The 54896-nt window shown below is 71.9% G+C and carries 56 protein-coding genes and 2 tRNA genes (1 of these 58 running past the window's edge); 29 read left to right on the forward strand and 29 right to left on the reverse strand.

Translation table 11 applies throughout. The annotated features are described in order from the left end of the window. Positions 1 to 472: 472 nt before the first annotated feature. Entirely contained in the window at positions 473 to 1309 is an 837-nt protein-coding gene (locus GE115_RS13985; RefSeq protein ID WP_153685410.1) for an aldo/keto reductase, read from the reverse strand. A 23-nt stretch (positions 1310 to 1332) separates the two neighbouring features. Here GE115_RS13985 and hrpA point away from each other — a divergent pair, with 23 nt between their 5' ends. The 3 genes from hrpA to GE115_RS14000 all read left to right on the forward strand — a co-directional run bounded on the left by hrpA (position 1333) and on the right by GE115_RS14000 (position 7613). Then, the gene (gene hrpA / locus GE115_RS13990) at positions 1333 to 5496 is read left to right on the forward strand and encodes an ATP-dependent RNA helicase HrpA (RefSeq protein WP_312855188.1); all 4164 of its coding nucleotides are present in this window, start codon (positions 1333 to 1335) and stop codon (positions 5494 to 5496) included. 1 nt (position 5497) lies between these two features. Beyond that, on the forward strand, positions 5498 to 6706 hold the full coding sequence (locus tag GE115_RS13995) for an MFS transporter (protein WP_312855189.1): 1209 nt from the start codon (positions 5498 to 5500) through the stop codon (positions 6704 to 6706). Between the two features lie 79 nt (positions 6707 to 6785). Beyond that, the gene (locus GE115_RS14000) at positions 6786 to 7613 is read left to right on the forward strand and encodes an aldo/keto reductase (protein WP_153685412.1); all 828 of its coding nucleotides are present in this window, start codon (positions 6786 to 6788) and stop codon (positions 7611 to 7613) included. 6 nt (positions 7614 to 7619) lie between these two features. Here the strand turns inward: GE115_RS14000 and GE115_RS14005 are convergent, their stop codons facing one another. Next, positions 7620 to 8267 (reverse strand): flavin reductase family protein, encoded by a 648-nt coding sequence (locus GE115_RS14005; protein ID WP_153685413.1) that lies wholly within the window; start codon positions 8265 to 8267, stop codon positions 7620 to 7622. Between the two features lie 146 nt (positions 8268 to 8413). On the opposite strand from GE115_RS14005, the gene GE115_RS14010 reads away from it, so the two are divergent. From GE115_RS14010 to GE115_RS14035, 6 genes are all read left to right on the forward strand, one after another. After that, on the forward strand, positions 8414 to 9376 hold the full coding sequence (locus GE115_RS14010) for a DUF4349 domain-containing protein (RefSeq protein WP_153685414.1): 963 nt from the start codon (positions 8414 to 8416) through the stop codon (positions 9374 to 9376). A 9-nt stretch (positions 9377 to 9385) separates the two neighbouring features. Then, positions 9386 to 10543, forward strand: coding sequence for an acyl-CoA dehydrogenase family protein (locus GE115_RS14015; RefSeq protein ID WP_312855190.1), 1158 nt, complete (start codon positions 9386 to 9388; stop codon positions 10541 to 10543). Positions 10544 to 10639: 96 nt separating this feature from the next. Next, positions 10640 to 10816 (forward strand): hypothetical protein, encoded by a 177-nt coding sequence (locus GE115_RS14020; protein ID WP_153685415.1) that lies wholly within the window; start codon positions 10640 to 10642, stop codon positions 10814 to 10816. Between the two features lie 3 nt (positions 10817 to 10819). After that, positions 10820 to 11740 (forward strand): metal-dependent hydrolase, encoded by a 921-nt coding sequence (locus tag GE115_RS14025; protein ID WP_153685416.1) that lies wholly within the window; start codon positions 10820 to 10822, stop codon positions 11738 to 11740. Between the two features lie 41 nt (positions 11741 to 11781). Further along, a complete protein-coding gene (locus GE115_RS14030) occupies positions 11782 to 12276 on the forward strand; it encodes a cation:proton antiporter regulatory subunit (RefSeq protein WP_312855191.1) in 495 nt (164 codons plus the stop codon). An 11-nt stretch (positions 12277 to 12287) separates the two neighbouring features. Next, on the forward strand, positions 12288 to 13469 hold the full coding sequence (locus GE115_RS14035; RefSeq protein ID WP_153685418.1) for a cation:proton antiporter: 1182 nt from the start codon (positions 12288 to 12290) through the stop codon (positions 13467 to 13469). A 20-nt stretch (positions 13470 to 13489) separates the two neighbouring features. On the opposite strand, the gene GE115_RS14040 is transcribed toward GE115_RS14035, so the two are convergent. Beyond that, positions 13490 to 14620, reverse strand: coding sequence for an LLM class flavin-dependent oxidoreductase (locus tag GE115_RS14040; RefSeq protein WP_153685419.1), 1131 nt, complete (start codon positions 14618 to 14620; stop codon positions 13490 to 13492). 228 nt (positions 14621 to 14848) lie between these two features. On the opposite strand from GE115_RS14040, the gene GE115_RS14045 reads away from it, so the two are divergent. Next, positions 14849 to 15502: an NADPH-dependent F420 reductase gene (locus GE115_RS14045; protein ID WP_172979933.1), complete on the forward strand. Its 654-nt coding sequence runs from the start codon at positions 14849 to 14851 to the stop codon at positions 15500 to 15502. A 125-nt stretch (positions 15503 to 15627) separates the two neighbouring features. Then, entirely contained in the window at positions 15628 to 17094 is a 1467-nt protein-coding gene (locus GE115_RS14050; protein WP_153685421.1) for an MFS transporter, read from the forward strand. A gap of 92 nt (positions 17095 to 17186) precedes the next feature. On the opposite strand, the gene GE115_RS14055 is transcribed toward GE115_RS14050, so the two are convergent. The 5 genes from GE115_RS14055 to galU form a co-directional block, all read right to left on the reverse strand. Further along, positions 17187 to 18671, reverse strand: coding sequence for an MFS transporter (locus GE115_RS14055; protein WP_153685422.1), 1485 nt, complete (start codon positions 18669 to 18671; stop codon positions 17187 to 17189). 134 nt (positions 18672 to 18805) lie between these two features. Next, positions 18806 to 18881 (reverse strand) — tRNA-Ala (locus GE115_RS14060). A 57-nt stretch (positions 18882 to 18938) separates the two neighbouring features. Then, the gene (locus tag GE115_RS14065; protein ID WP_153685423.1) at positions 18939 to 19994 is read right to left on the reverse strand and encodes a hypothetical protein; all 1056 of its coding nucleotides are present in this window, start codon (positions 19992 to 19994) and stop codon (positions 18939 to 18941) included. 52 nt (positions 19995 to 20046) lie between these two features. Beyond that, positions 20047 to 20709, reverse strand: a complete 663-nt coding sequence (locus tag GE115_RS14070) for a GNAT family N-acetyltransferase (protein WP_153685424.1) — start codon at positions 20707 to 20709, stop codon at positions 20047 to 20049. 2 nt (positions 20710 to 20711) lie between these two features. Then, positions 20712 to 21656: a UTP--glucose-1-phosphate uridylyltransferase GalU gene (galU, locus tag GE115_RS14075; protein ID WP_153685425.1), complete on the reverse strand. Its 945-nt coding sequence runs from the start codon at positions 21654 to 21656 to the stop codon at positions 20712 to 20714. 76 nt (positions 21657 to 21732) lie between these two features. On the opposite strand from galU, the gene GE115_RS14080 reads away from it, so the two are divergent. The 3 genes from GE115_RS14080 to mscL are packed head-to-tail and all read left to right on the forward strand — an operon-like array spanning position 21733 to position 23259. Next, positions 21733 to 22311, forward strand: coding sequence for a 5-formyltetrahydrofolate cyclo-ligase (locus tag GE115_RS14080; protein WP_153685426.1), 579 nt, complete (start codon positions 21733 to 21735; stop codon positions 22309 to 22311). Between the two features lie 43 nt (positions 22312 to 22354). Beyond that, positions 22355 to 22732 (forward strand): FmdB family zinc ribbon protein, encoded by a 378-nt coding sequence (locus tag GE115_RS14085; protein WP_153685427.1) that lies wholly within the window; start codon positions 22355 to 22357, stop codon positions 22730 to 22732. Between the two features lie 38 nt (positions 22733 to 22770). Continuing rightward, on the forward strand, positions 22771 to 23259 hold the full coding sequence (gene mscL / locus GE115_RS14090; RefSeq protein WP_153685428.1) for a large conductance mechanosensitive channel protein MscL: 489 nt from the start codon (positions 22771 to 22773) through the stop codon (positions 23257 to 23259). Positions 23260 to 23299: 40 nt separating this feature from the next. Here mscL and GE115_RS14095 read toward each other — a convergent pair whose 3' ends face one another. Both GE115_RS14095 and GE115_RS14100 read right to left on the reverse strand, forming a co-directional pair. Further along, positions 23300 to 23524 (reverse strand): hypothetical protein, encoded by a 225-nt coding sequence (locus GE115_RS14095; RefSeq protein ID WP_153685429.1) that lies wholly within the window; start codon positions 23522 to 23524, stop codon positions 23300 to 23302. After that, a complete protein-coding gene (locus tag GE115_RS14100) occupies positions 23521 to 27201 on the reverse strand; it encodes an AAA family ATPase (protein WP_246190808.1) in 3681 nt (1226 codons plus the stop codon). Before GE115_RS14100 ends, GE115_RS14095 begins: the two co-directional genes overlap by 4 nt. A gap of 206 nt (positions 27202 to 27407) precedes the next feature. On the opposite strand from GE115_RS14100, the gene GE115_RS14105 reads away from it, so the two are divergent. Next, positions 27408 to 27713: a rhodanese-like domain-containing protein gene (locus tag GE115_RS14105; RefSeq protein ID WP_312855192.1), complete on the forward strand. Its 306-nt coding sequence runs from the start codon at positions 27408 to 27410 to the stop codon at positions 27711 to 27713. A gap of 45 nt (positions 27714 to 27758) precedes the next feature. On the opposite strand, the gene ald is transcribed toward GE115_RS14105, so the two are convergent. Then, positions 27759 to 28856 (reverse strand): alanine dehydrogenase, encoded by a 1098-nt coding sequence (ald, locus tag GE115_RS14110; protein WP_153685432.1) that lies wholly within the window; start codon positions 28854 to 28856, stop codon positions 27759 to 27761. 131 nt (positions 28857 to 28987) lie between these two features. Here ald and GE115_RS14115 point away from each other — a divergent pair, with 131 nt between their 5' ends. After that, entirely contained in the window at positions 28988 to 29494 is a 507-nt protein-coding gene (locus tag GE115_RS14115; protein ID WP_153685433.1) for an Lrp/AsnC family transcriptional regulator, read from the forward strand. 21 nt (positions 29495 to 29515) lie between these two features. On the opposite strand, the gene GE115_RS14120 is transcribed toward GE115_RS14115, so the two are convergent. Further along, positions 29516 to 30583, reverse strand: coding sequence for an ATP-dependent DNA ligase (locus GE115_RS14120; protein ID WP_153685434.1), 1068 nt, complete (start codon positions 30581 to 30583; stop codon positions 29516 to 29518). Between the two features lie 178 nt (positions 30584 to 30761). Between GE115_RS14120 and GE115_RS14125 the strand changes: the two genes are divergently transcribed. Both GE115_RS14125 and GE115_RS14130 read left to right on the forward strand, forming a co-directional pair. Beyond that, positions 30762 to 31025, forward strand: a complete 264-nt coding sequence (locus GE115_RS14125; protein WP_153685435.1) for a hypothetical protein — start codon at positions 30762 to 30764, stop codon at positions 31023 to 31025. Positions 31026 to 31045: 20 nt separating this feature from the next. Further along, on the forward strand, positions 31046 to 31402 hold the full coding sequence (locus tag GE115_RS14130) for a hypothetical protein (RefSeq protein WP_153685436.1): 357 nt from the start codon (positions 31046 to 31048) through the stop codon (positions 31400 to 31402). 57 nt (positions 31403 to 31459) lie between these two features. On the opposite strand, the gene GE115_RS14135 is transcribed toward GE115_RS14130, so the two are convergent. The 3 genes from GE115_RS14135 to GE115_RS14145 all read right to left on the reverse strand — a co-directional run bounded on the left by GE115_RS14135 (position 31460) and on the right by GE115_RS14145 (position 32213). Continuing rightward, positions 31460 to 31672, reverse strand: a complete 213-nt coding sequence (locus GE115_RS14135; RefSeq protein ID WP_153685437.1) for a hypothetical protein — start codon at positions 31670 to 31672, stop codon at positions 31460 to 31462. Continuing rightward, positions 31669 to 32001, reverse strand: a complete 333-nt coding sequence (locus GE115_RS14140) for a DUF7882 family protein (protein ID WP_153685438.1) — start codon at positions 31999 to 32001, stop codon at positions 31669 to 31671. The genes GE115_RS14135 and GE115_RS14140 overlap by 4 nt, the downstream gene beginning before the upstream one ends. Before the next feature lie 140 nt (positions 32002 to 32141). Further along, positions 32142 to 32213 (reverse strand) — tRNA-Arg (locus GE115_RS14145). A gap of 87 nt (positions 32214 to 32300) precedes the next feature. Here GE115_RS14145 and GE115_RS14150 point away from each other — a divergent pair. Next, positions 32301 to 33338 carry a lactonase family protein gene (locus GE115_RS14150; protein WP_153685439.1) on the forward strand — a complete coding sequence of 346 codons (1038 nt, stop codon included), beginning with the start codon at positions 32301 to 32303 and terminating at the stop codon, positions 33336 to 33338. A gap of 319 nt (positions 33339 to 33657) precedes the next feature. On the opposite strand, the gene GE115_RS19125 is transcribed toward GE115_RS14150, so the two are convergent. From GE115_RS19125 to GE115_RS14170, 4 genes are all read right to left on the reverse strand, one after another. Continuing rightward, positions 33658 to 34536, reverse strand: coding sequence for a CHAP domain-containing protein (locus tag GE115_RS19125; RefSeq protein ID WP_153685440.1), 879 nt, complete (start codon positions 34534 to 34536; stop codon positions 33658 to 33660). Between the two features lie 121 nt (positions 34537 to 34657). Further along, entirely contained in the window at positions 34658 to 35152 is a 495-nt protein-coding gene (locus GE115_RS14160; RefSeq protein WP_153685441.1) for an HNH endonuclease, read from the reverse strand. 402 nt (positions 35153 to 35554) lie between these two features. Then, positions 35555 to 36445, reverse strand: coding sequence for a C40 family peptidase (locus GE115_RS14165; protein ID WP_246190809.1), 891 nt, complete (start codon positions 36443 to 36445; stop codon positions 35555 to 35557). A 256-nt stretch (positions 36446 to 36701) separates the two neighbouring features. Next, entirely contained in the window at positions 36702 to 37394 is a 693-nt protein-coding gene (locus tag GE115_RS14170) for an iron-dependent transcriptional repressor DtxR (protein WP_312855193.1), read from the reverse strand. 69 nt (positions 37395 to 37463) lie between these two features. On the opposite strand from GE115_RS14170, the gene serC reads away from it, so the two are divergent. Beyond that, positions 37464 to 38579 carry a phosphoserine transaminase gene (gene serC, locus GE115_RS14175; protein WP_153685442.1) on the forward strand — a complete coding sequence of 372 codons (1116 nt, stop codon included), beginning with the start codon at positions 37464 to 37466 and terminating at the stop codon, positions 38577 to 38579. Between the two features lie 5 nt (positions 38580 to 38584). Continuing rightward, complete coding sequence (locus tag GE115_RS14180; RefSeq protein WP_172979936.1) at positions 38585 to 38869, forward strand: DUF2530 domain-containing protein; 285 nt, start codon at positions 38585 to 38587, stop codon at positions 38867 to 38869. On the opposite strand, the gene GE115_RS14185 is transcribed toward GE115_RS14180, so the two are convergent. Both GE115_RS14185 and GE115_RS14190 read right to left on the reverse strand, forming a co-directional pair. Beyond that, complete coding sequence (locus GE115_RS14185) at positions 38848 to 39579, reverse strand: DUF3027 domain-containing protein (protein WP_153685443.1); 732 nt, start codon at positions 39577 to 39579, stop codon at positions 38848 to 38850. The genes GE115_RS14180 and GE115_RS14185 overlap by 22 nt on opposite strands. Beyond that, entirely contained in the window at positions 39572 to 39952 is a 381-nt protein-coding gene (locus tag GE115_RS14190; protein ID WP_153685444.1) for a cold-shock protein, read from the reverse strand. The genes GE115_RS14185 and GE115_RS14190 overlap by 8 nt, the downstream gene beginning before the upstream one ends. A 106-nt stretch (positions 39953 to 40058) precedes the next feature. Between GE115_RS14190 and GE115_RS14195 the strand changes: the two genes are divergently transcribed. The 3 genes from GE115_RS14195 to GE115_RS14205 are packed head-to-tail and all read left to right on the forward strand — an operon-like array spanning position 40059 to position 43911. After that, a complete protein-coding gene (locus GE115_RS14195) occupies positions 40059 to 40334 on the forward strand; it encodes a hypothetical protein (RefSeq protein WP_153685445.1) in 276 nt (91 codons plus the stop codon). A gap of 37 nt (positions 40335 to 40371) precedes the next feature. Then, positions 40372 to 42204 carry a helicase-associated domain-containing protein gene (locus tag GE115_RS14200; RefSeq protein WP_172979938.1) on the forward strand — a complete coding sequence of 611 codons (1833 nt, stop codon included), beginning with the start codon at positions 40372 to 40374 and terminating at the stop codon, positions 42202 to 42204. A gap of 60 nt (positions 42205 to 42264) precedes the next feature. Further along, positions 42265 to 43911, forward strand: a complete 1647-nt coding sequence (locus GE115_RS14205) for a DNA repair helicase XPB (protein ID WP_153685447.1) — start codon at positions 42265 to 42267, stop codon at positions 43909 to 43911. A 46-nt stretch (positions 43912 to 43957) separates the two neighbouring features. On the opposite strand, the gene GE115_RS14210 is transcribed toward GE115_RS14205, so the two are convergent. From GE115_RS14210 to GE115_RS14220, 3 genes are all read right to left on the reverse strand, one after another. Then, on the reverse strand, positions 43958 to 44683 hold the full coding sequence (locus tag GE115_RS14210) for a pyrimidine reductase family protein (RefSeq protein ID WP_172979940.1): 726 nt from the start codon (positions 44681 to 44683) through the stop codon (positions 43958 to 43960). 19 nt (positions 44684 to 44702) lie between these two features. After that, positions 44703 to 45506 carry a dihydropteroate synthase gene (gene folP / locus GE115_RS14215; protein WP_153685533.1) on the reverse strand — a complete coding sequence of 268 codons (804 nt, stop codon included), beginning with the start codon at positions 45504 to 45506 and terminating at the stop codon, positions 44703 to 44705. An 80-nt stretch (positions 45507 to 45586) separates the two neighbouring features. After that, positions 45587 to 46828, reverse strand: a complete 1242-nt coding sequence (locus GE115_RS14220) for an NAD(P)/FAD-dependent oxidoreductase (RefSeq protein ID WP_153685449.1) — start codon at positions 46826 to 46828, stop codon at positions 45587 to 45589. Between the two features lie 109 nt (positions 46829 to 46937). On the opposite strand from GE115_RS14220, the gene GE115_RS14225 reads away from it, so the two are divergent. From GE115_RS14225 to GE115_RS14235, 3 genes are all read left to right on the forward strand, one after another. Further along, positions 46938 to 47630, forward strand: a complete 693-nt coding sequence (locus GE115_RS14225) for a response regulator transcription factor (RefSeq protein ID WP_153685450.1) — start codon at positions 46938 to 46940, stop codon at positions 47628 to 47630. A gap of 63 nt (positions 47631 to 47693) precedes the next feature. Next, positions 47694 to 49445: a sensor histidine kinase gene (locus GE115_RS14230; RefSeq protein ID WP_153685451.1), complete on the forward strand. Its 1752-nt coding sequence runs from the start codon at positions 47694 to 47696 to the stop codon at positions 49443 to 49445. 117 nt (positions 49446 to 49562) lie between these two features. Beyond that, a complete protein-coding gene (locus tag GE115_RS14235) occupies positions 49563 to 49853 on the forward strand; it encodes a WXG100 family type VII secretion target (protein ID WP_153685452.1) in 291 nt (96 codons plus the stop codon). Between the two features lie 133 nt (positions 49854 to 49986). Here GE115_RS14235 and groL read toward each other — a convergent pair whose 3' ends face one another. The 5 genes from groL to GE115_RS14260 form a co-directional block, all read right to left on the reverse strand. Next, positions 49987 to 51606: a chaperonin GroEL gene (groL, locus tag GE115_RS14240; protein ID WP_153685453.1), complete on the reverse strand. Its 1620-nt coding sequence runs from the start codon at positions 51604 to 51606 to the stop codon at positions 49987 to 49989. Positions 51607 to 51739: 133 nt separating this feature from the next. Continuing rightward, positions 51740 to 52819: a DUF3048 domain-containing protein gene (locus GE115_RS14245; protein WP_153685454.1), complete on the reverse strand. Its 1080-nt coding sequence runs from the start codon at positions 52817 to 52819 to the stop codon at positions 51740 to 51742. Between the two features lie 108 nt (positions 52820 to 52927). After that, positions 52928 to 53131 carry a cold-shock protein gene (locus GE115_RS14250; protein WP_153685455.1) on the reverse strand — a complete coding sequence of 68 codons (204 nt, stop codon included), beginning with the start codon at positions 53129 to 53131 and terminating at the stop codon, positions 52928 to 52930. Positions 53132 to 53359: 228 nt separating this feature from the next. Continuing rightward, positions 53360 to 53905 carry a LytR C-terminal domain-containing protein gene (locus GE115_RS14255; RefSeq protein WP_153685456.1) on the reverse strand — a complete coding sequence of 182 codons (546 nt, stop codon included), beginning with the start codon at positions 53903 to 53905 and terminating at the stop codon, positions 53360 to 53362. Between the two features lie 29 nt (positions 53906 to 53934). Further along, positions 53935 to 54261 carry a DUF3263 domain-containing protein gene (locus tag GE115_RS14260; protein ID WP_153685457.1) on the reverse strand — a complete coding sequence of 109 codons (327 nt, stop codon included), beginning with the start codon at positions 54259 to 54261 and terminating at the stop codon, positions 53935 to 53937. 208 nt (positions 54262 to 54469) lie between these two features. Here GE115_RS14260 and msrB point away from each other — a divergent pair, with 208 nt between their 5' ends. Both msrB and GE115_RS14270 read left to right on the forward strand, forming a co-directional pair. After that, on the forward strand, positions 54470 to 54871 hold the full coding sequence (msrB, locus tag GE115_RS14265) for a peptide-methionine (R)-S-oxide reductase MsrB (protein WP_153685458.1): 402 nt from the start codon (positions 54470 to 54472) through the stop codon (positions 54869 to 54871). 3 nt (positions 54872 to 54874) lie between these two features. Continuing rightward, a protein-coding gene (locus GE115_RS14270) for a nitroreductase family protein (RefSeq protein ID WP_312855194.1) crosses the window boundary here: on the forward strand, positions 54875 to 54896 show its beginning. The gene runs 530 nt beyond the window's last position; only the first 22 of its 552 coding nucleotides appear in the window; it begins with the start codon at positions 54875 to 54877; the stop codon falls past the right edge of the window.

Consider the following 54896-nt stretch of genomic DNA (forward strand, 5'->3'; position numbering starts at 1 on the left):
CAGGCCCGAACTTCAGGGCAACCTGTCAACCATACCATCGGCCGCATCGAACCAGAACCCGAACGGATCTGTCTCAAGCGGATTCCCAGCCGGCGGACTCGAGAGCCCGAACCGATCCGGAAGTGATGGAGGTTCCGATCCTAGACTTGAAATCACCGAGTCGCAAATGCGCCTTCGAGGTTATTTGGCTAGTATCTTCACCCGACTGAACCAGGAGCGCTTCTCGCTCTCTCCGGCCCGCCGCGGCGACATATGAAAACCTACCCGGCGNGTATCTTCACCCGACTGAACCAGGAGCGCTTCTCGCTCTCTCCGGCCCGCCGCGGCGACATATGAAAACCTACCCGGCGCCCGGCCGCACCGCCAAATCACCGCCGCATCCCGGGCGTGTCGCGCGGCCGGCCCGGGGCCCGCCGGACGACGAAGGGCCTCCGGCGTGCTGCCGGAGGCCCTGCTCAACACGGGTTTCGCGTCAGTTGAACTCGTCGGGGTGGGCGCTCACGCGGCCTTCGCGCTCGAGCCCCGTGATCGCGTCGACCTCGGCCTCGGTCAGCTCGAAGTCGAACACGTCGAGGTTCTCCGCCATGCGCTCCCGGCGGTTGGACTTCGGGAAGAGGATGTGGCCGCGCTGGAGGTGCCAGCGGATGACGACCTGCGCCGGCGTCTTGCCATGCGCCGAAGCGGCCTCGGTCACCTCGGGCAGTTCGAACAGCGGGTACTTGCCCTGCCCGAGCGGCCCCCACGCCTCGATGCGGATGCCGTGCTCGTCGGCGAAGGTCGTGGTCTCGGGCTGCTGGTGCGCGGGATGCAGCTCGATCTGGTCGACCACGGGCACGACATCGGTCTCGTCGAGGAGCCGCTCGAGGTGGTGGCGCAGGAAGTTCGAGACGCCGATGGAGCGCACGCGGCCCGTCTCGCGCAGCTGCTCGAACGCCTTCCACGTCTCGACGTAGCGGTCGCGCGCCGGCGTCGGCCAGTGGATCAGGTAGAGGTCGAGGTACTCGAGGCCCAGCCGCTCGAGGCTGCGGTCGAAGGCGTCGAGCACCGACTGCGTGCCCTGGTCGTCGTTCCAGAGCTTCGTCGTGATGTAGAGCTCCTCGCGCGGGATGCCCGACTCGGCGATCGCCCGGCCCACCCCCTCCTCGTTGCCGTAGATGCGCGCGGTGTCGATGTGGCGGTACCCGACCTCGAGCGCATCGCGCACGATGCGCTGCGTCTCGTCGGGATCGACCTTGAAGACGCCGAAGCCGAGCTGCGGAATGGACTGTCCGTCGTTGAGCTGGACACGGGGCACGAGCGAATCCGTCATGCAGCCATCCCATCACGCGGGGCGTGGCATCCGACAGCCGGTTCGCCCACCGCGATCACCGCCCGCCGGTCGCGGCGGCGCGCGTCGTACGATGGAGGGCTATGCCTACGACGATCACCTATCCGCCCGAGCTGCCGGTCTCCGCGCAGCGCGAGGAGATCGCGCGCGCGCTGCGCGATCACCAGGTGGTCATCGTCGCGGGCGCCACGGGCTCGGGCAAGACCACGCAGCTGCCGAAGATCTGCCTCGAGCTCGGGCGCGAGTCGATCGCGCACACCCAGCCGCGCCGCATCGCCGCGCGGACGATCGCCGAGCGGGTGGCCGAGGAGCTCGGCAGCGAGGTCGGCGGGCTCGTCGGGTACCAGGTGCGGTTCACCGACCGCGTCAGCGAGTCGACGGCGATCAAGGTGATGACCGACGGCATCCTGCTGAACGAGATCCACCGCGATCGCGACCTGCGCCGCTACGACACGATCATCATCGACGAGGCGCACGAGCGCAGCCTCAACATCGACTTCCTGCTCGGGTACCTCAAGCGCCTGCTCCCCCGTCGTCCCGATCTCAAGGTGATCGTCACGAGCGCGACCATCGATCCCGAGAGCTTCGCGCGGCACTTCGCGGATGCCTCGGGCGAGCCGGCCCCGGTGATCGAGGTGTCGGGGCGCACCTACCCGGTCGAGATCCGCTACCGACGGCTCGGCGGCCCCGCGAGTGCGGGCGCTCCTCGACCACCGGAATCCGAGGAGTCCGACGACGAGGGCGCCGCGGCCTCCGATCGCGACGTGCAGCGGGGCATCCTCGACGCGCTCGACGAACTGGAGCGCGAGTCATCCGGCGACGTGCTCGTCTTCCTCTCCGGGGAGGGTGAGATCCGCGACGCCGAGCAGGCGGTGCGGGCGCACGCGAGCCGGCGCGGCGGCGCCGGCGTCACCGAGGTGCTGCCCCTCTACGGGCGCCTCTCGTCCGCCGACCAGCATCGCGTCTTCGAGCCGTCCAAGGTGCCGGGGCTCCGACGGCGCGTGGTGCTCGCGACGAACGTCGCCGAGACGAGCCTCACGGTTCCCGGCATCCGGTACGTCATCGATGCGGGAACCGCGCGCATCAGCCGCTACTCGGCGCGCTCCAAGGTGCAGCGCCTGCCCATCGAGGCGATCTCGCAGGCGTCGGCGAACCAGCGCTCGGGGCGGTCGGGCCGAACGAGCGACGGCATCGCGATCCGGCTGTACGGCGAGGAAGACTTCGAGCGGCGGCCCGAGTTCACCGACCCCGAGATCCTGCGCACGAACCTCGCGGCCGTCATCCTGCAGATGGCCTCGCTCGGGCTCGGCGCGATCGAGGAGTTCCCGTTCCTCACACCGCCCGACTCGCGTGGCATCCGCGACGGGCTCGACCTGCTGCGCGAACTCGGGGCGCTCGACGACGGCGGCGACGCGTCGCGCGGGCCGCGGCTGACCCGCGTCGGCCGGCAGCTCGCGCGCCTGCCGATCGAGCCGCGATTCGCGCGCATGGTGCTCGAGTCGAAGCCGCAGGGCGTCTCGCGCGAGGTGCTCGCGATCGTCGCCGGGCTCACGATCCAGGACCCGCGCGAGCGGCCGCTCGAACGCCGCGAGCAGGCCGACGCCGCGCACGCGAGGTTCGTCGATCCGACCAGCGACTTCCTCACCCTGCTGAACCTCTGGAACCACCTCGAGGAGCAGCAGCGCGAGCTCTCGGGCAGCGCGTTCCGGCGCATGTGCAAGTCGGAGTACCTGAACTACCTGCGCGTGCGCGAGTGGCAGGACCTGTACCGCCAGCTCGTGCGGCTCGCGAAGCCGCTCGGCCTGCACGTGGCCGCGCAGGCGGGTGCGCCGAACCCCGACGGCATCCACCGTGCGCTGCTGTCGGGCCTGCTCTCGCACATCGGGCTCCGCGACGACGCGAAGACCTCGAGCGGCCGCGGCGGCGCGGGCGGGGCGCGCGAGGCCGAGCGCAAGGGCCGGCGAGCACAGGCCGAGTTCCTCGGCGCGCGCGGCACGCGGTTCGTGGTCTTCCCGGGATCCGCCCTGGCGAAGAAGCCGCCCGCGGCGATCATGAGCGCCGAGCTCGTCGAGACCAGCCGGCTCTTCGCCCGGATGAACGCGGCCATCGATCCCGCGTGGGCCGAACCGCTCGCGGGCGCCCTCGTGCGCCGCACGTGGAGCGAACCGCGCTGGGAGCGCCGGCAGGGCTCGGCCGTCGCCGACGAGAAGGTGACGCTCTTCGGCGTGCCGATCGTGCCCAAGCGCCGTATCCAGCTCGCCCGCATCGACGCGCAGCTCGCGCGCGAGCTCTTCGTGCGCCACGCGCTGGTCGAGGAGGACTGGGACCTCAGCCGCTTCGACCAGCGCCTGTTCGCGTTCGCCCGGAGGAACCGGGAGCTGCGTCGCGAGCTCGGCGAGATCGAGGAGCGCACGCGCCGGCGCGACATCCTGGCCGGCGACGAGGCGGTGTTCGCGTTCTACGACGCCCGGGTCGCGGCCGAGGCGACCGACGTGCGCGCCTTCGAGACGTGGTGGCGCCGCGCCTTCCGCGAGTCGCCCGACCTGCTCACGATGACGACGGCCGACCTCGTCGAGGAGGAGTCGGCCGACCGCGAGGGCGGATTCCCCGACCGCTGGCGCCAGGGCGACCAGACGCTGCGCCTGGCCTACCGATTCGAACCGGGTGCCGACGACGACGGCGTGACCGTCATCGTGCCGCTCGTGCTCCTGCCGCGGCTCGACGCCGTCGGCTTCGATTGGCTCGTGCCCGGCCTGCGCGACGAGCTCATCACCGCGATGCTCCGGACGCTGCCGAAGGTGCTGCGCCGCCAGGTCGTGCCGGCGGCCGAGTGGGCCGCGAAGATCTCGGCCGAACTGCCGCCCGGCCCCGAGTCGGGCGAGACGCGCGAACCGCTCAGCGTCGTGCTGGCGCAGGCGATCCGGCGGCTCACGTACGCGCCGGTCGACCCGTCGGACTTCGACCTCGACCGGGTGCCGCCGCACCTGCGCGTCACGTTCCGCGCGGTCGACGAGCGTGGGCGTCCCGTCGGCGACGACAAGGACCTCGCGGCGCTGCAGGCGCGGCTCGCCGACCGTGCGGCTCGCGCCGTCGCGTCGACGTTCACGGCACCGGATGCCTCGGGCCGCGGTCGACGCGGTCGCGGCGGGGCTGCGGGAGCCCCGGTCGACGGGCTCCCGATCGGGCGGATGGGCGACGCCGCGAGCCGAGGCGACGGCGCGGGTGCAGGGGGCGCATCCGGCACCGGCGGTCACCTCGGCGAGCGCTCCGCCACCGCGGCGCCGGGCTCGATCGAGCGCGCCGGCCTCACCGCGTGGGAGTGGGACGAACTGCCCGCGCACGTCGACACCCGCCAGTCCGGCAACGTCATCCGCGCGTACCCCGCACTCATCGACGACGGCGCGTCCGTCTCGCTCCGCCTGCTGCCGACCGCCCACGAACGGGATGCCGCGAGCCCGCGGGGCATCCGCCGCCTGTTGGTGTTCGCGACGCCGTCGCCCGTCGCCTACGTGCAGGAGCACCTCTCGAACGACGAGAAGCTGCGGCTCGCGGCGAGCGCGTACGCGGGCCCGCGGGCGCTGCTCGACGACTGCCTGCTCGCCGTCGTCGACGAGGAGCTGCGGGCGAGGCATCCGAACGCCCTGCTGTTCACGCGCACCGAGTTCGAAGCGGTGCGCGACGCGATCTCGGCCACGGTCATGGAGCGCATGTTCGACGCGGTCGCGCTCGTCGCGCGCATCCTGCGCGCCGCACGCGAGGCCGACCAGGCGATCTCGAAGGCGGCGAGCCTGCAACTCATGTCGCCGCTCGCCGACGCCCGCGCCCAGCTGGAGGCGCTCGTGCCCGCGGGATTCGTCTCGATGACAGGGCTCGAGCGACTGCGGCACGTGCCCCGCTACCTCGAGGGCATCGTGATGCGCGTGCAGAAGCTCCAGGCCGATCCCGGGCGCGATCGACGGTCGATGACCGAGTACGAGGGCGCCGCAACGGCCTTCGCGAAGGCCGGCGGCACCGTGCCGATCGCTCCCGACGCCGACCCGGCGCTCGTTCGCGCACGCTGGATGCTCGAGGAGCTGCGTGTGGGGCTGTTCGCGCAGGAGCTGCGCACCGCTGAGCCGGTCTCCCCCCAGCGCATCGCCAAGGCGCTCGCCGTCGTTACGATGAACTGACGTGGGCAGCTACTCGGAACTCCTCAAGACGCCGGGGGTCGCGCGGATCATCGCGGCCCAGCTGACGGCGCGCTTCCCGGGCGGCATGCTCTCGCTCGCGTTCCTGCTGCACGTCGAGCAGCAGACCGGCTCCTACGGATCCGCCGGCCTGGTGCTGGCGGCGACCTCGATCGGCCAGGCCGTCGCCGGTCCCCTCACGAGCCGGCTGATGGGCCGGTTCGGCATGCGGCCGGTGCTCATCCTCACGCTCGTCGTCTGCGCGAGCGCGGTGGTCGCGATCGGCACCCTCCCGCTGACGGTGCCGCTCTACATGGCGATAGGCCTGGTCTGCGGACTCGCGACGCCGCCCGTCCAGCCGGCGGTTCGCACCATCTACCCCAAGATGGTGAACTCACGCCAGCTCACCCCGCTGTTCTCGCTCGACGCCTCGGCCCAGGAGATCATCTGGGTCGTCGGTCCCGTCGTCACGACGTTCGTGTCGACCCAGGTCGGCACGGAGTGGGGCATCCTGCTCGCCGCGGTGATGATGATCGGCGGCGGAATCTGGTTCATCTCGTCGCCCGAGCTCGGCCGCGTGCGCATCCCGCGGTCGAAGCGCCGGTTCGGAACGGTCCTCGCCCGACCCCCCGTGCTGCTCGCGACCGTCGTCGGGTTCCTGCTCATCGCCGCGTGCGCGGCGATCGAGGCGGGCGTCGTCGCGGTGTTCGGCCACGGCGGAGCCGAGGCCGGCATCGTGCTCGCGATCTTCTCGGTCGGCAGCCTCGCCGGCGGCCTCTTCCTCGGCCACGTGCCGATCGGGCCGTGGTCGACCGCGCGGCGCATGGGCATCGTCTTCGTCGGCACGGCGCTCGCGGCGTTCGGCATGAACTTCCCGTGGCTGTCGGTGTCGCTGTTCATCGCCGGCATCGGCATCGCGCCCGCGCTCGCGGTGCTGTTCGCGATCGTGTCGGCGAGCGTGAAGTTCTCGGACACCGCCGAGGCGTACGGCTGGGTCGGCACGGGGCAGCTGATCGGCGCCGCGCTCGGCTCGGCGCTCGCGGGCCTGCTGATCGACGAGTTCACCGCGGTCGGCGCGTTCTGGGCGGCGGGAGCGTTCGCATTCCTCGGCGTGCTCGTGCCGGTGCTCGGCGTACGCTGGCATCCAGATCTTCGCGGGCGCGACGCGAGCCCGCTGCCCGACACCGAGCCGGTGCAGGTCACGCCGAGCTGACGGCCGCGGGCCTCACGGGCTCCCGAGTCGACGCTCGCGACTCCACGGAACGCACCACGAGCAGAACGGAGCAGATCGGATGACCCTCACTCCAGCACCTCGACTGCCGCTCACCGACGGGGCGACGATCCCGCAGCTCGGCTACGGGCTCTACAAGGTCCCGGCCGCCGATGCCCGTGAGCTCGCCCTCTCCGCCATCGACGTCGGCTACCGGCATCTCGACACCGCGGCGTTCTACGCCAACGAACGCGAGGTGGGCGAGGCGGTCCGCGAAGCGCCCGTGCCACGCGACGAACTGTTCGTCACGACCAAGGTGTGGAAGGACGACAACGGGTACGACTCGACGCTGCGCGCGTTCGACGACTCGATGACGCGGTTGGGCCTCGAGCGGCTCGACCTGTACTTGATCCACTGGCCCGTGCCGTCGACCGACCGCTACGTCGACACCTGGCGCGCGATGATCCGCCTGCAGGCCGAGGGTCGCGTCCGTTCGATCGGCGTCGCCAACTTCCACGCCCACCACGTCGAACGCCTGGTCGCCGAGACCGGCGTGACCCCGGTGATCAACCAGGTCGAGCTCCACCCGTGGCTGCCGCAGACCGAGCTGCGGTCCTTCCACGCGTCGCGGGGCATCCTCACCGAGGCCTGGTCGCCGCTCGCTCGCGGTCGCGTGCTCGACGACCCGACGCTCGCCCGCATCGCCGCCCGGCACGGCCGCACCCCGGCCCAGGTCGTGCTGCGCTGGCACGTGCAGCTCGGCAACGTCGTCATCCCGAAGGCGTCCTCGCCCGAACGGATCCGCGCGAACCTCGACGTGTTCGGGTTCGCGCTCGATGCCGACGACCTCGCGGCGATCGCTGCCCTCGAGACGGGCGAGCGCACCGGGCGCGATCCCGAGTTCGACTGACCGACGTCAGGGTCGCCCGGCTTCGGGCGCTGCCCCGGGTCGCATCATGCGGAACCTCGCGGCGTCGTCGATCGTGAAGTAGTCGGCCGGGCCGCCGCCGCGGAGCACGGGTTCGGCGGCGACGGTGTCGTAGGCGCCCTCACGCACGAGGTCCGCGCGAATGTGCACCATCACGACCTCGCCGAGCACGAGCCACGCGTCGACCTCCGCGCCGTCGGCGCCCGCGAGCCGGATGATCCGGCTCAGCCGGCATTCGAACGTCACCGGGCTCGCGGCCACGCGGGGCGGAGCGACGACGGTCGACGCGATGGTCTCGAGGCCGGCGACGTCGAACTCGTCGACCGCGCCCGGCAGTTCGGCCGAGGTGCGGTTCATCTGCTCGGCGAGCGGGCGGGTCGCGAGATTCCAGACGAACTCGCCGGATGCCTCGACGTTGGCGACCGAGTCCTTCCAGCGCAGGCTCGAGAACCCGATGATCGGCGGACGGTAGTTGAACAGGTTGAAGAAGCTGTAGGGCGCGAGATTGCGCGCACCATCCCGTGCGAGCGTCGACACCCAGCCGATGGGGCGCGGCGCGACGATCGAGTTCAGCGGGTCGTGGGCCAGCCGATGCCCTTCCGAGGGGCGGTAGCTGTGCGTCGTCGGTTCCGTCATGACGAGCGACAGCGTAGCGGCGAACGCACCCGCCGCGGACTTCGTTGGGGCCGTTCGCCGACTCCCAGCCAACTGCGATCCGATCGTGACCGGACTCCCGGCGGGCATCCAGACATCGACCATCGGCTCGCCCATACCGTGAGCCCATGACTCGCATCGCAGCCGCGGCGGCCGCCGCCGTCACCACCGCCCTCCTGCTCGCGGGATGCTCCGCGGGCTCCGGTTCGGATGCCTCGGCACCGATGTCCGACCCCTCCGTCGCGTCCCCAGAGACGCACCGGTTCACCGAATCCGATGGTTCCGACACCTCGGCCGAGATGCAGGCGGCCGACGAGGAGGCATCCGGTGACGAGGCATCCGGCGGCGAGCCCTCCGACGAGGAACGCAGCGTCATCAGGACCGGCTGGATCCGACTCACCGTCGACGACCCGATCGCCTCGGCCGACGAGATCGCCGACCTCGCGACCGGCGTCCGCGGACGCATCGACACCCGCACGGAGACGCCGGGTACCGACATCCAGTCGGCGCGCGCGCAGCTCGTCCTGCGGATTCCGGCCGACGATCTCGACGGCGTCGTCGAGGACCTCCGCGAACTCGGCATGGTCGACGAGGTGTCGCTGAACGCCTCGGACGTCACCCGGCAGCGACAGGACCTCGACGCGCGGATCGACGCGCTCGGTGCCTCGGTCGACCGGCTCACCGAACTGCTCGCGCAGGCGACGACGACGAGCGACCTCATCGAGATCGAGTCGGAGCTCACGACCAGGCAGGCCGAGCTCGACAGCCTCACCGGGCAGCGAGACGCCCTGGTCGACCAGGTCGACTACTCGACCCTGACCGTCGATCTCATCACCGAGGACATCTCGCCGGAGCCGAAGCCCGACGACTTCTGGAGCGGGCTCGCCGCCGGCTGGGAGGCGCTGGTCGGATTCGGTGCGGGACTGCTCGTCGTGCTCGGCGTGCTCCTGCCCTGGATCGCCCTGCTCGCCGCGATCGCGGCCGTCGTCGTCGCGATCGTGGTCGTCTCGGTGAGGGCCGGCACCCGCCGTCGCGAACCGGATGCCGAGGTCGAGGCATCCACCCCCGACGAGGAGCGACGCGAGGCGTAGGCTGGCGCCGTGACCCCGGAAGAGCTGCTCACCGACGACCTCATCGAACGGATCCGCGAACGGGCGGCGGGGTACGACGAACGCAACGCGTTCTTCGACGAGGACCTCGCCGACCTGCAGGCTGCCCGTTACCTTCGGGCGCTCGTGCCCGTCGACCTCGGCGGCCTCGGCTGGTCGCTCGAAGACGCGGTCCGCGGGCAGATGCGCCTCGCCGGCGCGGCCCCAGCGACCGCGCTGGCCGTCAACATGCACCTCGTCTGGACCGGCGTCGCGAAGGTGCTCCGCGATCGCGGCGACGACACCCTCGGGTTCGTGCAGCGCGAGGCGGGCGAGGGCGAGGTCTTCGGCTTCGGCATCAGCGAGGCCGGCAACGACCTCATGCTGTTCGGCTCCCGCACCGTCGCCGAGCCGCTTCCCGGCGGCGGCTACCGCTTCACGGGTCGCAAGATCTTCACATCGCTGGCTCCCGCGTGGACCCGGCTGGGCACGATGGGTCTCGACACCGCCTCCGACGACGGCCCGAAGGTCGTGTACGGGTTCATCGACCGCGAGGACCCCGACGTGAAGGTGCTCGACGATTGGGACACGCTCGGCATGCGCGCGAGCCAGAGCCGCACGACCGTGCTCGACGGCGCGTTCGCGGCGCCCGACCGCATCGTGCGTCGGCTCGATCCCGGCCCCAACGCCGACCCCATGATCTTCGGTGTCTTCGCGTGCTTCGAACTGCTGCTCGGCGCCGTCTACACCGGCATCGGCGCGCGTGCGCTCGAGCTCGCGATCGCCGCGGCCCGCCGGCGCACGTCCATGAAGCACGGGGGCAGGCCGCTCGCCGAGGACCCCGACATCCGGTGGCGCATCGCCGACGCCGCGCTCGCACACGACGCGATCGAACCGCAACTGCGCTCGCTCGCGCGCGACGTCGACGCCCTCGTCGACCACGGCACCTTCTGGTACGCGAAGCTCGCGGGCGCGAAGGTGCGCGCCACCGAGACGGCGAAGCACGTGGTCGACCAGGCCGTGCGGGTCTCCGGCGGCTCCTCCTACTTCGCGGGCAACGAGCTCGGCCGCCTCTACCGCGACGTGCTCGCGGGCATCTTCCACCCCTCCGACGACGAGTCGGCGCACTCGACCATCGCGAACGCCTGGCTCGGCCCGGTCGGCGGGTGATGCGCCCTCGCGGCGCCTCGCCGGCCCTCACTAGACTGGCCGTGGATCGCGCCGCCGCACCGGAACCGGCGCCGACAGCGCCACTGGAGGTCACCCGTGAACACCGTCCTGTTCCTCATCACCATGGCCGTCTTCGTCTTCGGCATGTGGCTCATGGGCAACGCCTCGCACATCACGGGCTTCGAGGCCATCGTCTTCATCGCGGGGATCCTCTGCATCGCGATCGCGATGGCGATCCCGATCAACATCCTCGGCAAGGGCAAGGGAGCCTGATCGTTGGCGTTCCCTGCCGAAGACACCCGGGTCACCTACCCGGCCGGTGAGCTCACCGCCGTCGCGAACGTCCTCGCCGTCCTGCCGGTGCCGGCGACCGATGAGGCACCGGCGCGGATCGCGGTCATCACCGATGTGACGAGCATCCATCCCGTCGACGTGGCCTGGCCCGACCACCCGGCCGACGGAGGCGTGCTCGTGCTTCCGGCGACGGGGGCCGAGTTCACGATCGCCGATGCCGTGGTCGCCGCGACCGACGGCGAGGCGATCCACCTCGGCTCCGACATCCCCGTGCGGAAGGGCACCGACGGCTGGGCCTTCCTCGTCGCGCATCTCATCGAGGCCGACGACGGCGCGATCCGGCTCTCGGCCGGCGACGAGGTGCGCCTCGAAGCGGATGCCGTGCGCCGCCGCGCCCTCTCGATCGGCCACACCGCGTGCCACCTCGCGTCGCTCGCGCTGAACCGCGCCGTCGCCGACCGATGGTCGAAGCAGCCGCGCGCGGACGAGCTCGGCGCGCCCGACTTCGACACGGCCGCGATCGAATCGTCGCGCATCGAACCGGGCGGCTCGGTCGACCGGTACCGCCTGAACAAGTCGATGCGTCGCGCGGGCTTCGACGTCGCGAGCCTGGTCGACGCCGACGACGTGGCGCTCGCCCGGCTCGAGGCATCCGTGCATGCGACCGTCGCCGAGTGGATCGCCGGCGGCGGCGCCGTGCGCATCGAATGCGACGGCGAGGGCCTCACCGATCGCCGCAGCTGGGTCGCCGAGCTCCCGGAGGGGATCGTGCGCACGCCGTGCGGCGGCACGCACCCCGACTCGCTCGCCGACCTCGGCGACCTGCAGGTGCGACTCACCCTCGACGACGACGCCGGCACGCCGGTTCTCGTGATGACCACACGCGCGACGCCGCGCGGGTAGGGCGGGCGGCGACACCCGTCGGCAGGGTTACGATGGCGAACGTGGGTATTCGCATCGAGAAGGTCGACCTGCCCGGCATCGGCGTCCGGCACGACCTGGTGACCGAGGGCGGTCGCCGAATCAGCGTCGTCTCGCATCGCGACGGCGAGCGCGACCTGGGATTCTTCGACATCGACGATCCCGACGCGTGCCGCGACTCCATCCCGCTGAACGACGACGAGGCCGCCGCGCTCGCCGACGTGCTCGGCGCCTCGGTGATGCTCTCGCGCCTGACGAGCCTGTCCGACGAGACGGCCGGGCTCTACACCGAGCAGATCGCGCTGCCCACCGACTCCCCCTACCTCAATCGCACGCTCGGCGACACGAAGGCGCGCACTCGCACGCACGCCTCGATCGTCGCCATCGTGCGCGACGGCGACGTCATCCCCTCGCCGACTCCCGCGGAGCGGTTGCGTGCGGGAGACGTCATCGTCGTCGTCGGCACTCGTGAAGGACTCGACGGGGTCTCCCGCCTGCTCGCCACCGGCCCAGACTGACCGGGGCCGCCATGCACGAGACCACGCTGCTCCTGATCGAAGCCGGCGCGCTGCTCCTCGGCATGAGCCTGCTCGGACGACTCGCCGCCGTGATCGGCGTCTCGCCGATCCCCGGCTACCTGCTGCTCGGCCTCGCCTTCGGCGACGGGGGCCTCATCCCGTTCGACGCGAGCGCGGAGTTCTTCCAGGTCGGCTCGGAGATCGGCGTCATCCTGCTGCTCGCGCTGCTCGGCCTCGAGTACACGGCCGACGAGTTGTTCGGGAGCCTCAAATCGGCGCGCACGGCGGGCATCGTTGACGCGCTGCTCAACGCGGTTCCCGGCGCGGCCCTCGCCCTGCTGCTCGGCTGGGGGCCGGTCGCCGCGGTCGCCCTCGCCGGCGTGACCTGGGTCTCCTCGTCGGGCGTCATCGCCAAGCTGCTGCGCGACCTCGGCCGGCTCTCGAACCGCGAGACGCCGGCCATCCTCGCGATCCTCGTCATCGAGGACCTCGCGATGGCGTTCTACCTGCCCGTGCTCTCGGCGCTCGTGATCGGCGTGAGCCTCTGGCAGGGCGCCGTCTCGGTCGCGATCGCGGTGGCCGTCGTGAGCGGCATCCTCTTCGTCGCGCTGCGCTTCGGCTGGCTCGTCTCCAAGCTGTTCCCCGCCGACCAGTACGAGCCGCTGCTGCTCGGCGTGCTCGGACTCACGATGCTCGTCTCCGGGCTCGCGGCCGAGGTGAACGTGTCGGCCGCGGTCGGCGCGTTCCTCGTCGGCATCGCGCTCTCGGGGCGCGTCGCCGAGAACGCCGGCCAGGTGCTGACGCCGCTGCGCGACCTCTTCGCCGCGATCTTCTTCGTGTTCTTCGGGCTGACGACGGATGCCTCGGAGCTCGTGTCGATGCTCCTGCCCGCGCTCGCGCTCGCCCTCGTCACGATCCTGACCAAACTCGCGACGGGCGTCTACGCCGCGAGGAAGGCGGGCGTCGGCACGCTCGGCCAGTGGCGCGCCGGCTTCTCGCTCGCCCCGCGCGGCGAGTTCTCCATCGTCATCGCCGGGCTCGCGGTCGGCGCCGGCGTGGCACCGCAGCTCGCCCCGCTCGCGACGGCCTACGTGCTCATCACCATCATCGCCGGCACGTTCCTCGCGCGCGTGCCCGATGCGGCGTGGTTCCGCGACGCGGTGCGCCGCCGGCGCCTCGCGAAGACGGGCTGACGACGGCGGATGCCTCGGGCTCAGGCTTCGCGGGCGCCCGGGGTGTCGGCGGCGTCGCCGGAGTCGGCGGCATCCGCTTCGGCGGCGGCGTCGGCGGAGTCCGCGGCATCCGCTTCGTCGGCGGCCAGCAGCTCGCGGACGCGGGGCACGACCTCGGTCGCGTACCGCTCGATGCTGGAGAGCATCGCCTCGTGCGGCAGCGTGCCGTTGGAGTACTTGAGGTCGAACCGGCGGGCGCCGATCGCGCGGACCGCAGCGGCGATCTTCTGCGCGACGGTCTCGGGCGAACCCGCGTAGAGGGCGCCGTGCGCCGCCTCGTTCTCGAAGTGCTCGCGCGTCGTCGCACCCCAGCCGCGCTCGCGGCCGATGCGGTCGATGATCACCTGGTAATGCGGCCAGAGCGTGTCGAGCGCCTCCTGGTCGGTGGCCGCCACGAAACCGGGCGAATGGATCGCGATCGGCTGCTCGGCGTGGCCGAACTGCTCGAGCGCGCGGCGGTAGAGGTCGGCCAGCGGCGCGAAGCGCGCCGGCGAACCGCCGATGATCGCGAGGACGAGCGGGAGTCCGTAGCGTGCCGTGCGCACGACCGACTCGGGGCTGCCGCCGACGCCGATCCACGTCGTCAGGGGCCCGTGCTCGAGCCGCGGGTACACCGACTGGTCGGTGAGCGCGGGACGCAACGCGCCCGACCAAGTCACCGGTTCCTGCGGGAGCAGGGCGGCGAACAGCTCGAGCTTCTCCTCGAAGAGCTCCTGGTACCGGCTGAGGTCGTAGCCGAAGAGGGGGAACGACTCGATGAACGAGCCGCGGCCGAGGATCACCTCGGCCCGCCCGCCCGAGAGTCCGTCGAGCGTCGCGAAGCGCTGGTAGACGCGCACGGGATCGTCGGAGCTCAGCACGGTGACCGCCGACCCGAGGCGGATGCGCTCGGTCCGCGACGCGATCGCGGCGAGCACGACCTCGGGGGCGGAGACCGCGAACTCATGCCGGTGGTGCTCGCCGACGCCGAAGAAGTCGAGGCCGAGGCGGTCGGCGAGCTCGGCCTCCGCGACGACGTTGCGCAGCACCTGCGCCTGCGAGAGCGGGGTGCCGTCGGCGCCGAGCGTGACATCCCCGAACGTGTCGAGCCCGAATTCGACCTGGTGGGTCATGGCTGCTCCCTCTTCCCGTCCGGCGGGCCGCCGGCTCCATTCGCGTGCATCGACCTGCGGAACCGGTTCGGACTCGAGACTATTCCCTCGGCGTTCCGGGCGGCCAGTGGGAGGATGACGTCAGGGAATGCGCGATCGGGGGCCGACGTTGTCCATGTCGGCGCATGCATCGGCTGCGTCATCCGATCGCCCGCGACGCGGGTCCGCCGTCCACGGGAGGTGCGCGACATGACCGAACATCCGGTCGTCGGCATCTTCGGTGCCGGCAAGGTGGGAACCGCCCTCGCGCGCCTGCTCATCGACTCGGGGCACCGCGTGCTGATCGCCGGCTCGCCGAGGCAGACCGCGCTCGACCTGCTCGTCTCCGTGGTGGCGCCCGGCGCCGAGGTCGTGTCGGCCGACGACCTGGTCGAGGCCGCCGACGTCATCGTGCTCGCCATCCCGTTCGGGAAGTCGTCGACGCTGCCGTGGCATCGCTTCGACGGCCGCATCGTCGTCGACGCGATGAACTACTGGCCGCCGATCGACGGGAACATCGCCGAGGTCGACGCCGATCCGCGATCGACGAGCGAGATCCACGCCGCACGCAACCCGGCCGCGCGACTGGTCAAGAGCCTGAACCACCTGGGCTACCACGACATGGAGGACGACAGGCTCCCCGCCGGATCGCACCTGCGTCGAGCCCTCGCCGTGGTCGGCGACGACGACGAGGCCCGCCGGGTCATCGCGCGACTCATCGACGCGATCGGCTTCGACCCGGTCGATGGCGGCACGCTCGCGCACGGGGTCGCGCTCGAGCCGGGGCATCCGGCCTTCGGACAGGCGCTCTCGGCGGCCGAGTTGGGCGTCCTGCTCACGCCGGCGGCGCACCTGGCCGCCTGACCGGTGCCGCGCGGCGCGCTCTCGGCCGCCACTCGGCGCCGTCTGGCGGGCGGGCGCCGCTGGGATAGGGTGTCTGCACCCCTGCCCCGCGTCCGCTCCCGACGGACCCGCCCGAGGAGCGCCCAATGCCCCGATCCCGCCTGTTCGGCCCCCTCGCCGCCATCGTCGGCTTCCTCGCCTTCGTCGAGTTCACGAGCGGCATCATCCAGGGCTACTACACGCCCATGCTCACCGACATCGCGCGGCATCTCGGCATCCACGACGCCGACGTCAACTGGCTCGAGGGCAGCCAACTGGCGCTCTCCGCGCTCGTCGTTCCCGCGTTCGCGAAGCTCGGCGACATGGTCGGCCACAAGCGGATGCTGCTGATCTCGACCGCCGTCACGGCGGTCGCCTCGACGGTGCTGCCGTTCACCGACTCGTTCGCGGTGTTCCTCGCCGCGTGGGCGATCCAGGGCTTCTACTCGGTGTGGCTTCCGCTCGAGGTCGCGCTGATCTGGTCGCGCTCGCGGCGGGCCGGGCACTCCGCCTCGGTCACGGCGAAGGCGGCGGGCCTGCTGGTCGCCGCCCTCGAGCTCGGCGCCATCTCGGGCGCCCTGGTCGGCGGCGCCCTGGTCGACGCCCTGCCGCTCAGCACCGTGCTGCTCATTCCCGCCGCGGCCGTCGTCGCGTGCTTCTTCGTCATCCTGTTCGGGGTCAAGGAGTCGCCCGAGCTCGCGGGCGGACGCCTCGACACGGTCGGACTCGTGCTCGTCTCGCTCGCGCTGCTCGCGCTCACCGGCGGGCTCAGCTTCCTCCGACTGAACGGCCCGGCCGACCTGCTGTCGTGGGGCCTGGTCGGCGCCGGTGTGGTGCTCGGCGCCGTGTTCGCGCGCTTCGAATTGCGGCACCCCGACCCGCTGATCGACGTGCGGATGTTCCGTTCCCCGGCCCTGCGGCCCGTGTTCCTGACGGCCGGCCTCTTCGGCGTGAGCGTGCTCGGCGCGCAGGCGCCGCTCTCGACGTTCGCCCGCACCGATCCCGAGGTCACGGGCTACGGGCTCGGCACGCAGGGCTTCGCGACGTCGCTGCTGATCGGCGTGTACCTGATCGCGATGATCGTCGGCGCGCTCGTGTTCCCCGCCGCCGCCCGTCTGCTGACGCCGCGCATCACCCTCATGATCGCCGCATCGCTCGTCGCCGTGGGCTACCTCCTCTTCCTGCCGCTGCACGCGACCTACGCGCAGGTCGTCGTGAACATGGTCATCGCCGGCATCGGCTCGGGCGCGCTCGTCGCCGCGCTCCCTGCGGCCGCCGCGGCCGCCGCGCCGGTGCACCAGACCGGCGTCGCGACCGGGCTCACGAACTCGGTCAAGACGGTCGGCGGCGCGATCGCGTCGTGCGTCTTCGGCATCGCGCTGGCCGGCCACGCCCTCGGCGGCGCGGCCGCCGGCGGCGCCGAGGCGGGCGGCACCGCCGGTTCGTTCTCGGGGTACGTCACGGTGTGGCTCGTCTGCGGGCTCACCGCGGTCGCCGCGGTCGTGCTGCTCGCCTTCGTGCCCCGATTCGCCTTCACGGATGCCGCAGCCGAGGAGCCCGTCGGCATACGCTGAGCCCGACGGCATACGCTGAGCCCGACGGAAGGTCGCGCTGCCGGACGCGATCGAGAAGCTCCCGAGGCCGGAGCGCGATCGCATCCTCCCGATCAGGTGACGTCGCCGAGCGCGCGACGCCGCCGCCGTCGAGCGCCGAGGTCGGCCAGGCCGAGCGCGAACGCGAGGGCGAGGAAGACCCCGACCGCGATCATGCCGTAGCCGTACGCGTGGTGGTAGACCGCGAGGTCGCCCCCGGCGCCGTCGCCCTCGCGCCAGATGGTGGCATAGAACAGCGAGAGCGCGATCGCCGTGCCGACCGCCGTGCCGATGCGCTGACCGAGCTGGCCGACCGAGCCCGCCAGCCCGCCCTGGCGCACCGGGACCTCCGCGAGCGTCAGCGTCTGGTTCGGCGAGATCACGAGCCCGCCGCCGAAGCCCGCGACGATCATCGTCGCAGCCATCGCCCACGGCGTCATCTCGGGCGGCGTCAGGACCGCGGCCAGCACGAGCCCGCCGAAGCCGACCATCAGGATCACGAGGCCCCAGACGACCAGCGGCCTTCCGATGCGATCGACGACCGTGCCGCCCCACCACGATGCGGCGGCGCTCGTGAGCGCGAACCCGATGCTGACCATGCCGGCGTAGACCGGCTCGATCGCGAGCCCCTCCTGCAGGTAGAGGGTGGTCAGCAGGAAGGTCGGCGGCATCGCCGAGAAGTATGCGGTCGCGAGCGCGGTGCCGTTGCGGTACGAGCTCACGCCGAACAGCGCGAGCGGAACGAGCGGATGCCTCCCCGTTGCGGCGTAGTGGCGCTCCCAGGCGATGAAGGCCGAGATGCCGAGGAGGAAGACCACGAGCGTCCACCAGCGCGCGGGGTTGTCAGTCGGCGCGCCCGTGGTGAAGAGGAACGGCCACATGAGCGACACGACGGTGATGCCGAAGAGCAGGAGGCCGACCGGGTCGAGTTCGAGTCGGCGCGGAGGGCGCTCGGTCGGACCAGGCAGGAGCTTGATCGCGAGCACGATCGCGATCAGCGCCAACGGCACGTTCATCCAGAAGATCCAGCGCCAGCCGTCGGCGGCGCCGCCGAGCGCGATCATGAGTCCGCCGAGCGTCGGCCCGAACGCCGTCGAGATGCCGATCGTGGCGCCGAACAGCCCGAAGGCCCGCCCGCGCTCGGCACCCTGGAACAGTTGTTGCACGAGTCCGAGCACCTGCGGCATCTGGATGCCCGCGGCGACGCCCTGGAGCAGCCGACCGACGAGCAGGACCAGGGCGTTCGGCGCGATCGCGCAGACGATGCTCGTGACCAGGAACCCGGTGAGCCCGATCAGGAACATCGCCTTGCGCGAGCGCTGATCGCCGATGCGGCCCGCCGGCACGAGGGTGAGGCCGAACGTGAGCACGTAGCCCGAGACGATCAGCTGCAATTCGGTCGATCCGACGCCGAACGCCTCCTCGATCGAGGGCAGCGCGACGTTGACCTTGGTGAGGTCGAGGATGGTGAGCGCCGCCACCGCCACGCACACCCAGTACGCCCGCCAGCGCTGCGACGCCGTGAGCGGGATCGACTGCGTGTCCAGTGGCCGAGTCATCGTCACCACCCTACCGACGCTCGCCGACCGCCCGGATGCCGCCGCCCGCGAGCCGTACACGCCCCGAAACCACGAACGGCTGAACCCGCGACAACCGCGGATTCAGCCGTTCATGATGTCGCGAGGACATCGACTGGTGGACCCAGGGGGATTCGAACCCCCGACCTTCTCATTGCGAACGAGACGCGCTACCAACTGCGCCATGGGCCCGAGCCGTGAACGACTCTATCATCCCGAGAAGGGTGGTGCAGACCACCGCAGCCGCGATCAGACCGCCTCGCGACGACGACGCAACACCGTGTCGAGGCTCTCGAATCCGGGAGTCGTGTCATCGACCACGCCCATGCGGGCGTAGGGGTTGGTCGCGGTGCCGGCCGGCGCGCCGGCTTCGACGGCGGGCCGCTGCGCGGGCGCCGATCGCGGTGCGAGCGTGGGCACCTTCGGTGCGAGTTCGGCGGCGCGCTCGGCGAGCTCGGCCTCGACGGCGGACCTGCGCAGCTGCTCGGCCTCCTGGATCGACGCCATCGCCGCGGCGGCGATGGTGCCGCGCGAGAGGTGCAGCGCCTTGGGGAGGGTCTGCGGCGTCCAGCCCTCGTCGGGCTCCGCCTCGGCCTCGGCGAGTTCGATCGGCTCGAACGGCTGCGATTCGGGCTCGGGTGCCGCCACGACGGCGACGGATGCCACGGCCGGCCGCCTGCGCGCGAGCGCGAGGACGCCCGCGAATCCGACGACGACGCCGGCGACGCCGAGGCCCGCGACGAGGATCGGCAGGCCGAACGCGGCACCGACGAGGCCCACGATGACCGTGACCAGCGAGAGCAGCATGACCAGCGAGCAGAGCGCCCGCCGGCGGCGCAGGGATCGCCTCGCCGCGGCATCCGCGGTGCTCCGAGCGGGAGCCGCCGCGGGTTCGAAGGCCGCCGCGGGCTCGGAGGCCGCCGCCGCCGCTGGCGCGGCCACGATCGCGATCGGCTCGGTCGCGAGGGCGCGCGCCGCCACCGCCCGGGCGGCGAGGGCGTGTTCGGCGGCGAGGATGCGCTCGGCGATCGCCAATTGCTCGGCGGCCTCGGCCTCGAGCCGCGCCGCCTCGGTCTGCTCGGCGAGGATGCGCTGCTGCACGGCCACCTCGCGCGCGGTGGCCTCGATGCGCACCGGCTCGGGCGTCTCCGCGGTCTCGGCGAGGATGCGCAGGGTCTGCTGCAGCCGAACCGCGTTGCGCTCGGTGGCGACGTACTGGCGCTGGCGGAGCCAGGTCGGCAGCAGGTACGCGATCCAGAGTGCGGCGGCGACGGCCACCAGCACACCCCCACCGATCGCATCCATGGGTCAACGCTAGGTCACCGGCGCCTCGCGACCCGAATCGGCGCGGGGCGTGTCAGCGATCGGCGGTCCGGAGCGGGTGCGCCGCGGCGGCGCGGTCTTCCGCCGGGATGCGCGCGGCGTCTTCGGGCACGCGCCCGGAGCGCCACCGCTCGAGCACCCCGCCAGGCACCTCCTCGGCGACCAGCCCGAAGGCGTAGTGGTCGCGCCAGTCGCCGTCGATGTGGATGAACCGACGACGAAGCCCCTCGTAGCGGAAGCCCAGCTTCTCGACGACGCGCAGCGACGCCTGGTTCTCGGGACGGATGCAGATCTCCATGCGGTGCAGCCGCAGCGTGCGGAAGCAGTAGTCGGTCGCGAGCGCGACCGCCGTCGGGGTGATCCCCCGCCCCGCGACATCCTGCGAGACCCAGTAGCCGATCGACGCCGACGAGAGCGACCCGTAGGTGATGCCCGAGACGTTCAACTGCCCGACGATGCGCCCGTCGGCCTCGAGGACGAAGGGCAGCCCGTGCCCGGACCGCGCGTGCGCCGTCAGGCTGCGGATGCTCGCGCGGGTGTCGATCACGCCGCCGCCGCCGGGGTACGTCGCCTCCCACCGCCGCAGCCAGCCGCGGTTGTCGAGGAGCACGCGTTCCAGGGGCTTCGCATCACGGGCCCTGATCGGGCGCAGGACGAGATCGCCATCGCGGAGCGTCGGCAGGACGGCGGCGGGCATGCTCAGACTGTAGCGTCTGCGGCGCCGGCCCGATCCGCCGCGCCGGCAGCGCCGGAAGCACCCGCGGCGACGAACTCGGTGAGCCAGGCGCGCAGGTCCGGGCCGAGGTCGTCGCGGTCGGCGGCCAGCTGCACGACGGCCTTGATGTAGTCCAGCTTGTCGCCCGTGTCGTATCGACGGCCGCGGAACACGACCCCGTACACCCCGCCCGTGCCCTCGACGTCGCCGGCCATCTCCATCAACGCATCGGTGAGCTGGATCTCGCCGCCCTTGCCCGGAGCGGTGCGTTCGAGCACCTCGAAGACCTCGGGCTTCAGCACGTACCGGCCGATGACGGCGTAGTTCGAGGGCGCGTCCTCCTTCGCGGGCTTCTCGACCATGCCCGTGATGCGCACCACGTCGGGGTCGTCGGTCGGCTCGACCGCTGCTGCGCCGTACAGGTGGATCTGGTCGGGGTCGACCTCCAGCAGGGCCACGATCGACGCGTCCCGGCCGACCTGCTCATCGAGCATGCGGGTCAGCAGCACGTCGCGCGCGTCGATGATGTCGTCGCCGAGCAGCACCGCGAACGGCTCGTCGCCGACGTGCATCTCGGCTCGCAGCACGGCGTGCCCGAGCCCCTTCGGTTCGCCCTGGCGCACGTAGTGCATGTCGGCGAGGTCGGTCGACTCCTGCACCTTCTGGAGCTTCGCGGTGTCGCCCTTCGCCTCGAGGGTGTACTCGAGCTCGGCCACGTGGTCGAAGTGGTTCTCCAGGGCGTTCTTGTTCCGGCCGGTGATCATCAGCACGTCGGTCAGCCCGGCGGCGACCGCCTCCTCGACCACGTACTGGATCGCGGGCTTGTCCACGACCGGCAGCATCTCTTTCGGCATGGCCTTCGTCGCGGGCAGGAAGCGGGTGCCGAGACCGGCGGCCGGGATCACGGCCTTCGTGATACGAGTCGTCATCGCTTCAGCGTACCGGCCACCCCTGCACGCAGCGTCGTCGGCGGCTCCCACCACCTCGGGTCCTAGGATGTGTGGCATGCCCGACGATCCGGCCGTGGTCAAGCGCATCCTCCGCGCCGAACTCCGCGAGCGCCGACGCAACATGCCGGCCCACGAACGCGAGCTCGCGACCGAGGGGTTCACCGCCCGCCTCCAGGAGTTGGTCGGCTCGACCGACGCGCGTTCGCTCTCGTGCTACCTCTCGATGCCGTCCGAGCCCGACACGCGCCCGTTCGTGAACTGGGCCGAGGCGCGGGGCATCCGCGTGCTGTTCCCGGTCACGCGAGATGACGGGCTGCTCGACTGGACCGTCGGCGAAGCGCAGACCGAGCGGCTCGGCCCCACCGGGGTGCCCGAGGCCGAGGGCGACCTGCTCGGGCCGATGGCCATCAACGACGTCGACCTGATCATCGTGCCCGCCGCCGCGGTCGACGCGACCGGCATGCGCCTCGGCTGGGGTCGGGGCTATTTCGACAAGACCCTCGGTTCGATGGGAAAATGTCCCCCGGTGTACGCCGTGGTCTTCGACGGCGAGTTCGTCGAGTCCGTGCCCCGCGAGGTGCACGACCAGCCCGTGAACGGCGTCGTCACCCCCACGCGCATCGTCGCGTTCTGAGCCGGGCCTCCGCCCGGCGCATCCAGCCACCCGAGAGACCGTCATGCCCACCTACTCCTACCGCTGCACCGAGTGCGGCAACGCCTTCGACATCCAGCAGGCCTTCACCGACGATTCGCTCACGACCTGCCCTGCGTGCGGCGGCCGGTTGCGCAAGCTCTTCAACACGATCGGCGTCACCTTCAACGGCTCCGGCTTCTACCGCACCGACTCGCGCAGCGGGTCGGGCGGCGGTTCGTCCGAGGGCCCGAGCGGGGGGTCCTCCAAGAGCTCGGATGCCTCGGGCGGCGGCTCCTCGTCGGGTTCGGGTTCGTCGGGCTCCGGATCGTCGGGTTCGGGTTCGTCGGGCTCCGGTTCGTCCACGTCCGGTACCTCGTCGTCCGGTTCGAGCTCGTCCGGGTCCTCGGCTAGCGTGGCCTAGGCGCCGCGATCGGCGAGCCGAGCGTCGGGGAGGGACACATGCTCAAGGGTTTCAAGGAATTCATCCTTCGCGGGAACGTGATCGAACTCGCGGTCGCGGTCGTGATCGGCGCGGCGTTCACCGCGGTCGTCAACTCGGTCGTGACGAACCTGATCAACCCGCTGATCGGTGCCATCTTCCGGGCAGACAGCCTCGACACGGCGCTCGTCGTGACGATCCCGTCGCTCGACGGCGAGGGCGCGCAGATCAAGTTCGGCGCCGTGCTGGGCGCGCTCCTGACCTTCGCGATCGTGGCCGCGGTCGTCTACTTCGTCTTCGTGCTGCCGATGAACACGCTCAAGGAGCGGGCAGAGGCCAAGCGCAAGGCGGGCCGGCCCGACCCCGACGAGCCGGAGAGCGAGCTCACCCTGCTCGCCGAGATCCGCGACCTGCTCGCCGCGCGTCCGCAGCGGTCGTCGCAGCCGTCCGAGCCGACGCCTCCGACGGGCGACGCGCCGACGTCCGGCTCGGGCCGCCACGCCGGGTAGCCCGGCACTCGGCGACCGGTATCAGCCCGATCGGGCTGCGCTACCAGTGCGGCGGCCGCTCGCGCGTGATGCGCTCGTCGTCGTGGCCGCCACGGCCGCGACCGCGCGACTCGGCGTCGTCCTCGCCCGGCACCGCCGGCTCGGGCGACGGGTCGCTGCCCGGAGCCGGCGTGAGCTTCGCACGACGCGCTCGGCCGGCCGCCCGCTCGACGCGCTGGCGCGGGGCGGGCTCGCCCGACGGGGCATCCGAACGGTCGCCGGTCATGAGGCGGCGCGCGCGGCCGGCTCCTCCTCGGGCTTGCCGAGGAGGCTGGCGACGCGGTTCGCGACCGCGTCGGGGTTGCCGAACAGTTCGAAGCTGTGCACGCGCAGGTAGTGCCAGCCGAGCCGGCGCAGCACGTCGGGGCGAAGGCGCAGCGACTCGCGCAGGCTCTGTCCGGCGAGGGCGGCATCCGTCTCGACGACGACGGCCTTGCCCGCGTGCGCCGCGGCGAGCGCGAGGCTGCCGCGGTAGTCGAGCTTCACGCGGACGCCGCGGCGCTCGAGCCGCGCGGCGAGATCGACGAGCATGGCGTCGGGCGCGGTGCCGGCGGCGTCGCGCGCCTGGCGCTCCTCCGTCTGGCTCAGCACCTGCGCGAGCGCGAGCACGCCGTGCGACTGGCGCTCCTCGTCGATGTGGTCGGGCCGGAAGGCCGAGATGACGTCCATCGAACGCCGCGCCCGGGTCATGCCGACCGCGAGCAGGCGGTCGCCGCCGGGTTCGCCGAGCGCACCGAAGTTCGACAGCAGCCGGCCGTGCGGCGTGCGCCCGTAGCCGACCGAGAACACGACGCGGTCGCGGCTCTGCGCCACCGCCTGCTCGAGGGTGAGCACCGTGAACGGCTCCGCGCGATCCTTCAGCAGGAACTCCGACAGGTCGCGCCGCTTCGCGAACGCCGCCAGCACGGCCTGGTGCACGCGCGCGGCGTGCCGCGGGCTCGCCGTGATGACCATGAGCGACTCGCGCGGGCGCTTCACGGCGTGCTCCATGACGAGTTCGACGACCTTGCCGACCTCCTGGTCGAGGCTCTCGACCGTACCCGTCAGCGGGTCGGGCAGGCCGTTGCCGTCGACGTAGTGCAGGCGGAGGCTGCCGTGGCCGAGGAAGCTTCCGGCCCACGGGTGCGACTGGATGCGCCCGCCGTAGAAGCGGCGGTTGACGAGCTCGGCGAGGTCCTCGCCGCCCGCCCGGTAGCTGCGGGTCAGCGTCATGGTCGGCAGCAGCTCGCCGAGGCGGGCGAGGGCCGAATCGGCGTGCAGCGCGTCGACGCCGAGCTCGGTGCCGGCGCCGCCGGCCACGCGATCGCGGTCGTCGATGCCGGTCTCGAAGAGCGTGGGGGTCTGGGTGACCGGGTCGCCGAAGGCGACGACCTGCTTCGCGCGCCGGATGGCGCCGAGGTTCTCGGCGATGGTGGTCGCGCCGGCGTCGACGAGCACCACCGCGTCGAAGGCGATGCGGTCGGAGATGCGCTCGACCTCGTACGGCGACGCGAGCCAGACCGGCGCGAGCGCGCGCAGCAGGGTGGGCGCGGCCTCGTGCAGTTCGGCCGGGCGCACCCGGTCGGAGCGGAGCATCCGCTTGAGTCGCTCCGCCTCGTCGGGGTGGTCGACGAGCGCGACGTTCCAGTTCTCGGCGAGGCGCCAGGCGGCGAGCGGCCCGCTCGCCGAGGCGTGCGCCTCGTCGACCAGGCGGAAGTCGGCCTCGAGGCGATCGAGCACCTGCGTGTTCGCGCCGAGCAGCGCCTTGTCGCTCGCGAGCACGCCCTCGAGCATGGACTGCCACCAGGCGAGCTCGAGCTCGTCGGCGACCTGGTGCTCGAGCACATGCCGTTCCGACAGGTCGCGCAGGAGCGGGTCGAGGCCGAGGTCGCGCAGCCGAGCGAGCAGCGCCGTGCGTTCCTGGAGGTGCGCGAGCACGTCGGAGTCGGCGGCGAGGCCCGCGAGCAGGCTCGTGAGCTCGCGGATCGGGCGCGCCGCGAGCTGGCGCGGCGTTCCGGCGAGCCCGAGCGGGCGGTCGAGCGACGCGAGGTCGCTGGCGACGGTCTGGAACGCGACCCGGACATCGTCGATGCCGACGGGAACGCCCGGGGTCGCTCCCGCCTCGGAGTAACGCTGCCAGAGCGTGCGCTGCTGCTGGATGCCACGGAGCGCCGCATTCAGGTCGGTCACGTGCACGCCCGGGCGCACGAACTCGAGCGCGTGCCGCCGCAGTCGTCGGCGGTTCGCCCCCGACATCCCCGGCGAATCGCGGCGCGAGCCGGTCGCGGCGATGAGTTCGCCGAGCGGCCGGTCGAACACCGACGGGCGGAACCGGTCGAGCGTGTCGCGCACGTCGAGCAGCAGTCGCAGGAAGACGCCGAGCTCGGCGACCGACTCGAACTGGCGAAGCCGCGTCTGCGCGATGAGGGCGCGGCCTCGTTCGAGCAGTCGCGGCACCTCGGTGCGGTGCAGTCGCTTCGCGAGCGCGTGCGCGGCCTCGGACTCGGCGGCCGTCTCGAACGCGGCGCCGTACCAGGGCGAGTCGCCCGGGCCGTACTTGAACTCGCCGAGCGCTGCGGCGCGCACCAGGTCGCGTGCCACCTCGGGGCGCTTCCCGGCGATGCGCACGAGGCAGTCGTGGTCGAGGCGGGCGGTCGTGTGGGGGGCCGGCTGCACCAGGGCGAGTCGCGAGAGCTCGACGAGGGCGTCGAGCACGGATGCCCCGAGCGCGGGGTCGCGCCGGGTCAGCGACGAGCGGTAGTCGAGCAGCACCTTGCGCAGCCGAACGAGCGCGTCGTCGACGTCGGCGACCCGCGGCCGCTCGGCCTTCTCATTGCGCGAGATGGACTGGATCAGCTCGCGTCGCAGGCCGTTCGTCGTGACCGCCGCGCCCGCGAGACCGACCTGGCCGAGCCGGTGCGCGATGCCGTCGAGGCTCGCCCGGCGCGCGCCGACGACGAGCACGCGCTGGTTCTTGGCGACGAGCGCGCCGACCGCGTTCACGATCGTCTGGGTGCCGCCGGTGCCGGGCAGCGTCTTCACGACGAGGGATGCCCCGGCCTCGATCTCGGCGACGACCTGTTCCTGTTCGGGGTCGGCGTCGAGCAGCAGGCGGTCGCCCTGGGGCGGGCGCTGATCCTGCGGCACGATCGTCGCGGGCTCGCCACGCGCCGCCGCGAGCGCGGCCCGCGCCGACGGGTTGCCGGCGATCGCGTCGATGACCGGGTGCTCGAGGTCGGCGGCGTCGGCGGCCATCGCCGGGCCGACCTCGGCGAAGCTCGACACGACGAGCCTCGGCGCCACGCGGAACCACGGGAGGTGCGAGGTGAGCCCACGGAGCCGGTCGATCACCGGTTGCGGCTTGAAGACACCGTTCGAGATCGCGAGCGCGACGAACGCGTCGGCGTCGAGCGTGATCTGGAACTGCGCACGCAACTCGCGGGCGAGCGCCGGGTTGAGGAAGGGCTGGCCCTTGAGCTTCAGCTCGAAATCCCGCCCGTAGCGGCGGATGGCGAGCGGCCGCAGCAGCACCGGGGCCAGGAATTCCTCGCCGTCGTTGCGCCAGTTCGCCAGGCCGATCGCGAGATGCACCGACTCGATGCCGCGGACCGAGCGCAGCTCGATACCCTTCTGCGTGATCTCCGCGGCGGCGACCTTCGCGTTGCGCAGCGCCAGCTCGTCGCGGATGAGGCTCGACAGCAGCGTCGACTTCCCGGTGATGAACTGCGGCAGCCCGCCCGGATGCGTCGTCGACAGCTCGATGCGCGTGCGCGGCGTGTCGACGAACCGCACGAGCGGCGAGCGGCCGCCGACCGCGGCCAGCTCCGCGAGCCAGCGGGAACGGGCGGGATCGGCGACGTTCCCGGCGACCAGCGTCGGGTCGCCGACGCTGATGCCGTCTGGGCTGGTGTGATGCTGGCTCATGGCTTCCGGGGTGAGATCGTCGGCGGCGGCATCCGACTCGGGAGGAAGCGTTTCCTCCTCGTCAGGGTTCCGATCGAGCCGCGGCACACTGGGAGGATACGTGCCGGATGCGCCGGAAGCGTGCAACTTCGCCGCGAAGCGTCGTTTTGGACCCGCTCGGGATGCTCCGTAGCCTTGGGGCATCCGCCCGATCAGGAGGACCCGCCGTGCAGACCATCTCCCCCGTCGACGCCCACGCCGTCGACGACGCCTACATCATCGACGTGCGCGAGGCCGACGAGGTCGCGCGGGCGCGCATCGACGGCGCGGTGCACATCCCGCTCGGCGAGCTCGTCTCGCGCGTCGACGAGGTGCCGCGCGATCGCACGGTGTACCTCCTCTGCGCCGTCGGCGGGCGCAGTGCCCAGGCGACGCAGTACCTCGCCGCCCAGGGCGTCGATGCGGTCAACATCGACGGGGGCATCGTCGGCTGGTACCGGGCCGGGCTCCCGGTGACCACCTCGGCCGACTGAGCCGGCGGGTCGGCGGCGCGAGCGCCGCTCAGGAGCGGGCGCCGCTCAGGCGCCCTGCAACTCGAGCCCGTGCGCCGCGGCGACGCCTTCGTTCGTGAGCCGGCCGCCGGTCGCGTTGAGCCCCTTCGCGAGCGCTGCGTCCTCGGCGAGCGCGGCCTGCCAGCCGAGGTCGGCGATCTTCGTCGCGTACGGCAGCGTCGCGTTGGTCAGGGCGGGCGTCGAGGTCGCCGGCACGGCGCCGGGCATGTTCGCGACGCAGTAGAAGATCGCGTCGTGGACCCGGTAGGTCGGGTCGGCGTGCGTCGTCGGGTGCGAGCCCTCGAAGCATCCGCCCTGGTCGATCGCGATGTCCACGAGCACCGCGCCGGGCTTCATCTGCGCGACCATCGCGTCGGTGACGACCTTCGGCGCGGCGGCGCCGGGCACGAGCACCGCACCGATGACGAGGTCGGCGTCCTTCACCTGGCGCGCGATCTCGTAGGGCGACGAGGCGAGGGTCTTGATGCGGTGGCCGTACCGGTCGTCGATCTCCCGGAGCTTGGGCAGCGAGATGTCGAGCACGGTGACGTCGGCGCCGAGGCCGAGCGCGGTCTGGGCGGCCTGTTCGCCCGCGACGCCGCCGCCGATGACGACCACCTTCGCGGGAGACGTGCCGGGCACGCCGCCGAGGAGCACGCCGCGTCCGCCGTGCGACGCGTGCAGCGACGCCGCGCCGACCTGCGGTGCGAGCCGCCCGGCGACCTCCGACATGGGCGTCAGCAGCGGCAGCGACCGGTCGGCGAGCTGGACGGTCTCGTAGGCGATGGCCGTGACGCCCGAGTCGAGGATCGCGCGCGTGAGCGGCAGGTCGGCCGCGAGGTGGAGGTAGGTGAAGAGCGTGAGGTCCTCGCGGAGGAACCCGTACTCCTGCTCGATCGGTTCCTTGACCTTGAGCACGAGTTCGGCCGACCAGGCCTCCGACGCGGTCGCGACGATCGTCGCACCGGCTGCGGCATACTCCTCGTCGGCATAGCCGGCACCGAGGCCGGCACCCGCCTGGATGTCGACACGATGGCCGCGCTGGGTGAGCGCGTGCGCGCCGGCGGGGGTCATGGCGACGCGGAACTCGTTGTTCTTGACCTCTGCGGGCACTCCGATGTGCATGGCGATCTCCGAATGCTGTGGTGGCGGGATGCCTCCATCGTCGCGCGTCGTTCGTCGCAACGAAAGCCTGACCGCATTCTGTTCGATAGACTGCCGAGTATTCATTCGATTGTTCGACAGAGGACCCCACGATGACCGATGCGCCGCAGATCAGCGCGACGTCGAACCCGTACGGGCTCGACGCGGTCGACCGGCAGATCGTCGCCCTGCTGCACGAAAATGCGCGGATCCCGAACGTCGATCTCGCGAAGCGCGTCGGCGTCTCCCCCTCCACCTGCCTCGCCCGGGTCCGCTCCCTGCGCGAACGCGGGGTCATCGTCCGCTACACCGCCGAGATCAACCCGGCGGCGCTGGGCTTCACCCTGCAGGCCCTCGTGAGCGTTCGCATCCGGCCGGGCGCCCGACACCTGATGGAGCAGATCTCCGATGACCTGCGGCGCGAGCCCGAGGTCGCGCAGCTCTTCTTCCTGGGCGGCACCGAGGACTTCCTGATCCACGTCCGCGTGCGCGACAGCGAGCACGTGCGCCAGTTCGTGCTGAAGAACCTCTCGGCGAATCCGGCGGTCGCCCTCACCGAGACCAACCTCGTGTTCGAGCACCACACGGCGCATTCGGCCGGGCTTCGCGCGGTCCTCTGAACCGGTCGGCGTCCGAACCGGTCAGCGCCCGAGCGGCAGGATCTCCCCGAGGTCGAGTGCCGTCGGCTCCTCGAGTTGGTCGTAGGTGCAGCTCGAGGCATCCCGATCGGGTCGCCACCTGCGGAACTGGGCGGTGTGCCGGAACCGGTCGCCCTCCATCTGGTCATAGGCGACCTCGACGACGAGCTCGGGCCGAAGCGGCACGAACGACAGGTTCTTGCCGGCGCTCCACCGGCTGACGGCCCCCGGCATGCGTGTCGACGCGTGCGCCTCCTGGTCGGCCCACTCGCCCCATGGATGCCTCGACAGGTCGTCCTCGACGAGCGGCTCGAGCTCGGCGACGAGGCTCGCCCGCCGGGCCATCGGGAACGACGCGGCGACGCCGACGTGGTGCAGCCGGCCGTCGTCGCCGTAGAGCCCGAGCAGCAGCGACCCGACGATGCCCCCGCTCTTGTGCCAGCGGAAGCCCGCCACCACGCAGTCGGCCGTTCGGTCGTGCTTGATCTTGAACATCGTGCGCTTGTCGGGCTGGTAGGTGCCGTCGAGCGGCTTGGCGACGACGCCGTCGAGGCCCGCACCCTCGAACCGGGAGAACCAGTCGCGCGCGACGACCGGGTCACCGGTGGCCGGCGTGATGAAGACCGGGTCGGATGCCTCGGCGAGCGCCTGCTCGAGCAGGCGGCGGCGCTCGCCGAACGGCCGGCCCGTGAGGTCCTCGTCGCCGAGGGCGAGCAGGTCGAACGCGACGAAGGACGCCGGCGTGCGCTCGGCGAGCATGCGCACCCGGCTCGCCGCCGGATGGATGCGCTGCTGGAGGGCCTCGAACTCGAGCCGTCCGTCGATCGCGAGGATGATCTCGCCGTCGACGACGCAGCGGTCGGGCAATTCCGCCTTCAGCGACTCGACGAGTTCGGGGAAGTACCGGGTCATCGGGCGCTCGTTGCGGCTGCCCAATTCGACCTCGTCGCCGTCGCGGAACACAATCGTGCGGAATCCGTCCCACTTCGGCTCGACGTGCCCGACGTCGGGGATCTCCTTGACCGATTTCGCGAGCATGGGCGCGACGGGCGGCATCACCGGGAGGTCCATCCGTCATGGGTAGCATCCGGTTTCTGGCCGGTCAATCCCCTGCCCCGTTGCGGAGGCCGCGCCTACGGTCGTTGATGGGCGGATTCCCGGATCTCTCAGGAGCCGACCCCGACGAAGGAGCCATGATGTCACGCCACCGACCTGAGGTCGCCGCAGCGGGAAGCCGGAGGTGGTCCCGATGACCATCGCCGAACCCCCGGCCCCCGAACGGACGCAGTCCACGAGCATCCTGCCGCCGATCGGGGTGTGGTGGCCCATGCTCGAACGCCCGCTGCAGCGGGAGATCCTCGAGAACCCGCGCGCACCGCTGCGCCGCGTGATCGTGCGACGGATCCTCGAACTGTGCGAACTGGACCGCCCGGTGCCGCTCGGCGCCATGCGACTGACCGAGAACGAACGCGCCTACCTCGCCGGCTGGACCCACACCGTCGACTGGGACTAGGCCGAGCCTGGAGGGGCCGGATGCATCGGATCCACTATGCGGGCGGGGAGCTCGTCACCGGCGACGCGATCGCCGAGGCGCTCCTGCGTTACGCCGCCGTACTGGCCAAGCAACGAACCGCCGCATCGGTGGAGATCCCCGTCGTCGGCAACGACGGCGGCCACATCACGGCCAGGTTGCTCCTGGGGCCGGCGAGCCAACTGGTCAGCGAACACCTCGCGGGCGAGGACGACCTCGTCGACGAGGACACCCTCGCGATGGTGAACCGGGAGATCTCGCGGCTCGAACCGCACCCGCTCGTGGAGCCCGACACCCGTGACGCCGATGCGACCGACCCGACGAGCCTGACCGGCGAATACGAGCTGCCCGAGCCCTGAGCCGCGGACGTCCGTGGTCGACTCGCTCGGTCGTCGGGTCAGTCGTCGGTCGTCGGGTCAGTCGTCGGCCGGGATCGGCACGACGCTGATCGGGATGCCCGGGCCGATCAGGAGTTCGGCCGGCTGCGGTCGGCCCTCGCCGAGGTTCAGCGTGACCCAGGAGGGCCCGCCCGAGCGATAGGCCTCGGTGACCGCCTCCTTGAGCGCCTCGACCTCGGCCTCGCCGACGGAGTACTGGTGGCCGTCGTAGAGCACGTTGACGCGCTTCATCGCTCGCCCTCCGCCGAGGGCGTCGTCGAGCCTGCGGTGGGCTCGGGCACGATGACCAGGCCCGAGGGCGCGTTCGCGGTCTCCATGAGCGCCTCGATCCAGGCCCGATTGATCGACGGCGGGCGCCCGCCGGCGTACTTGAACACCAGCGGGATCGTCGGATGCATCCACAGCGAGCTCCGGCCGTCACCGATCGCCGGGTCGTCGCGCCAGCTGAAGAAGAAGGACTCGCTGCGGCGCAGCTTCGCACCGATCACCAACTGGAGGTGCGCGAGCACCCGGTCGTCGAAGTCGACGCCGAGCGTCGAATCGTAGCTGAGCTTGCCCATCGGGTCCCCCGTCGTCCGGTCGTCGTTCGCACCGGATGCCTCAGGTTCGCACGCGCCCGGCCGACTCGGCAACCGGGTTGACGCGACCCCGTCAGCACGCGGGCGTGCCGCCGGCCGCGAACGGCCCATCCTGGTCGAAGTGCCCCTGGAGGGACTCGAACCCCCAACCCTTTCCTTAGGACGGAACTGCTCTTCCATTGAGCTACAGAGGCTGACCACAGGAGTCTACCGGCTGGCGGTAGCGTGTTCTGCGGCGCGCGGGCGCCCGGGAGCGCGGCGCAGCCGCGGGAGGAGCGAGCATGCCGGAGACGCGGTCCACGAGGTTCTGGGTGGGAGCGTCCACGACGGGCGCGCTCGGCTCGCCGGCACGGGGCATCCGCCCGCTCGACGTCGCGAACGACGGCTCGTGGCACCTCGGGGAGCCCGTCGACGTCGGCCCGAACCCCATGTACCTCGCGATCTCGCCGGCATCGGGCCTCATGGGCATCGTGCACGAGCAGTCGGAGGGTCTCGTATCGACGTGGACGGTCGAGGGCGACGCCCTGCGGGCGTTCGGCGAGCCGCAGCCGACGGATGCCGCCGACCCCTGCCACCTCGCGTTCGACGAGGCGGGCCGCTGGCTCTTCGCCGCGAACTACTCGGGCGGCCGGCTCACCGCGCACGCCGCGACCCCCGATGCCGGAACACCCGTGCGCGCGACGACCTTCGCGGGCAGCGGTCCCGACACCGGACGCCAGGAGTCGTCGCACCCGCACCAGGCGGTGCTCGACGGCGCCCGCAACCGGGTGCTCGTGCCGGACCTCGGCGCCGACCGCATCCGTTCGGTGGGCCTCGCCGGCCTCCCCGACCGGCTCGAGCACGACGGCGCGTCCGACGTGCCGATCCACGCAGGGGCGGGTCCGCGCCACCTCGTCATCGCCGGCGACCTCGGCGTGGTCGCGAACGAACTGGACCGCACCGCGAGCCTCATCGACCTCGCGCTGGGTCGCGAGGTCGGGGCCTTCGCCGTCGACGCCGCCGTCGAGCCGCGCGGCCTCGGCCTCTCCGCGATCCGCCTCACACGCTGGGGCACCGTGCTCATCGGCGATCGCGACGCCGACGCGCTCGTCGCCCTGCGCTTCGACGAGGCCTCGCGCACCCTCGAGCACATCCGCGCGGTATCGACCGGCGGGAGGCATCCGCGAGACCTCCACCTGACGCACGACGAGCGCTTCGCGCTGGTCGCCGATCAGGCGTCGGACTCGATCGCGATCGTCGCGCTCGACGAGGGCGTGCCGACGCGCGTGGTCGACACGATCGCGACGCCGGCGCCGGGATGCCTCGCCCGTATGCCGTGACCGGACGCCGCCGGCCGCCGCGCCCGCAGCCGTACCCGCGGTTGCGCCGACCCGATGCCGTCGGCGTCGGCGTCGGCTAGTTGTAGCCGAGGATGACGATGGCCGAGGTGGCGGGCGCGAGCTCGTCGACGAACCCGATCTCCTCGTGTCGTGCTTCGTCCATGGGCTGCGTCATCGCCGTCACCTGTCCCTGTGTGGAATGCTCCCACGCTACCGGGAGGTCACGATCGGGGGCATTGGCCGAGTCGTCCAACTCGCGGTGCGCGATTCGCCATGTCGTCGACAATCGCGTCTCGTTCACCCGCTCCGCGGGAGAGCGTCAGGCGGGCGGGTAGAGGTAGATCGCCGAGCTCGCCGGAATGGTGCGCACGTGGTACGAGTGATCGGAGTTCTGGTTGTATTCCTCGATCGTGATCGTGCCGTCGCCGTTGACCGCCTGCACGTAGGCCACGTGGTTGTACGGGAACCAGGCGACCGCGCCCACGATCGGCTCGCTGCTGGTGGCCCGGCCGCGCGCGACCCACTCGTCGGCCCAGGCGTAGGCGCTGCCCGAGGCGAGGTTCGACCAATCCCACTTCCACGGCGGGCTCGTCACGCCGGCGTCGCGGTTCATGCGCCAGGCGACGAAGTCCACGCACTCGCGGAAGTAGTAGCGCAGCGGCGACAGTCCGCCGCCGTAGTCGTCGGGCGTCTCGTTCCACCAGGGATAGTCGTCGCCCTCGGCCTGCTGGGCGGGCGTGTAGTAGGCGCCCGGCCGGTTGACGAGGCTCGCCGCAGCCGAACGCTCGGCGGCCTCGGCCGCCTCGTCGATCTGGACCTTCGTGGTGACCGCGTAGCCGTCGGCCGAGAGGGCCGCGGCGTTCGCCGCGTCCGACACGTCGACGTCTTGGGCCTGGGCCCGTGTGAGGTTGAAGCGGTCGGAGTTGCCGAATCCGGCGCTGCCCGGCGCCAAGGCGTACGCGGGCAGCGCCACGGTGCCGATGATCGCCGGCACGACGAGGATGGCCGCGAGCGCGCGGACCGGGCCGTTGCGCCGAACCGTGCGGCTGGACGGCGCCGCGGGCGGCAAGGCGGTACGAACCGGGGCGGCGGGCCGCGGCATCGATGCCCTCGGACGCGTGGACGAGGCCGCGGCTTCGGCCGCGCGGCGTGCTGCCCTGCTCGACGGCTGCACGCCGTTCGTCACGTCACCGCTCACGTAGTGGACCTCCGGGACCCGCGTGCGCGACATGCGCACGACGGGCGAACTGTCTCGTCACGGTGCAGGGGGCGCGCCGGACTCAGTCCACCATAGGGCACGTCGCCGCGCGTGTCACGACTCACGCGGCCTGGAGGAATTCGCTCCACTGCGGCAGCGGGCGCTCGAAGCCCCGCACCACCCAGCTGCGGCCGTGGGGCATCCCGGGCGTGAACCGCAACTGCCAGCCCATCTCAGCGGGCGTGTGGTCGCCCTTCACGTTGTTGCAGCGGAGGCAGCACGCGACGAGGTTCTCCCAGGTGTCGCGTCCGCCGCGCGAGCGCGGCAGCACGTGATCGATCGTGGCGGCGGATCCGCCGCAGTACGCGCACCGGTGCTCGTCGCGCCGCAGCACGCCGCGCCGGCTCACGGGAACGCGCTGCACGCGCGGGGGCCGCACGTACCGGGTCAGCACGATGACGCTCGGTCTGTCCCATTCGCCGCTCGTACCGAGCACCGGGTGCTCCTCGTCGTGCAGGATCACGGTCGCCTTGTCGTGCATGACGAGCAGGAGCGCCCGCTTGAACGAGACGATGGCGAGCGGTTCATATCCGGCGTTGAGCACGAGGGTGCGCATGGGGTGCCTCTCGATCGGAGCTGGATGGCTTCCAGCCGCGTGAACAGGACGACGGACCGCGCGCGGAGGACACTCGCTTCGACTGCCCCGGAAACGAAGAACGGGCACTGTCCAGTGGACAGTGCCCGTCGGCATGCGGCTCGCGGTGGCTCCGGGTGACCCGGTGCCCGCGCGCCCGACTGCTGCGGCGCTGATCGTAGAGCGCGCGCGCATCCGCGGAATGGATGCCCCACGCGTCGATCATCACCCTCGCTCCGTTCCCGGTTCGCGGTTCGTCACGGACAGGCTACGCGACGAATGGTGCGCCGGAGGTCTCCGGCGCACCATTCACAGGCTCGTGTCACGCGATGTTCACCGCTCGGATGCCGCGGATCCGCAGGGCGGGCCGCGACGATCCGGCGATCAGATCCCGATGCGGACGATCTCGTAGGAGCTGGTCCAGATGGGCTGCACCCGGACCGAGGCGCCCTCGTACGGCGCGTGCAGGATCATGCCGTTGCCGGCGTAGAAGCCGTCGTGCCCCGACATGATGACGAGGTCGCCTGGCACGGCCGCCGACTCGGCGATCGGGGTGCCCATGGCGCCCTGACCGGCCGAGGAGTGGGGCATCGAGATGCCGAACTGCGCGAAGACGTACATGACGAAGCCCGAGCAGTCGAAGCCCGCGGGGGTCGCCCCGCCGTAGACGTACGGCGTGCCGATGTACTGCGTCGCCACGTTGTAGACGCTCGCGAGGTCGTAGCTCGGGTACGGCGGGTTCGCGAGCAGGTCGGAGACCGCCGGGCCGCTGTACGACGCCGCGTACGAGGTCATCTGCGCCTCCGCGGCGGCACGCGCCGCGGCTGCGGCGGCCTCGGCGGCGGCCGCGGCCTCCGCCGCGCGGATCGACTCGCCGGTGACGGCGGTGATGCCGTCCTTCGCGACCGGCGCGGCGATCACGTCGTCGGCCACCTCGACCGACTGCGCCGCGGCCTTGGTCAGGCGAGCCTGCTCGGACTGCGCGAACTGGGGGCCGACCTGGTCGGGCGACATCGCGTACGCCGGGATCGCGAGCGTGCCGACGAGACCGGCGGAGACCGCGATCACCGTCACGTTCGCGAGGCCGCCGCGGCGCAGGCGCCGGGTCGACGGCAGCGATGCCGTGACCTCGGGCGTCGGCCGAGAAGCGGTGGCTGGGGCGTCCGCGGCGACGGCGAGCTCCTGCGAAGCCGGGCGCTTGCGGGGGCGGATGTCGGTGATTCGGGACTTGCGTGGGCTGGTGCCGCTGATGCGACGCCTGGGGGAACGAGCCAAGAGGGTACCTCCGTCGCCTGCTCCCCGAAGGTCGCCCCACCTGGATGCGCTCACGGCGCGTTCACGGGTTCCGGATCGAGCGGTGGGCCCTGAGGAGGCGTCCCGATCTTCGTTCCCGCCGGCTGGCTGCTGCCGGAGGACTCGACCGAGGATACGCGAGGAATACCCGAATGTCACATCCCGATAACGGTGCGGTTGAAAACCTTGCGCTGGGACGGTCTGTGGAGGGGTGGATCCGTCGCGAGGCGCGGTCCCGTCACTCGGCGATGAAGAGGTGGCCCGCGACCTCGATGGGCAGCTCGAGGCCGCCCTCGACGCCGTCGACCTCGACGAGCACGTACCCGCCCTGCTCGGTGAACGTCGCCGATGCCCCGGGCATGATGCCCGCCTGCTTGAACTGCGCGAGCAGCTCGGGGTCGAACTGCACCGGCTCGCCGAGCCGGCGCACGACGCCGCGCACGGGCGAGCCTGAATCGTCGAGGGCCACGACGAGGTTGCGGACACCCGACATGAACGGCTGCGCCGGGGGCAGCCCCAGCTCTTCGAGCCCGGGAATGGGGTTGCCGTAGGGCGAATGCGTGGGGTGGCCGAGGATGTCGATCAGCCGCCGCTCGACCTGCTCGCTCATCACATGCTCCCAGCGGCATGCCTCGTCGTGGACGAACTCCCAGTCGAGCCCGATGACGTCGGCGAGCAGCCGCTCGGCCAGCCGGTGCTTGCGCATCACGTGCACGGCCTTGCTGCGGCCCTCGGGGGTGAGCTCGAGGTGCCGATCGCCCGACACCACGACCAGTCCATCGCGCTCCATGCGGGCGACCGTCTGCGAGACGGTGGGGCCCGAGTGACCCAGGCGCTCCGAGATCCGGGCACGCAGCGGCACGATGTTCTCCTCCTCGAGATCGAGGATGGTGCGGAGATACATCTCCGTCGTGTCGATGAGATCGGTCACCGGTGTCCCTCCCTGTCGCAGCCCGTCATCCAGCCTACCGGTCGGGGGTGCCTCGCTAGACTCGTGCGCATGCCGAGCCTCGTGATCCCCAGTGACCTGCTGCCCGCCGACGGTCGATTCGGCTGCGGGCCCTCCAAGGTCCGGCCGGAGCAGCTCGCGCACCTCGCCGCCGAGGGCCCGCGACTGCTCGGCACGTCGCACCGGCAGGCGCCCGTCAAGCAGCTCGTGGGCCGCATCCGCCGCGGGCTCGCCGACCTCTTCTCGCTGCCCGACGGGTACGAGGTCGTCCTCGGCAACGGCGGCTCGACCGCCTTCTGGGACATGGCCGCCGCAGGCCTCATCGAGCGCCGCGCGCAGCTGAACTCGTTCGGCGAATTCGGCGCCAAGTTCGCGAAGGCCGCCGCCGCACCCTGGCTCGAAGCACCCGACGTCCGCACCGCCGCTCCCGGCACTCGGGTCGGGGCCGAGCCGGTCGCGGGCGTCGACGTGTACGGCTGGCCGCAGAACGAGACCTCCACGGGCGTCGCCGCGCCGGTCCGCCGCGTCGCCGGCGACGCGGGCGCGCTCACGGTCGTCGACGCGACGAGCGCCGCGGGCGGCATCCTCGTCGACCCGGCCGAGTTCGACGCCTACTACTTCGCGCCGCAGAAGAACTTCGCCGCAGACGGCGGCATCTGGTTCGCGCTGCTCTCCCCCGCCGCGATCGAACGCGTCGAGCGCCTCGCGGCCACCGACCGCTACATCCCCGACTTCCTGTCCCTGAAGCAGGCCGTCGACAACTCGCGGCTCGACCAGACGCTGAACACGCCGGCGCTCGCCACGCTGCTGCTGCTCGAGAGCCAGATCGAGTGGATGCTCGCGTCGGGCGGCCTCGCGTGGGCCGACGCCCGCACGCGCGAGTCCTCGGGCGTGCTCTACGACTGGGCCGAGGCATCTGCCGTCGCGACGCCGTTCGTCGCCGACGTCGCCGACCGTTCGCAGGTGGTCGTCACGATCGATTTCGACGAGCAGACGGATGCCTCGCGCATCGCGAAGGTGCTCCGCGAGAACGGCGTCGTCGACACCGAGCCCTACCGCAAGCTCGGCCGCAACCAGCTGCGCGTGGCGACGTTCACCGCGATCGAGCCCGACGACGTCCGCGCGCTCACCGCGTCGATCGACTACGTGCTCGAGCACCTGGACTGAGCCGCGTGCGCTTCTGGCTCAGCGAAGACGAGCGCCGGCCCGACCCCGAGCCGGCGCGCGCCGACGCCAGGAAGGCGGTCGCGGTCGGCACGGCCGCGTGGCTGGTCGCCATCGGCGTCGCCTGGTGGTTCCGCGTCGAGAGCGCCGAAGCCGGCTACGGATGGCTCCTGCCGATGGCCATCATCGGCTTCGCGATCGGCGTCGGGGGCCTCGTCTTCGTGCAGCTCCACCGCAGCAGGCGGGCCGCCGCCGAGCGACGGTCGGCCGGTCAGGCGTCGTCGGGGCGCTGAGGGCCCTCGTCGTCGCCCGGTTCCTCACCGTCTGCGGCGTCGTCGCCGGCGTCTTCGTCGTCGGCTTCATCATCCGACGGAGAGTCGTCGAGCGCGTCGATGTCGATGCCGTCGAAGACGTCGTCGGCGTGGTCGTCGTCATCGTGGTCGTCATCGTCGTCATCGAACTCGTCGTCGAATTCGGACTCGTATCCGTCGGCGTCGCCCAGCGCGTCGTCGTCGAGGTCGTCGCCCGCATCCGCCCCGTCGCCGGAACCGTCGCCGGAACCGTCGTCGCCCGACCCGTCGCGTTCCTCGGTCTCGGCGGCCGCCTCGGCGGCCGCCTGTGCGGCGCGATAGTCGGCGAGCCGTTCCGACCACGGCACCCACTCGGGCGCCAGCAGTGCCTGCTCGCCCGGCATGAGCTCGGTCTCGAGCACGGTCGGCTCGCCGTCGTCGACGCGCGCGATGGTCACGCTCCAGTGCCACCCGCGGTAGCCCGGCAGGTCGGCGGCGAAGAGCAACGTCAGCACGCGGTCGCCCTCGACGATGTGGCCGATGACGCTGCCGACCGTCTCGGGCGGCGTCGTCTCGAGCAGGGCCCGCTGCGCGAGCGACGCCGAGGCGAGCAGCACGTCATCGGCGATGGGCTCGGCAGCCCGTGCGGAATCCGGCGTGCCCTCGGACGCCGAGGGTTGCTCGACGTACTCCGTCTCGTCGGGTTCAGGCATCGAGGTCGTCCGCGACGCGTCGCAGCACGGCGGCGACGGTGCGCGCCTTCGCCTTGTCGGGGTAGCGGCCACGACGCAGGTCGCCGCCGATGCCGTCGAGCACCTTCACGAGGTCTTCCACGATGACGGCCATGTCGTCGGCGGGCTTGCGGTGCATCTTGGCGAGGCTCGGGGGTGCGTCGAGGACCCGCACCGAGAGCGCCTGCGCCCCGCGCTTGCCGTCGGCGATGCCGAACTCGAGGCGCGTGCCGGCCCGCACCGTGGCTCCGGCCGGAAGCGCGGAGGCGTGCAGGAACACCTCCTGGCCGTCGTCGGCGGCGATGAAGCCGAAGCCCTTCTCATCGTCGTAGAACTTGACCTTGCCGGTGGGCATCGATGAACCTCGCTCGTCGTGTTGCCGGGGCGCCCAGTAGCGTCCGCCCTCCGCCTTCCAGTCTAGGTCGCGGGCGCCCGTCGGCGCGCTGCCATAAGCTGGGATGGTGACTGATCAGGCTCCCATCGCCGACCATCGCGTCGAACGCGTCCTCGCCTACATGGTGGCCGGCACCGTCGTGGCCTCGATCATCGCGTTCATCGCGGTCATGATCGGCTCGTTCGCGAATGCGGGCGACACCGGCTGGGCCGAGCAGGGCATCTGGCCGATCGTCCTCGTGTTCCCGCTGATCGGCCTGCCGATCGGGTTCATCCTCCTCATCGTCCTGCTGGTCGTGAACGGCGCGCGCCGGCGGCGCGAGGCCCGGCGCGGAACGGACTGACCCGGTCATGCTCGAGCTCGCCGCGAGGCTCCGCGCGATGTCGCGTGAGGAGCTCGCGGGCGCGCTCGGCCTCCGCGAGTTCGACGCCGCGTCGGTGCGCGACCAGTTCGACCTCGCCGAGGCGCTGCTCGCGCCCGACTCGCTCGACGCCGCGATCAGCCGCCTCGATCGCCCGCACCTCGCCGTGCTCGCGGCCATCTCCGCGATCGCCGGCGCCGACGGCGCCTTCACCGACGACGAGCTGACCGCCGAGCTCGACCGGCTCGAGGCATCCGAAGTCATCGTCGACCGCCTCGGCGCCCTCGTCGACGACCTCTCGCAGCGACTGCTCATCGTCACCGGCGACGGGCGCCGCCAGGTGCCCTCGCCGGTCGCGACCCGCCTGCGCTCCCGGCTCGGCGACGACCTGCCGACCGCCGCGGAACTCGCGGCATCCGCCCCGCCCGTGCTCGCACCCGTCGACGGCGTCGACCGCACGATCCTCGCCCGACGCGGCTCCGAGGCGGCGTTCGCGACGGTCGCGGCGACCGCCGAACTGGTCTCCGCGCTCGGCATCCAGCCCGCTCGCGAACTCGCGAAGGGCGGGCTCTCGCTGCCCGACTCGAAGCGGCTGGCCGAGGCGACCGCCACCGACCTCGACCAGGTGCCGCGGCTCTTCCGACGCGCCCTCGAGGCCGGCCTCGTGGCGCGCGACGGCGCCTACTGGCTCGAATCCGACCTCGGCGGTGCGTGGGCCCTGCTGCCGGCGCCCGAGCGGTGGAAGCGGCTCGTCGAGTGCTGGCGCGAGCGGATTCCGCCGGCGCTCCGCGAGCTCGTCGCCCGACGTAGCGAGACGCTCTCGGCCTCGGCATTCCGCGACGACGTGCGGTGGCTCTATCCCGCCGGGGGGCGATGGCTCGACGAGGGGCTCGAGCGGCTCTCCGACGAGGCCGAGGCCCTCGGGCTCGTGGTCGCCGGCGAACCGCTCGAGATCGCGCGCACGGTCGTGGCGGGCGACCTCGACCGGGCCTGCGCCGAGATCGGCGCCGGGTTCCCGCCGCCCGTCGACCGGGTCTACCTGCAGCACGACCTCTCGGTCGTCGCGCCGGGTCCGCTCGAGCCGTCGATCGACGCGCGCCTGCGCGGATTCGCCGACCTCGAGGCCCGCGACCTGGCCTCGACCTATCGCGTCAGCGCGGCATCCGTGAACCGCGGTCTCGCGGCGGGCGAGTCGGCCGAGTCGATCCGCGCCTTCCTCGAGTCGATCTCGCTCACCGGCGTCCCGCAACCGCTCGACTACCTCGTGCACGAGGCGTCGCACCGGTTCGGCAGCGTTCGCGTCGCCGCGGCGCCCGAATCGGACGCCCCGGCCCGGGCGTCGATCCGCAGCGACGACGCTCAGCTCATCGGCACCCTCGAGGTCGACCAGTCGCTGTCGGCACTCGCCCTGCGCCGCAGCGGCGAGCACCGCCTGCTCTCGCGGTTCGCGCCCGACGTCGTGTTCTGGGCCCTCTCCGACGCCAAGTACCCCGTGGCCGCCGAAGACGCCGAGGGGCGCATCCTGCGACTCAAGCGACACCGGCTCGCCGCGACGCCGGTGCCGGCGACCCGGTCCGACCCGCTCGCCGACCTCCTCGACCGTCTCGCGAGCGGCGAGGGCGGGCCGGCGACCGAAGACGCCTGGCTCGCGCGGCAGCTCGAGGCCGCCGCACGCGCGAAGGAGACCCTCACGGTCACGGTGCGCATGCCGGGCGGCCAGACCGCCGACTACCTGCTCGCCCCGGCGAGCGTCGCGAACGGGCGGCTTCGCGCGCGCGATCGCAAGGCCGACATCGAGCGCACGCTGCCGCTGTCGGCGATCGCGGCCGTCGCGCCGGCTCCGGCGGAGTGATCGCGCCCCGGTAGCCTCGCGCGGCCGACCTCCCACCGAGGGGGCGTAGACTGGTCGGTCATGTCGGACGGCCCCCTGATCGTGCAGAGCGATCGCACCGTGCTCCTCGAAGTCGCCCATCCCCTCGCGGAGGATGCGCGGCACGATCTCGCGGTGTTCGCCGAGCTCGAACGAGCCCCCGAGCACGTGCACACGTACCGCATCACGCGGCTCGGCCTCTGGAACGCGCGGGCCGCCGGCCACACCGCCGAGGACATGCTCGGCACGCTCGAGCGCTACGCGCGCTTCCCCGTGCCGCAGACGGTCGCGGTCGACATGCGCGAGACCGTCGCGCGGTACGGCCGGCTCGTGATCGACCGCACCGACGACGGCGCGCTTCGCCTGCACTCCGACGACATCGCGGTGCTCACCGAGGTGTCGGGCGCCAAGCGCATCGCGCCGCTGCTGGCCGACCGCATCGACGACACGGGCTTCCTCGTGGCGCCGTGGGCGCGCGGCGCGCTGAAGCAGGAGCTCGTCAAGCTCGGCTGGCCGGCCGAAGACCTCGCCGGGTACACGCCCGGCACGCCGCACCCGATCGACCTCGAACAGGACGGCTGGCACCTGCGCGGCTACCAGCAGCAGGCGGTCGACAACTTCTTCGAGGGCGGTTCGGGCGTCGTCGTGCTGCCGTGCGGTGCGGGCAAGACGCTCGTCGGCGCGGGCGCGATGGCGACCGCGAAGACGACCACGCTCATCCTCGTCACGAACACGGTGTCGGCGCGCCAGTGGCGCGACGAACTGCTGCGCCGCACGAGCCTGACGGCCGATGAGATCGGCGAGTACTCGGGGCAGGTGAAGGAGGTCAAGCCGGTCACGATCGCGACCTACCAGATCCTCACCGCGAAGCGGAAGGGCGAGTACGCGCACCTGTCGCTGCTCGACGCGCTCGACTGGGGACTCATCGTCTACGACGAGGTGCACCTGTTGCCCGCGCCGGTGTTCAAGCTCACGGCCGAGTTGCAGGCGCGGCGCCGGCTGGGCCTGACCGCGACGCTCGTGCGCGAAGACGGCCGCGAGGGCGACGTGTTCAGCCTCATCGGCCCCAAGCGGTTCGACGCGCCGTGGAAGGAGATCGAGGCGCAGGGCTTCATCTCCCCCGCCGCCTGCTACGAGGTGCGCATCGACCTGCCGCAGGGCGAGCGGCTGCAGTACGCCGCGGCGGCCGATGACGAGCGCTACCGGCTCGCGGCCACCGCGCCGGCCAAGCTCGGCGTCGTGCGCCAGCTCGTCGAACGCCACCGCGGCGAGCGCATCCTCGTGATCGGCCAGTACCTCGACCAGATCGACGAGCTCGCCGAGGCGCTCGACGCGCCGCAGCTGACCGGCTCGACGCCGGTCGACGAACGCGAGCGGCTCTTCCAGGAGTTCCGCGAGGGCACGACGCCCGTGCTCGTCGTCTCGAAGGTCGCGAACTTCTCGGTCGACCTGCCCGAGGCCACCGTCGCGATCCAGGTGTCGGGCTCGTTCGGCTCGCGCCAGGAGGAGGCGCAGCGCCTCGGCCGGCTCCTGCGTCCCAAGGAGTCGGGCCTGTCGGCGAACTTCTACACGCTCGTCTCGCGCGACACCGTCGACCAGGACTTCGCGCAGAACCGCCAGCGGTTCCTCGCCGAGCAGGGCTACTCGTACACGATCCTCGACGCGCAAACGCTCGCGGCGGCGGCGTAGCCGGCGGACGTCGGCGCCGCGGCGCATTCGGCGCATTCGGCGCGCGTCACGCCTCCGCGCCGCCCGTCTCGCGCGCATAGCGCAACAGCAGCAGGTCGCCCGCGGGGATCGCGTGCCGCAGTCGCATCGGCTGCGCCCGCTCGGCCGCGCCCTGCACGATGCGTCCGGCGTCACCGGCCACGAGCAGGGGGCTGAGGCTGAGGCACAGTTCGTCGACGAGGTCGGCGTCGAGGAGCGATCCGAACAGGTGCGGACCGCCCTCGCACAGCACCTGGCGCAGCCCCGCCTCCGCGAAGGCATCGCGCGCGGCTCGCAGGTCGACCGCGCGATCGCCGCACACCAGGACGTCGGCGACGTCGGCGAGCGCGGCGCGACGGTCGGCCGGCGAGTCCGCATGCGTCACCACGAGCGGGCGGGTGACGGCCTTCGCGAACACCGGATGCCCCGGATCGAGCTCGAGCGCCGACGACACGATCGCGAGGCGGGGCTGGTCGGTCAGTCCCTGCTCGCGGCGCCACGCGGCATCCTCGTCGTCGACGCGGACGCCGCCGTAGCCCTCGGTGCGAACCGTTCCGGCGCCGACGACCACGACGTCGGCGAGCGTGCGCAGCACCCGCATCGCGAGCCGGTCGTTCTCGTCGCCGAGGCCGCCGCTGCGCCCCTCGAGGCTGACGGCGCCGTCGAGGCTCATCACGAAGTTCATCCGGATGCGCGGCGTCACCCGGTCGGCGGGCGCGTACGCCTCGAGCAGTCGTTCGCGGTCGGCGGTCATCGGAGCGCTCCTCATCTGCTCACCGGTTGTGCTCGAGGAACACCGGCTCGCGCCATCCCTCGATCGCCTCGACCATGCGCATCGCGTCGACGGTCTCACGGACGTTGTGCACGCGGACGATCCGCGCCCCCTGCAGGACGCAGTACACCGCCGCCGCGATCGAGCCCTCGACCCGCCGGCTGCGATCGCGCCGGCCGAGGCTCTCGCCGACGAAGTCCTTGTTCGAGAGCGCGACGAGCGTCGGATACCCGAGCGCCGTCACCTCGCGGAGTCGCCGGGTCAGCTCGAGCGAGTCGAGCGTGTGCTTGTTGAGGTCGTGGCCCGGGTCGACGATGATCCGGTCGGATGCCACGCCCCGCGACTCGGCGAGCGCCACGCGCTCGCGCAGGAACGCCGCGACCTCGCCGACCACGTCGTCGTAGCGCGGCGACGGGAGCGGCGTTCGCGGCTTCGCGAGGCTGTGGGTGATCACCACGACGGCGCCGGCCTCGGCGACGACGTCGGCCATCGCCGGGTCGTGGATGCCCGTGGTGTCGTTGATCACGTGGGCGCCGGCCGCGAGCGCGGCACGTGCGACCTCGGGGTGGAACGTGTCGACCGAGATGACGACGCCGTCGCCGGCGAGCGCGGCCACGACCGGTACCACCCGATCGATCTCCTCCTCGACGGGGATCGCCGGCCCCGGCGCGAACTTCGCCCCGCCCACGTCGACCCAGTCGGCCCCGTCGTCGACGGCGCGGCGTGCGGCGTCGACCGCGAGGTGAAGCGCGTCGGTGCGGCCGCGGTCGTAGAACGAGTCGGGCGTGCGATTCACGATCGCCATCACGGCGACCTGACGGTCGAAGTCGAACTCGCGCGGGCCGATCACGCGGCGCCCGAGCGCCGGAACCAGGGCCGACGCGGTCACGCGACGTCTCCGGCGAGGGCGTCGAGCGGCACGGTCGGGTCTGCGAGCTCGTCGCGCGACACGATCCGCTCGGAGCGGATCAGCCGCTGCACGGCGGCGTTCACGTCCCACACGTTCACATTCATGCCCGCGACGACGCGCCCGTCGGCCAGCCAGAAGGCGACGTACTCGCGCGCCGCGAGGTCGCCTCGGATGACGAGCTCGGCACCGGCGGCGAGTTCGCCGTACCCCGAGTACTCCATGCCGAGGTCGTACTGGTCGGTGAAGAAGTAGGGGATCTCGCCTGAGCGCACGGTCTCGCCGGCGAGCGCGCGCCCGGCGAGACGACCGCCGGAGTCGGCATTCGCCCAGTGGTCGACGCGCAGGTGCCGGCCGAGCCGGTCGTTCCAGGTCGCGGCCACGTCGCCCGCCGCGAAGACGTCGGGCGCGCTGGTCGCGAAGCCGGCGTCGGTCGCGATGCCGCCCTCGCGCAGTTCGAGACCGGCGGATGCCGCGAGCTGCGTGTTCGGCGTGGCGCCGATGCCGAACACGACGAGGTCGGCGGGCAGGTGCTCACCCGTGCCGAGCACCGCGGCCGCGACGCGACCGCTCTCACCCCGGACCGCCGTCACCGCGGCCGGCCGGCGGAACACCACGCCGTGCTCCTCGTGCATCGCCTGGAAGGATCGGCCGAGGTGCTCGCCGATCGCACCGGCGAGCGGGACGCCGCGCGCGACGACCGTGACCTCGTTGCCGTACTCGCGCGCGGCGGCCGCGACCTCGAGGCCGATCCACCCGCCGCCGACCAGCACGACGCGCCGGCCGCCCGGCCGCAGCGCCCGGCGCAGCGCCGTCGCGTCGGGCAGGCGGCGCAGGTGATGGATGCCCCGCAGGCCCGCGCCCGGACCCGCGAACCGGCGCGCCGACGACCCGGTCGCGAGCAGCAGGCGGTCGTAGCCGAGCACCTCGCCCCCGGCCTCGACGGTGTGCGCGTCGACGTGGACCGACGTGGCGCTCACGCCGGTGCGCACCTCGACGCGGTGTTCGCGATACCACCGCGCGTCGAGGGGATACACCGCCGACGAGGCATCCGTACCGAGCAGGTAGCCCTTCGACAGCGGCGGCCGCTCGTAGGGCCTGCGGGGCTCGTCGGCGATGACGACGAGTTCGCCCTCGTACCCGGCTCCGCGGGCCGATTCGACGGCCCGGGCCGCTGCGAGCCCGCCACCGACCACGATGATCCGACCGCTTCGCGCCATGCTCCGAGTCTTCCACCGATCGGGCTCACATGGAGGTCCGATCGGCCGATCCGGCGACACTCGAAGAATGTTCAGCAAAGATCCAGCCGACCCGCAGCAGAATGGCGACATGAGCGACGGACCTCGAATTCTCATCGTCGACGACGAGCCGAACATCCGCGATCTCCTGACCACGAGCCTGCGCTTCGCCGGCTTCGCCGTGCGAGCGGTCGGCAACGGCGCGCAGACCATCTCGGCCGTGCTCGAGGAGGAACCGGACCTCATCATCCTCGACGTGATGCTGCCCGACATGAACGGCTTCAGCGTCACGAAGCGGCTGCGCTCGGCCGGGTACACCGCGCCGATCCTGTTCCTCACCGCGAAGGACGACACGGAAGACAAGATCACCGGCCTCACGGTCGGCGGAGACGACTACGTCACGAAGCCCTTCAGCCTCGACGAGATCGTCGCGCGCATCAAGGCGATCCTGCGCCGCACCATGCACGCCGAGGAGGACGCCGTGATCCGCACGGGCGAACTCACCATGGACCAGGACACCCACGAGGTGCTGGTCGGCGACGTGCCCGTCGAGCTGAGCCCCACCGAGTTCAAGCTGCTGCGCTACCTGATGCTGAACCCCAACCGGGTGCTCTCGAAGGCGCAGATCCTCGACCACGTCTGGGAGTACGACTTCAACGGCGACGCGGGCATCGTGGAGAGCTACATCTCCTACCTGCGCCGCAAGCTCGACCAGCACTCGGCCGAGCCGCTCATCCAGACCAAGCGCGGATTCGGCTACATGCTGAAGTCCTCGAAGCCCTGACCCGGCTCCGGCACAGCGTCGGCACAGCCCCGGTTCAGGCAGCGTACGTAGACTCGCCCAGCCATGCAGCAGACCCTTCCCGAGCGGTGGAACCGCGTCTCCCTTCGCACCAAGATCACCGGTGTGACGGTCCTCATGCTGACCCTCGGGCTCCTCGTCTCGGGCATCGGCACGGCGGCGATGCTGCGCGGCTACGTCGAGAACCAGGTCGAGACGAAGCTGAAGGCGATGGCCGCGACGAACGCGCTGAAGGAGTACTCGCGCGGCTCGCGCGACGTCTTCATCGCGATCTACGAGCCCGACGGCGAGTTCGACGACGACAACTGGTCGGCGCTGAACGCGGGCGAGCCGCCGAGGATCCCGCGTGAGCTGCCGCTCGCCGAGGTCCTGAAGACCAATCGCGACGGGTACGTGATCCTCGACGTGCCGGATGCCTCGGGCCACGAGGTGTACCGTGCGATCCTCACCATCCAGCAGGTCGACCACGGCGAGAACGTCCCCGTCATGATCGCGGTCTCGACGGCTGAGAGCGAGAGCCTGCTCGCGGCCTACCTCACGATCTACCTCGGGTTCGGATTCGGCGTCATCCTCATCGGCGCGCTGCTCACTCGCATGCTCGTGACCTCGACCTTCACGCCGCTGCGCGAGGTCGAGCGCACGGCCGCCGCCATCGCCGACGGCGACTTCAGCCAGCGGCTCGGCGGCGCGACGCCCAACACCGAGGTCGGCCGGCTCACGCGGTCGCTGAACACCATGCTGAACCGCATCGATCGCGCGTTCCGCGACCGCGCGCGCACCATCGACCAGATGCGCCGTTTCGTGGGCGACGCGTCGCACGAGCTGCGCACGCCCCTCGTCTCGGTCCGCGGCTACGCCGAGCTCTACCGCATGGGCGCCCTCCAGTCGCCCGAGGAGGTCGGGCAGGCGATGGACCGCATCGAGAAGGAGGCCATCCGCATGGGCGGCCTCGTCGAAGACCTGCTCGCCCTCGCCCGGCTCGACGAGGCGAAGCCGCTCGAACTCGCCGAGGTCGACCTGGTGCCCCTCGCCCGCGACGCCGCCCTCGACGCGATGGCCGCGAACCCCGGTCGCGTCGTGACCGTGATCGCACCTGAAGAGCGACCGTCGGATGCCCCGGGCACGGCGCCCGTCCTCCAGGTCGAGCTCGACCCGGGGCCCGGCAAGGGCGGCCGAGGCAGCCGTTCGTTCGCGGGCGCCACGCTCGCCCGCCTGCGCGGGCGCCGGGTCAAGGGAAAGTCCGTCGAGGCGGGAGCGTCCGGTGAGGCCGGCGTGCCGACGACGGGGTCGACTCCTGCCCAGGCTCCGGTTCCCGCGCCTGCTGCGACGGCCGTCGGTGCGGCCGTCGGTGCGGCCGTCGGCGATCCGGTCGCCGCCGCGCCGACCAAGCCGGTCCGCCGCGCGATCGTGCTCGCCGAGGAGAACAAGCTCCGCCAGGTGATCACGAACCTGATGGGCAACGCCGTGCGCTTCACGTCGGTCGACAGCCCGCTCGAGATCCGTGTCTCGGTCGACGACGTGACCGAGCGCGCGATGCTCGAGGTCGTCGACCACGGTGAGGGCATCCCGCCGCAGATCCGCGAGAAGATCTTCCAGCGGTTCTGGCGCGCCGACACCTCGCGCACGCGCGAGACGGGTGGCTCCGGGCTGGGCCTCGCGATCGTCTCCTCGATCGTCGCGGCGCACAATGGCACGGTCGACGTCGTCGAGACGCCGGGCGGCGGCGCGACCTTCCGGGTCTCACTCCCCCTCGCCGGCTCGCCCGCCGCGCCGCAGCGCGTCGCCGACGGCGCCTGAGCTCTCCTGCACAGGCACGCGAGCCGCGGCCCCGTCCGCGGGACGACATCCCTCCGTCGAGGCGGCCGGCCGGCGACCCTAGCTTGGTGGCACACCAACCACCGAAAGGGACCCACCATGACCGGTTACCGCGTCGACGGCGAGCACGTGCAGGCCGCCACCCGCTCCGCCCAGGCGATGATGGATCGCATCCAGGCCGACGTCTCGAACCTGCTCGGCCAGCTCACGGGGCTGCAGTCGTCGTGGTCGGGGCAGGCCGCCTCGGCGTTCCAGGCAGCGGTCGCCGATTGGCGGGCCACCCAGGCCCAGGTCGAGCAGAGCCTCGCCGGCCTCAACCAGGCGCTCGGCGTCGCGGGCGCCCAGTACCTCGACGTCGAGCAGGCCAACGCCCGGCTGTTCCTGCGCTGATCCTGCACTGATCCGGCCGTACCGCCGCGCGCGGAGTCCCGCCCACGTCCCGCGGGGACGACGATGGGCGCCTCCCGTGAGGGAGACGCCCATCGTTCGATTCGCGGCTCGAGCGCCGTCGGATCGGCCGCGACTAGAAGTCCATGCCGCCCGTCGGGTCGCCGACCGGAGCCGGGTTCTTCTCGGGCTTGTCGGCGACGACGGCCTCGGTCGTGAGGAAGAGGCCCGCGATCGAGGCTGCGTTCTGCAGCGCCGAACGGGTCACCTTGGCCGGGTCGATGATGCCCTGCGCGAGCAGGTCGCCGTACTCGCCGGTCGCGGCGTTGAGGCCGTGTCCGTCGGGCAGCTCGGCGACCTTGTTCGCCACGACGCCCGGCTCGAGGCCGGCGTTGAGGGCGATCTGCTTGAGCGGAGCCTCGATCGCGACCTTGACGATGTTCGCGCCGGTCGCCTCGTCGCCCTCGAGCGAGAGCTTCGGGAAGGCCTTCGCGCCGGCCTGGATGAGCGCGACGCCACCACCGGCGACGATGCCCTCCTCGACGGCGGCCTTCGCGTTGCGCACGGCGTCCTCGATGCGGTGCTTGCGCTCCTTGAGCTCGACCTCGGTGGCCGCGCCCGCCTTGATGACGGCGACGCCGCCCGCGAGCTTGGCGAGGCGCTCCTGCAGCTTCTCGCGGTCGTAGTCGGAGTCGGTGTTCTCGATCTCCTGGCGGATCTGGGCCACGCGGCCTGCGATCGCCTCGGCGTCGCCCGCACCCTCGACGATGGTCGTCTCGTCCTTGGTGATGACGACCTTGCGCGCCTGGCCGAGCAGGTCGAGCGTGACGTTCTCGAGCTTGAGGCCGAGCTCCTCGCTGATGACCTGGCCGCCCGTGAGGATGGCGATGTCCTGGAGCTGCGCCTTGCGGCGGTCGCCGAAGCCGGGGGCCTTGACGGCGACCGACTTGAAGATGCCGCGGACCTTGTTGACGATCAGGGTCGCGAGCGCCTCGCCGTCGACGTCTTCGGCGATGATCAGGAGCTGCTTGCCAGTCTGGATCACCTTGTCGACGATGGGGAGCAGGTCCTTGATGTTCGAGACCTTGGAGTTGGCGATGAGGATGTACGGGTCCTCGAACACCGCCTCCTGGCGCTCGGGGTCGGTGACGAAGTACGCCGACAGGTAGCCCTTGTCGAAGCGCATGCCCTCGGTGAGCTCGAGCTCGGTGCCGAAGGTGTTCGACTCCTCGACGGTGACGACGCCCTCCTTGCCGACCTTGTCGATCGCCTCGGCGATGATCTCGCCGATCTGGGGGTCGGCGGCCGAGATCGAGGCGGTGGCGGCGATCTCCTCCTTGGTCTCGATCTCCTTGGCGGCGATGAGCAGCTCTTCGGAGACGGCTGCGACGGCCTTTTCGATGCCCTTCTTGAGGCTGATCGGGTCGGCGCCTGCGGCGACGTTGCGGAGGCCCTCGCGCACGAGCGCCTGGGCGAGCACGACCGAGGTCGTGGTGCCGTCGCCGGCGACGTCGTCGGTCTTCTTCGCGACCTCCTTGACGAGCTCGGCACCGATCTTCTCGTACGGGTCGTCGAGCTCGATCTCCTTGGCGATCGACACGCCGTCGTTGGTGATCGTGGGGGCGCCCCACTTCTTCTCGAGAACGACGTTGCGGCCGCGCGGGCCGAGGGTCACCTTGACCGCGTCGGCGAGCGTGTTGAGGCCACGCTCGAGACCGCGGCGGGCCTCCTCGTTGAAAGCGATGATCTTTGCCATGTGTGTCTCTCGTCCCTTCCCGGACGTCTGGAGATTCTGGGGTTAGCACTCGGATCGGACGAGTGCTAACACCGATTCTGGCACTCTCGATTCGAGAGTGCAAGCGAGCGGATGCCCCGCGGGACGGGTCGGCTCACGGCGTGAAGGTCACCGATCCGTCGGTCGGCACGAGCTCGACCCACGTCGTCCCCGGCGCCAGGCGCAGCGGCGAGCCGTCGGCGGCGGTGAGCACGATCGGCGCTTCGCGCGACGCCTTCGACCAGGAGCCGTGCGCCGTGCGACCGGCCGCCGACACCCACGCCTCGCCCGAGCCGACGAGCACCGTGCGCGGAACGTCGCCGTACGACCAGTCGATCTCGACCCGCAGCGCGACCACATTCGTCGCACGCAGGCGCTCACCGGATGCCTCGTGGTCGGGCGCGCCCTCCTGCGACCGCAGCCACGTGGCGGAGGGGACATCCCATTCCCACGACGGGAAGCGCTCCTCCGAGAAGACGAGGTCGATCCGTCCGGTCGGCTGCGCCGCGAAGCCGGCGGGCGCGAGCGGATCGGTCGAGCCGTACGCGAACTGCGCTGCCGGCGGCGCGAGGTCGACGTGCCGGTCGACGGCCTCGCGTGCCGCCAGGATCACGTCGTGCGGCGACGGACGGTCGTCGGCGCGGTGGAACAGTCCGGTGTCGTCGTAGTCGAAGACGAGGTTCACGATCGGAGTGTCCTGCATCATCGAGACGAACTGCTCTTGGCCGCCCGAGTACGCGACGAGGCCGCCGAACGGCACGACGATGTCGGGGTCCATCGGCCGGATCGAGCGCACGGGGCCGACCTCGTCGGGCACGTCGGAGTGCCAGACCGCTGCGTACCGGGTGAGCCCGCCCTCGACGAGTTCCTCGAACACGATGTCGGCTCGGTTCAGCCCGATCTGCGGTCGGGCCGCCTCATGATCGTCGATCTTCACGGCGATCGACGGATGTGCGGGGCTGGCCGAGTCCACGATCGTCCCGCGAAGCGGGGCGAACGCGACCGGTGCCGGCGCCGGCACCTCGGCGGGCATCGGCCGGGCGACCGCCGGCGCCTCGGTCGCGGTGGTCGGCGTCGGATCGGGCGCCGGCGAGCATGCGGCGAGCGCGGCGACGACGAGCGAGCCGAGCGCGACGAGGGACGCGAGCGCGAGCGGCGCACGAGTGGCCCCGCGTCCGAGCACATCCCCCGACATGGCGCGATCGTAGCGGGCGGGAACGGGCCGATCCGCGGCGGCGCGCCGCCGCCCGAGCGCGAACGCGCCGCCCGATTCCTCGGGCGGCGCGTTCGAGCGTGCGGGTCGTCAGGCGGGGCGCACCGACTCGGCCTGCGGGCCCTTGGCCCCCGTGCCGACCTCGAACACGACCTGCTGGCCCTCCTCGAGGACCTTGTAGCCCGCCATGTCGATCGCGGAGTAGTGGACGAACACGTCCTGACCCCCGCCGTCGACCGTGATGAACCCGTATCCCTTTTCAGCGTTGAACCACTTGACGGTTCCGTTCGCCATGCGTTGCTCCCATAGTGCAGTGTGTCGTCAGCACGTGCATGTTGCCAGTACCGGGCCACCCCTTCGTGCTGACGTGCACCGGATGATGCGTGGCGTTCCACACGGGATCGAGCGACCGTTTCCAGATTGGTCGGACGCCGCGGCCCGGCACAAGAGCCCTCTCGTCACGAATGGTCGCAGAATGGCAACGATTCGGCCACGCGGGAACCGTGGGGATCCGGGACGCGGTCAGCCTCCGGTCGCGGTCGCGTAGTCGGCGCCGAGCACGGCGGCCAGCGGCGTGCCGATCTCCGCGAACTTCGGATCGAGGCGCACCTCGGTCTCGGGCAGCGCCTGTGCGACGCCGCGTGCCGCGCCCTCGAGGTCGGCCGAGGCGTAGTACACGTAGCTCTCGGTCAGGTCCTGCTCGCTCGCGTTCGCCGTCGCTCCGACGGGGATGCCTGCGGCCTGCAGCGTCTCCGCCGCGCGCGCGGCGAGGCCCGCGGTCGCGGTGCCGTTCAGCACGGTCACGGGGACGTCGGGCGCGACCGTCGGCTCCGCGGTCACGACGGGTTCGGCGGGCTGGCTGGCCTGCGGTTCGTCGGCGAAGTCGAGCCGGCCGTTGTAGACGACGACCGCCGCGATCCCCGCTCCGGCGATGAGCACGGTCGCGAGCGCGGCCCAGCCGAACCGGATCCACCGATAGCCGGGGCGCTGGGGTGCGCGATGCGCGCCGACCCGCTCGATGCCGTGCGGGATCCGGTCGAACCGGTCGCGAGGGTACTTCTGCGCCATGGGGTCCAGTCGGGGTCGGGGCCGCGCGCTCAGTCGAGCCGGCGGCCGAGGGTCAGGGTGCGCCGCGAGCGGGCTTCCGCGCGACCGTCGCGCATCCGCTGGAGTCGCTTCACGAGCATCGGGTCGTGGCGCAGCGCGGCGGGTGCGTCGATGAGCCCGTCGAGGATCCGATAGTAGCGGGCGGCCGAGATGCCGAACTCGTCGCGCACGGCCTCCGCCTTCGAACCCGGATGGCCGAAGCTGCGCGCCTCGAACTCGAGGATGCGCACGGCCCGCTCGTCGAGCCCGTCGGCGTCACGCGGCCCGCGACCACCGCCGCCATCGCCGACGCCGTCGGGAGCCGTGGCACCGCCCATGCTCGCCTCCCTCTCGCGCCGGCCGGGTGCCGGGCTCCGAGCACATCCTAGGCAGTGGGCGCCTGTGAGGCGTCCGAGTCGATCGGCGTGCCCGCGACCCGGCGGCCGCGGAACAACCCGGGGCCCGCGGTCGTTGGCCAGTACGCGGGGTTAGGCTGACAGCGCCCGCGTGAGCTGAGTCCGGCCCCGGCCGGGCGGAAGGAGAACGATGTCATACCGCGTCCAGAAGAGCGACGACGAGTGGCGCGCCGAACTCGGTTCCGAGCAGTTCGCCGTGCTGCGCGAGGCCGCGACCGAGCGGCCGTGGACGGGTGAACTGCTCGACGAGGAACGCGCCGGCGTCTACACCTGCGCCGCCTGCAACGCCGAACTCTTCAAGAGCGGCACGAAGTTCGACTCCGGATGCGGGTGGCCGAGCTTCTACGAGTCGGTCCGGCCCGAGGCCGTCGAGCTCATCGAGGACACGTCGCTCGGCATGGTGCGCACCGAGGTGCGTTGCGCGAACTGCGGCTCGCACCTCGGCCACGTGTTCCCCGACGGCTTCGGCACGCCGACCGGTGACCGCTACTGCATGAACTCGATCGCGCTCGGGTTCACCCCCGAGGCCTGATCCGTGGCATCCGCTCGTGAGGCGG

This window comes from Agromyces agglutinans, assembly GCF_009647605.1.
In the GTDB taxonomy this organism is placed as follows: Bacteria; Actinomycetota; Actinomycetes; order Actinomycetales; family Microbacteriaceae; genus Agromyces; species Agromyces agglutinans.

What these genes read in the sequence shown, in the direction of transcription:
- GE115_RS13985 (WP_153685410.1), bottom strand. Translation starts at nt 1,309, where the DNA reads ATGACGGATTCGCTCGTGCCCCGTGTCCAGCTCAACGACGGACAGTCC.
- GE115_RS14000 (WP_153685412.1), top strand. Translation starts at nt 6,786, where the DNA reads ATGACCCTCACTCCAGCACCTCGACTGCCGCTCACCGACGGGGCGACG.
- GE115_RS14005 (WP_153685413.1), bottom strand. Translation starts at nt 8,267, where the DNA reads ATGACGGAACCGACGACGCACAGCTACCGCCCCTCGGAAGGGCATCGG.
- GE115_RS14010 (WP_153685414.1), top strand. Translation starts at nt 8,414, where the DNA reads ATGACTCGCATCGCAGCCGCGGCGGCCGCCGCCGTCACCACCGCCCTC.
- GE115_RS14035 (WP_153685418.1), top strand. Translation starts at nt 12,288, where the DNA reads ATGCACGAGACCACGCTGCTCCTGATCGAAGCCGGCGCGCTGCTCCTC.
- GE115_RS14040 (WP_153685419.1), bottom strand. Translation starts at nt 14,620, where the DNA reads ATGACCCACCAGGTCGAATTCGGGCTCGACACGTTCGGGGATGTCACG.
- GE115_RS14045 (WP_172979933.1), top strand. Translation starts at nt 14,849, where the DNA reads ATGACCGAACATCCGGTCGTCGGCATCTTCGGTGCCGGCAAGGTGGGA.
- GE115_RS14050 (WP_153685421.1), top strand. Translation starts at nt 15,628, where the DNA reads ATGCCCCGATCCCGCCTGTTCGGCCCCCTCGCCGCCATCGTCGGCTTC.
- GE115_RS14055 (WP_153685422.1), bottom strand. Translation starts at nt 18,671, where the DNA reads ATGACTCGGCCACTGGACACGCAGTCGATCCCGCTCACGGCGTCGCAG.
- GE115_RS14065 (WP_153685423.1), bottom strand. Translation starts at nt 19,994, where the DNA reads ATGGATGCGATCGGTGGGGGTGTGCTGGTGGCCGTCGCCGCCGCACTC.
- GE115_RS14070 (WP_153685424.1), bottom strand. Translation starts at nt 20,709, where the DNA reads ATGCCCGCCGCCGTCCTGCCGACGCTCCGCGATGGCGATCTCGTCCTG.
- galU (WP_153685425.1), bottom strand. Translation starts at nt 21,656, where the DNA reads ATGACGACTCGTATCACGAAGGCCGTGATCCCGGCCGCCGGTCTCGGC.
- GE115_RS14080 (WP_153685426.1), top strand. Translation starts at nt 21,733, where the DNA reads ATGCCCGACGATCCGGCCGTGGTCAAGCGCATCCTCCGCGCCGAACTC.
- GE115_RS14085 (WP_153685427.1), top strand. Translation starts at nt 22,355, where the DNA reads ATGCCCACCTACTCCTACCGCTGCACCGAGTGCGGCAACGCCTTCGAC.
- mscL (WP_153685428.1), top strand. Translation starts at nt 22,771, where the DNA reads ATGCTCAAGGGTTTCAAGGAATTCATCCTTCGCGGGAACGTGATCGAA.
- GE115_RS14095 (WP_153685429.1), bottom strand. Translation starts at nt 23,524, where the DNA reads ATGACCGGCGACCGTTCGGATGCCCCGTCGGGCGAGCCCGCCCCGCGC.
- GE115_RS14100 (WP_246190808.1), bottom strand. Translation starts at nt 27,201, where the DNA reads ATGAGCCAGCATCACACCAGCCCAGACGGCATCAGCGTCGGCGACCCG.
- ald (WP_153685432.1), bottom strand. Translation starts at nt 28,856, where the DNA reads ATGCACATCGGAGTGCCCGCAGAGGTCAAGAACAACGAGTTCCGCGTC.
- GE115_RS14115 (WP_153685433.1), top strand. Translation starts at nt 28,988, where the DNA reads ATGACCGATGCGCCGCAGATCAGCGCGACGTCGAACCCGTACGGGCTC.
- GE115_RS14120 (WP_153685434.1), bottom strand. Translation starts at nt 30,583, where the DNA reads ATGGACCTCCCGGTGATGCCGCCCGTCGCGCCCATGCTCGCGAAATCG.
- GE115_RS14125 (WP_153685435.1), top strand. Translation starts at nt 30,762, where the DNA reads ATGACCATCGCCGAACCCCCGGCCCCCGAACGGACGCAGTCCACGAGC.
- GE115_RS14130 (WP_153685436.1), top strand. Translation starts at nt 31,046, where the DNA reads ATGCATCGGATCCACTATGCGGGCGGGGAGCTCGTCACCGGCGACGCG.
- GE115_RS14135 (WP_153685437.1), bottom strand. Translation starts at nt 31,672, where the DNA reads ATGAAGCGCGTCAACGTGCTCTACGACGGCCACCAGTACTCCGTCGGC.
- GE115_RS14140 (WP_153685438.1), bottom strand. Translation starts at nt 32,001, where the DNA reads ATGGGCAAGCTCAGCTACGATTCGACGCTCGGCGTCGACTTCGACGAC.
- GE115_RS14150 (WP_153685439.1), top strand. Translation starts at nt 32,301, where the DNA reads ATGCCGGAGACGCGGTCCACGAGGTTCTGGGTGGGAGCGTCCACGACG.
- GE115_RS14160 (WP_153685441.1), bottom strand. Translation starts at nt 35,152, where the DNA reads ATGCGCACCCTCGTGCTCAACGCCGGATATGAACCGCTCGCCATCGTC.
- serC (WP_153685442.1), top strand. Translation starts at nt 37,464, where the DNA reads ATGCCGAGCCTCGTGATCCCCAGTGACCTGCTGCCCGCCGACGGTCGA.
- GE115_RS14185 (WP_153685443.1), bottom strand. Translation starts at nt 39,579, where the DNA reads ATGCCTGAACCCGACGAGACGGAGTACGTCGAGCAACCCTCGGCGTCC.
- GE115_RS14190 (WP_153685444.1), bottom strand. Translation starts at nt 39,952, where the DNA reads ATGCCCACCGGCAAGGTCAAGTTCTACGACGATGAGAAGGGCTTCGGC.
- GE115_RS14200 (WP_172979938.1), top strand. Translation starts at nt 40,372, where the DNA reads ATGTCGCGTGAGGAGCTCGCGGGCGCGCTCGGCCTCCGCGAGTTCGAC.
- GE115_RS14205 (WP_153685447.1), top strand. Translation starts at nt 42,265, where the DNA reads ATGTCGGACGGCCCCCTGATCGTGCAGAGCGATCGCACCGTGCTCCTC.
- GE115_RS14210 (WP_172979940.1), bottom strand. Translation starts at nt 44,683, where the DNA reads ATGACCGCCGACCGCGAACGACTGCTCGAGGCGTACGCGCCCGCCGAC.
- folP (WP_153685533.1), bottom strand. Translation starts at nt 45,506, where the DNA reads ATGGCGATCGTGAATCGCACGCCCGACTCGTTCTACGACCGCGGCCGC.
- GE115_RS14220 (WP_153685449.1), bottom strand. Translation starts at nt 46,828, where the DNA reads ATGGCGCGAAGCGGTCGGATCATCGTGGTCGGTGGCGGGCTCGCAGCG.
- GE115_RS14225 (WP_153685450.1), top strand. Translation starts at nt 46,938, where the DNA reads ATGAGCGACGGACCTCGAATTCTCATCGTCGACGACGAGCCGAACATC.
- GE115_RS14230 (WP_153685451.1), top strand. Translation starts at nt 47,694, where the DNA reads ATGCAGCAGACCCTTCCCGAGCGGTGGAACCGCGTCTCCCTTCGCACC.
- GE115_RS14235 (WP_153685452.1), top strand. Translation starts at nt 49,563, where the DNA reads ATGACCGGTTACCGCGTCGACGGCGAGCACGTGCAGGCCGCCACCCGC.
- groL (WP_153685453.1), bottom strand. Translation starts at nt 51,606, where the DNA reads ATGGCAAAGATCATCGCTTTCAACGAGGAGGCCCGCCGCGGTCTCGAG.
- GE115_RS14245 (WP_153685454.1), bottom strand. Translation starts at nt 52,819, where the DNA reads ATGTCGGGGGATGTGCTCGGACGCGGGGCCACTCGTGCGCCGCTCGCG.
- GE115_RS14250 (WP_153685455.1), bottom strand. Translation starts at nt 53,131, where the DNA reads ATGGCGAACGGAACCGTCAAGTGGTTCAACGCTGAAAAGGGATACGGG.
- GE115_RS14255 (WP_153685456.1), bottom strand. Translation starts at nt 53,905, where the DNA reads ATGGCGCAGAAGTACCCTCGCGACCGGTTCGACCGGATCCCGCACGGC.
- GE115_RS14260 (WP_153685457.1), bottom strand. Translation starts at nt 54,261, where the DNA reads ATGGGCGGTGCCACGGCTCCCGACGGCGTCGGCGATGGCGGCGGTGGT.
- msrB (WP_153685458.1), top strand. Translation starts at nt 54,470, where the DNA reads ATGTCATACCGCGTCCAGAAGAGCGACGACGAGTGGCGCGCCGAACTC.